The following is a 57,671-nucleotide window of genomic DNA, read 5'->3' as shown; positions in this document are numbered from 1 at the left end:
TATTTTATAGTCGTAAAAACTCAGGCTCCGTCGTACCCGCACCATCAATGTAATAAATTGTGTCGGGATTGATTTTGATCAATACGTAATTAGGGTCTTCAGGACCGAGTAACCAACGTTTTAAGCTATTATTCCAAAACTTGTTTTTTAATGTTGAGTCTTCCTCGATTGAAGCTAACCCTTCAACTTCAATATAATCTTCATCTAATTTTTTTCCTTCTCGTCCGAGTAGTACATGGACATTAGGATTTTGTTCAATATCTGTTATCTTTTTTGATTGTCGATCTGTTGCAACATATAGTACAAAATCTTCATGGAAAAACATCATAAAGGCGCTATGAGGTTTCTCATTTCGTACTGTAGATAATACACCAGTACGTTGACCTTGAATAATAGTTGCGATTTTTTCTTTTAAGTGCATAATTTTAACCCCTTTTCACAATTTATAATTCTGTCTGTTTAAACAAGATAATTTAAATATCTTTCATACTGTTTTCTTCAATCCGATTTTTTAAACGTAATTGTGATGAAATCGGACAAGTTAGGAGAAGAATAATAATAATATTGAGGAGAAATACATACGATGGAAGGATGAAAAGCATGTTTAATAAAATATTTCTTATAGTAGCGCTTATAGGTGTACCACTATCTGTACTTGGAAAAACACTTCACTGGCCAGAAACAATTATGTTCGCTGTGTATTGTATTACGATTATCGCATTAGCTGGTTTTATGGGGAGAGCAACAGAGAGTCTAGCAATTGTTTCTGGTCCTAGAATAGGCGGATTATTAAATGCTACTTTCGGTAATGCTGTTGAACTTATCATTTCAATTTTTGCACTTCAAGCAGGGTTAATTGAAGTGGTGTTAGCTTCTTTAACGGGATCTGTACTTGGAAATTTATTATTAGTAGGAGGGTTATCCTTCTTTGTTGGAGGTCTTAAATACAAAAGACAAAGTTTTAATGTATATGATGCAAGGCATAATTCAGCTTTATTAATATTTGCTGTTGTTGTGGCCTTTGTTATTCCAGAGATCTTTTCAATGAAGATGGACGCTGGCAAGACGTATCAATTAAGTATAGGTGTTTCTATTATTATGATTATCATGTACCTTGCTGCATTACTATTTAAGTTAGTTACGCACCGTGGTGTATATCAACATAAAAGTGACGAAGTAGCGCATGAAGAAGAGCCAGAGTGGTCGAAAGGGAAGGCGCTACTTATTTTAGCGATAGCAACACTAGCGGTAGCTTATGTGTCAGAGGCACTCGTGCATACTTTTGAAACTGTTGCAAAGTCATTTGGCTGGTCAGAGTTATTTATAGGGGTTATTATTGTTGCAATTGTTGGGAATGCAGCGGAACATGCGTCTGCAATTATTATGGCTTATAAAAATAAAGTAAATATTGCAGTTGAAATTGCAATAGGCTCTACATTACAAATCGCCATGTTTGTTGCTCCTGTATTAGTATTACTATCTATGTTCTTCGCGCAAAGGATGCCTTTAGTATTTACCATACCAGAACTTGTGTCTATGATTACAGCCGTTTTCTTAACGATTTCGATTTCCAATGATGGAGATACAAACTGGTTTGAAGGAGGCACTTTACTAGCGGCGTATGTCATTATGGGAATTGGTTTTTATTTATTATGAAAAATAGGCATAACAATTGCGCTCAGAGAAAACAATAAACGAAGTAGTATATATACCTACATAGGAAGGAGCCAGACAGGTGAAACGAGTATACAGCATATGTCTTTCAACTATGGTCTCGTTTATTTTATTATTTCCTAACATGAGTTTTGCAAAGACAACAGTAGGAACAAAAATGCCTTCATCTGTTTTAAATATTTCAAAAGACAATACATTTCCAAATGATGCGCAAGATTTGCCACGTTTACAACCAAGTAAATTTGCTCAAGAGCTATTGAAAACGGCTAATATTAAAATTGAAAATCCAGACTTAATTCGGATGTTTAATGAAACGACAATTTCAAATGCGCCACTTGCAGTAGGGTATCGGGCAAAAATTTATTTAGGTCAATGGGCCTTACATTATGAATCAGTAGACACATCGATTAATTGGGAATATAAACAAGTGAATCGAAATGTGTATGATAATCGCGGAGGAGACCGTTTATATCCACTTCGCTATAAGCAAGAAACACAAAAGACGGTTGAAGGCGATTTAACAGCAGATATGAAAGATGCTGCAGATGTGAAAAAAATGATGCTTCTCAAAGCACTTGAAAAAGTACAATTACCTCTTTCGTTTAAGACAACTATTGGTTATGGTACTGGACATGAGCGTGTGTATAATATTAGTCCGAGTCAACTTGGATATTTATACGCTTATACACCAGCAGTAAATGAAAAGGGAAAAGTAACATTTGGAGAAGTGTATCTTGTATTAAAGGGAAATCAAAAAAGACTTGTTGTGAAAAATATTACTTCTCAAGGAATTGGAGCGGCAATTCCAATTCATGATCATTTGTTTTTTAAATTTATTTCTTCTTCTCACTCGCAATAACATAAAAAACGTCAGCTTATAAGCTGACGTTTTTTTTATAATGTAATGTTTGCTGTTTTTGATAAGAAATCTTCTGTCGGATAGTAGCTGTTTTTTACAAGAACATTTGGTCCAAGACATTTTACTGCAGGACAGTGGCAGCTTAATGATTTTGCTGTTTTTGAAGTGCTCCATTTTTCATACGCTTCTTGTAATGTGTTTGTTTGTATGTTTCCTAGAAGTGGAACATCACCAAAGTCCGTCACAATAATATTTCCATCGAAAATATTTACATTTAAACGAGAACGGCCATCTGGATCATTACGAACAGTTACATTTTTGCTCTCTTGCAATTTTTTAAATGTAGCTATGTCTTTTTCGTCATCGCTACAAGCATAGAAAGGTAAAGTTCCAAATAGCATCCATACATTTTCATCGCGAATTTCTAGTAAATGTTCAATCGCATCACGAATTTCAGCTTTTGTTAAAATCTCTAGATTACTCGCGAAGTCACTTGGATACATTGGATGAACTTCATGACGTTTACAGCCCATCTCTTCGACGATTTGGCGGTGAATATGTTCAATATGTGGTAGAGTTCTTTTGTTTAGCATTGTTTCGGCCGATACAAGTACACCTGCATCTGATAGAGCCTTACTATTTGTAATCATTCTTTCAAATAATTTTGCACGTTGTTCGTAAGTAGGCTTACGCTCCATCATTGCAAATCCGCCTTCAACGAAGTCATCAATTGTTCCCCAGTTATGAGATATATGCAATACGTCTAAATAAGGAATAATCTGTTCGTAACGTGCTAAATCTATAGTTAAGTTAGAGTTGATTTGAGTGCGAACGCCTCGTTCATGGGCATATTTTAAGAGTGGTGTTACATAGTTGTCGACGGATTTTTTTGAAAGCATAGGTTCGCCGCCAGTAATACTTAAAGAACGTAAATGAGGAATCTCATCTAATCGTTTTAATAAAAGATCCATCGGAAGCGGATTTGGGTCTTTCGGCTGTAACGTGTAACCAACAGCGCAATGCTCACAGCGCATGTTGCATAACGTCGTCGTTGTAAATTCAACATTTGTTAATAGTAGTTTGCCGTACTCTTCAAGGTCCATATACGCTTCCCATGGATCGTAAGAAGGAGTAATCGGCTTCATTTTTTGTGATATCGTCATATGAAATACTCCTTTGACTATTGAAATAACAATTTGTCCATTCTCTATAATAGAAGAATATGTGCTTTTTATAAAGTGAAACTTTTTAGCATGGAAAGAGAGAGGGCTTACATTATAGTGGATGACTGTGACAAAATTGATGAAATTTCATGCCCATAGCAATCGTTTTTGCGGTATAATAAAAGCAACTCGAATTAAAAGGAGAGTGCCTTCATGGGAAAAGCAATTCAAGATAAAGATACACAATTAGTATATTTAAAAGAACGTTTAAATATGTTCATTGAAGTAATTGATACAATTGAACCTGAAGAAGTAGAATTAGAAGATGTAGATCGTCTTCTTGCAATGTTAGATGAATTAGAATTAAAATGTGAGCAATTTAAAAAAGACGAATAATATATTAAAAAGGCTACCAATTCCAATTTGGTAGCCTTTTTCTGTTCGGGTAATAGAAGGACGATAGAAAAAGAGGTATAATCAAGTTGTGAAAAATTTCATTTATGCTCTAATAGCGTGAAACAAATAAATAGCTAAAGAGCATAACAATTGAATTTTCAGCTCATAACGTTTTGGTAGCGTTCACAATTGAGGGGGAAGTAACAATGGAAAAGCTTCAAGAAAGCATGTATCAACTAATTGTTGAAACGTCAACGAACTTACCGAAAGATGTTCGTCGTGCGATTCAACAAGCGAAAGAGCGAGAAAATGCAGGGACTCGTTCTGCGATGGCACTTGGCACAATTACAAATAATATTAAAATGGCTGATGATAACATCTCGCCGATTTGCCAAGATACAGGGATGCCAACGTTTAAAATTTATACACCAGTTGGTGTGAATCAATTAAAGTTGAAGGAAGCTATCTATAATGCGCTTGAGCGGGCGACAAAAGATGGTAAACTTCGTCCCAATTCTGTTGATTCTCTTTTTGGAGATAATAGTGGAAATAATTTAGGACCAGGTACACCGGTGATTAAGTTTGAACAATGGGAAAAAGATTATATTGATGCACGTTTAATCCTAAAAGGTGGTGGCTGTGAGAATAAAAATATTCAATATAGCTTACCGTGTGAACTAGAAGGACTTGGACGAGCTGGCCGTGATTTAGAAGGGATTCGTAAATGCCTTCTTCATGCAGTATATCAAGCACAAGGGCAAGGATGTAGCGCTGGTGTAATTGGTGTTGGTATCGGGGGAGACCGCACATCAGGTTATGAATTGGCAAAAAATCAATTATTCCGTACATTAGATGATGTCAATCCAGTACCAGAGTTACAACATCTTGAAGAGTACGTATTAGAAAATGCGAATAAGCTTGGCATTGGTACGATGGGATTTGGCGGAGAAACAACTTTACTTGGTTGTAAAATTGGCGTCTATAATCGTTTGCCAGCTAGTTTCTATGTATCTGTTGCGTATAATTGCTGGGCATATCGTCGCCTTGGTGTGAAAATCCATCCTGAAACAGGAGACATTATGGATTGGCTATATCAAGAAGGTGAAGATACACTTCAGCATGAAGTACAAGAAAAAACAGAGCAACGTGAGATTGTATTACAAGCACCAATTACAGAAGAGCAAATTCGTGAACTTCGCGTTGGTGATGTTGTAACAATTAATGGCATGATGTATACAGGTCGTGACGCAATCCATAAGCATTTAATGGATAATGATTGTCCAGTAGATTTAAATGGACAAATTATTTACCACTGTGGTCCAGTTGTTGTGAAAGATGAAAATGACAATTGGCAAATTAAAGCGGCAGGTCCAACGACAAGTATTCGTGAAGAACCGTACCAAGGCGATATTATGAAGAAATTCGGTATTCGCGCTGTCATTGGAAAAGGCGGTATGGGTGCGAAAACATTAGCGGCTTTAGAAGAACACGGCGGTGTATATTTAAACGCAATCGGTGGTGCAGCGCAATATTATGCTGAATGTATTAAAGAAGTGAAAGATGTTGATTTCTTACAATTTGGTATTCCGGAAGCAATGTGGCATTTACGTATCGACGGGTTTAAAGCAGTTGTAACGATGGACTCTCATGGTAATAGCTTACATGCAGATGTTGATAAAACATCACTTGAAAAATTAGCTAGCTTTAAAGAGCCAGTATTTAAGTAAATAAAAAATGCATCTCGAATGATTCGAGATGCATTTTTTTGGTATATATAGAAAAACATGTTCAGCATGAAAGAATGTGTAGCAACAGAAACTACAAGTACGATTATATATGGAAAGGAGACTATTTATGAAATATAAATGGTTATATATCGGTCTCATTTTTTCAATTATGATGGCACTTGTTCCAGTTTCAGCACTGGCTTATACAAATACTCCACATAACTGGGGAATCCCGCGTCCTAAAAATGAAACAGTACCAGATGCAGGAAAGTTATATACAGATTTACTACAAAAAAATGGCGGGTTTTATTTAGGAGATACGAAGAAAAAAGATATTTATTTAACATTTGATAATGGATATGAGAATGGATACACAGGGAAAATATTAGATGTATTAAAAGAGAAAAAAGTACCAGCAACTTTCTTTGTAACGGGGCATTACATTAAAACACAAAAAGATTTATTGTTAAGAATGAAGGATGAAGGACATATTATTGGAAACCATTCTTGGAGTCATCCTGATTTTACAGCGGTAAATGATGAGAAACTTCGTGAAGAATTAACAAGTGTAACGGAAGAAATTAAAAAAGTAACTGGGCAAAAAGAAGTGAAATATGTACGTCCTCCGCGCGGTGTATTTAGTGAAAGAACGTTAGCTCTTACGAAAGAAATGGGCTATTATAATGTATTTTGGTCACTTGCATTTTTGGATTGGAAAGTGGATCAGCAAAGAGGATGGCAATATGCGCATAATAATGTTATGACGATGATTCATCCAGGATCTATTTTATTACTTCATGCAATATCAAAAGATAATGCAGAAGCACTTGCGAAAATCATTGATGATTTGCGCGAGAAAGGGTATCATTTTAAAAGTCTAGATGACTTAGTAAAAGGCAATCAACCGTAAGCATGTATGCTTACGGTTTTCTCATGCTATAATGATGTGTAAAAAGGATGGGGAAACGTATGTGGAGCGAACATGTTACGTTAGAGTATCCGTATCATTTTGAAGAAGTATTAAAACGTTTATCTTTTGATCCTCTTAACGTCATTCAATTAGATGAGAAAGTTATTTATATCCCGCTTTGTATAGACGAGGAACAGGTTGTTGTTCGCTTACAAGGGATTGGTACTGTTCAAAATCCACAGTTTTGGATTTCTAGTCAGACAGGAGATCCAGAGAAAGTCATGAAACGAATGAGGGCCATTTTTCATTGGAATGAACCGTTTCAAGATATACAAAATCATTTTTTAAACACATCATTACGTCCACTATTTGAAACATATGCTTATACTCCAATTATTTTAGAATTTGATTATTTTGCTTGTCTGCTTCGCTGTATCATTCACCAACAAATAAATTTGAAATTTGCTACTGTGTTAACAGAACAATTTGTGAAACGGTATGGAACAGAGAAGAACGGTGTATTCTTTTTCCCCACTCCGGAAATAGTAGCAAATATTTCAATAGAAGAATTGAGAGAGCAGAAGTTTAGTCAGCGAAAGGCTGAATATATAGTAGGATTAGGTCGAAGTATTGTCAGTGGTACATTAAATTTAGCGAGTATAGAAAATGGGGCGGAAGAAGACATTTCAGCACAATTGTTGCCAATTAGGGGAATTGGTGCATGGACAGTGCAAAACTTTTTAATGTTTGGGCTTGGACGGAAAAATATGTTCCCGAAAGCGGACATTGGGATTCAGCGTGCAGTGCAAGGTATATTTCAATTAGATGATAAACCTGATGATGCATTTTTAGAAAAAGTGAAACAAGAGTGTGAACCATACTGCAGTTATGCAGCGTTATATTTATGGAAAAGTATAGAGTAGAGGTGTAATAATGATACAAAAGCAACATGAGAGTAAGTTGGAAGTTGGTCAAACGTTTCCTGTGACAATTAAACGTCTTGGGATTAACGGAGAAGGCGTTGGTTATTTTAAGAGACAAGTTGTTTTTATTCCAGGGGCATTACCAGGAGAAGAAGTTGTTGCAGAAACAACGAAAATTCAGCGTGGCTTCGCTGAAGCGAAAGTGAAAAAAGTTCGTAAAGCTTCACCGCATCGTGTGAAAGCACCGTGTCCAGTATATGAGGAGTGTGGCGGTTGTCAGCTGCAACATTTAGATTATAAAGAACAATTGAATCAAAAGCGTGATATCGTTGTACAAGCATTTGAGAAGTACATGAAAAATAGTATGGAAGAGAAAATTCGCCCAACGCTTGGCATGGAAAATCCATGGCATTATCGTAATAAGAGTCAATTACAAGTGGGGCGTAAAGACGAAAAGGTTATTACAGGGCTGTATAAACAAAACTCACATCAGTTAATTGATATCGCTCACTGTATGATTCAACATAAAGCAACGAATGAAGCGACAAAAGTTGTAAGACGTATTTTAGAAAAATTAAATGTTTCTATTTACAATGAGAAAAAACAAAAAGGTTTAGTACGCACAATTGTAACACGTACTGCAGTTCAAACAGGGGAAGTACAAGTTACACTTATTACAACAAAAGAAGAATTACCAAATAAAGAACAATTTATTGCAGAAGTACAAAAACAGATGCCAGCGGTTAAATCAATTATGCAAAATGTAAACTGGCGTAAAACATCTGTTATTTTTGGCGACAAAACATTTAAATTAGCTGGAAAAGAAGTCATTCAAGAAACACTTGGCGATTTATCATTTGAATTATCAGCACGTGCATTCTTCCAGTTGAATCCAGAGCAAACAGTTGTTTTGTATAATGAAGCGAAAAAAGCAGCTGCGTTAACAGGAAACGAGAAGATTGTGGATGCGTACTGTGGTGTTGGTACAATCGGTCTTTGGCTTGCAAATGATGCAGCGGAAGTACGTGGTATGGATGTAATTCCAGAAGCAATTGCAGATGCAAGAAAAAATGCAAAGCGTCACGGATTTACAAATACGAAATATGAAGCAGGTAAAGCTGAACAATGGTTACCGAAATGGGTAAAAGAAGGATGGCGTCCAGATGTAATTGTTGTCGACCCACCACGTACAGGTTGCGATGATAAATTACTGGAAACAATTTTAAAAGTGAAGCCGAAACAAGTTGTGTACGTGTCTTGTAATCCTTCTTCATTAGCACGTGATGTACAAGCATTAATGAAGAGCTATGAAGTGGAGTATGTGCAACCAGTTGATATGTTCCCGCATACAGCTCACGTAGAAAATGTAGTGAAGCTTGTTAGAAAGTAAAGTTTATTAATATTCCCTCATGGTATGAGGGAATATTTTCTATGAAGGAGAATATTATGCATAATTATAAATTAACGATTCAGTACGACGGTGCACGTTTTAAAGGATGGCAACGTCTCGGTAATAACGATAATACAATTCAAGGAAAAATCGAAAGTGTCATATCTGAAATGGTCGGAAAAGAAATTGAAATTATCGGTTGTAGTAGAACAGACGCTGGTGTACATGCTTTGAATCAAGTTGCTAACTTTCAAAGTGATGAGAAGTTAGTGGAACATAAAGTGAAAAAATATTTAAATCAATATTTACCTAACGATATTAGCATTACGAATGTGGAAGAAGTACATGATCGTTTCCATGCTCGTTACAATTCTAAAGCAAAAACATATCTGTATAAAATTTGGAATGAAGAGCATACAAATCCATTTATGCGTAAATATAGCATGCATGTGAATAAAAAATTAAATGTGAAAAGCATGAAAGCAGCTGCAAAACATTTAGTTGGTTCACATGACTTTACTGCTTTTTCAAATGCGAAATCAAAGAAAAAGTCTATGGTACGAGAAGTATATTCACTTGAAGTAATGGAAGAGGCAGGATTTGTACAAATTAGAGTAAGTGGCAACGGATTTCTTCATAACATGGTACGAAAAATTGTTGGAGCATTAATTGAAGTTGGATTAGGACAATTAGCTGCAGAGGCGATTCCACAAATTCTAGAGGCGAAACAACGTAATCAAATTAATTGTCTTGCTGAGGCAAGTGGGTTGTATTTAGAGAATGTTGAATTTTAATGGAAAATAAAAAAATCGGGCTAAGTAGCTCGATTTTTTTAGTATTACGAAGACTTTTTGTTTTTTATACGTAGCTTCAAATTCCAAAAGGCAGCAAGCATAATAGCTGCAAAGGAGCCAAAAATTGTTCCTAATAGCTTTGCATAAGGAGAGCTGCTTACATCGGCATTAATGAATAACATCATACAGAGCATGGCAGGGAAAAAGTATAAGTATTGTAATAACTTTAATTTTTTATCATTACTCATATATATAGACCCTTTCTAGCATGTTATATGTTTATTATAACATATTTTACCAAGTCATTTTTACACTTGGAGACATGTTTATTTCATACGTGTAAATGCAGTTTTTTAATTCGATATTGTAAGTTTTGCCTACTTAATCCTAAAAATTTTGCAGCTTGTGAGATGTTGCCATGATTCTCTTTAAGAATTTGATTAATGTAGTTCTTTTCCATTTTTTCTATTGTGTGTTTTAAAGTTTTAGGTGCATCAGTATTGTGAGTAGTTAGTGCATGTTGCATATTGAATTCTGTTTTTATTCGTTCGCGAAAGCGAGTAGGAAGATGAAACGCTGTAATGATGGTTTCATCTTCTATCAAGTTCATGGAACCTTCAATTATATGTTCCAACTCCCGTACGTTTCCAGGCCAATCGTAGGCATAGAAAAATTCTCTTACATTTACATCTACATCGGTTACGTTGAGCCCGAATTGAGTATTATATTTTTCAATAAAGTGCTGAACAAGAGCTGGAATATCTTCTTTTCTTTCACGTAAAGGCGGAAGACATAAAGTAACGACGCTTAATCGGTAATATAAGTCTTCTCTTAATCGATTATGTGCGATGGCTTCAAAGGGATCTTCATTGATAGTTGCTATAATGCGAACATCAATTTCTTTTTCGTGTGTACCTCCGATTCTTCGTATTGTTTTTTCTTGTATAGCCCGCAGCAACTTAGCTTGAAGTATTGGGCTTAATGAATTGATTTCATCTAATAACAAAGTTCCTCCGTTTGCTTCTTCGAATAAGCCTGATTTATCTATTGCTCCTGTAAAGGCACCACGATTTGTGCCAAATAGTAGGCTTTCCATTAAGGTATCAGGTATAGCGGCACAGTTTTGTGAAATAAAGGGTTTTGTTGAACGCTGACTTTCATTATGGATGCTTTGTGCAAATAGTTCTTTACCAGTGCCTGTTTCTCCTACTAGAAGTATGGAGGAAGATGTACGAATTACTCTTTTTCCTTCTGTAATGATTGATTGAATGGCTTCAGAATCACCAATTATGTGATCAAAGGTAAATTTAGTACTTTGTTTTCGAGAAGGACCTATTTTTATCGTTTGCTTTAAGTTACTAATTTCTTTTGATATTTCAATAGCGCCTTTAATTTTTCCATTTTCTATTATAGGGAAAGTATCGTTAAGCGTTGTAATTTCTTGTCCTTTATTGTTAAAATACGTTTGTTTTATATTTTTCTTTGTTTTTCCAAATTTTAATGCCTCTATAAGAGTACTATTTTTATTTTCCTCAAATGCGAATACTTCTAAAGGACTTTTATATAGCACATCTGAGCGCTCCATTGATTCAATTTCCATCATTTTGCGGTTATAGATAATCGTCTTACTTTCCTCATTAATAATATGAATTCCGATGTCGAGTTCATTGAGTAAAGTTTCATATAGCATATTCATTTCAATGATCTGTTTTAAATTAATTTCTTCTGTACGCATAGATTATCTTCTCCTCATTCCACCCTATGAAGACTGACTTTTTATAATTTTATTAAAATTCTTATAAAATCGCAAAAATTTTTTGCTATTTTCCTTTTAAAATCTCTGAAATGATAGAAAAATTTTGCGGTTATGAAGTTTTTTTTTTGAGAAACCTTCATTTTAAATAGGAATTGGAGATTGGTACGCATTTTGCATAAATAATAATTGATATATCTAAAGGAGGGATATGCAACGTTTCAGTACCAACTAATAAGAAGGAGGAGTGTATAAAGTGAAGACGGTTATAGAATGCGTGTATAGTCCTTGTTACGGGAAAGTAGAGAAGTTATTTGTTACGGAAAGTTCTTACGTATATGAGTGGGAGAAATTAGCATTAATTGAAACAATAGATAAACAGAAAGTAGAAATTAAGATAGGGATCAGTGGTTATATTGAATCATTAGAAGTAGTAGAAGGACAAGCTATTGCTGATCAAAAGTTATTAATAACAGTAAGGGATGACCTTTTAGTAACAGGCAGTGATTAATGTAAGTGACGTGTATTTTTGCTCTTTTAAATCATTATTTTTACGGTGAATAATTTTAAAAACGCTTACATTAAATGGGTTTACAAAGTGAAAAGGGGGGATTTATATGATGAATCAAAATCAAGGATTAAAAAGAGAATTGAAAAGCAGGCACATATTTATGATTGCACTTGGAGGCGTTATTGGTACCGGTCTTTTTTTAGGATCTGGGTATACAATTCATGAAGCTGGGCCTGGAGGAGCGATTGTAGCATATCTTGTTGGAGGATTTGTTATGTATTTAACGATGCTCTGTCTTGGAGAGTTAGCTGTTGCAATGCCTGACGCAGGATCTTATCAAACGTATGCGACAAAGCATATTTCTCCTGCAGCAGGTTATGTAGTTGGATGGATGTCATGGTTAAACTGGTCAGCTACGATAGGGATTGAACTAATTGCAGTTAGTATTTTAATGAAACGATGGTTTCCTGATGTACCTTCATGGATTTGGTGCGTAGTGTTTGCGGTACTCCTCTTTGCTATTAATGCGTTATCTTCAAGAAGTTTTGCGGAAGTTGAATTTTGGTTTGCAAGTATTAAAGTAATTACGATTATTGCATTTATTATTTTAGGCGGGGCAGCAATGTTTGGTTTTCTAGATATGAAAGGAAATGAACCAGCGCCGATGTTCTCTAGTTTTACTGATTATGGTGGATTGTTCCCCAATGGATTATCAGCCATTTTAATTACGATGATTGCAGTTAATTTTTCTTTCCAAGGAACAGAATTAGTTGGTATTGCAGCAGGTGAGAGTGAAAATCCAGAGAAAACAATCCCGAAGGCAATTAACAATACAGTTTGGCGTATACTTGTTTTCTTTGTACTATCTATTTTTATTCTTGCTGGACTATTCCCTTGGCAACAAGCGGGAGTAATTGAAAGTCCATTTGTAGTTGTATTTGATAAAATTGGTATTCCTTATGCAGCAGATATTATAAATTTTGTTATCATTACAGCAGTGCTATCCGTTGCGAATTCAGGGTTATATGCAACTTCTCGTATGCTATGGTCTATGTCTAATCAAGGAATGATTAGTCCGATTTTTGGTAAGTTATCTAAAAACGGTGTTCCTATTTATGCATTGATTGTAAGTACAATTGTAGGTTGCCTTTCATTACTATCAGGTATTTATGCGGAAGATACAGTTTATTTATGGCTACTTTCTATTGCCGGGTTCGGGGCGATATTAGTTTGGGCATCTATTGCTCTATCTAACTTATTAGCTAGAAGGTCATACATAAAGCAGGGCGGGGATGTGAAAGAATTGAAATTTAAAACACCATTGTATCCATTTGTACCACTTCTTGCGTTAGTATTAAATTTAACAGTAATCGTTGGAATGGCCTTTATTCCAGAACAAAGAATGGCATTGTATTGTGGTATTCCATTTATGATTGTTTGTTTACTGTTTTACCGTGCGACAAGAAATAAGGCACGTAAAGTAGAACATATTGAAAAGACAAATACGACGGAAGTAGAGAGCTTATAATATGAATTAATTTGGAGACTGTAAGATTTGTAAACAGTCTCTTTTTTTGTGAAAATAAAGCTGGAAACATACTATGTATGCAAAGGGGAATTAGCGATGAATCCAGAAGTTTCGCAGTTGTTAAAACAAATAGATTCAAGGAAAGAGGAATTGTTAGAACTTACAAAAACATTAATTCGTTTTGAAACACCAGCACCGCCGGCGAGAAATACAAATGAGGCACAACAATTTGTTGCAGAGTTTCTAAGAGAACGAAATTTTAGTGTTGATAAATGGGATGTATATCCTAATGATCCGAACGTTGTTGGTGTGAAAAAAGGGGCAAAAAGTGACTCATATAAAAGTCTTATTATTAATGGACATATGGATGTAGCTGAAGTATCGGCAGATGAGGCGTGGGAAACAAATCCGTTTGAGCCATTTATAAAAGATGGTTGGTTAGTTGGACGTGGTGCAGCTGATATGAAAGGGGGACTAGCTGGAGCGCTATTTGCTATTCAGCTATTACAAGAAGCTGGTATTGAATTACCTGGAGATTTAATCTTTCAATCCGTAATTGGAGAAGAAGTTGGAGAAGCTGGTACACTTCAATGCTGCAAAAGAGGTTATGATGCTGATTTTGCAGTCGTAGTGGATACGAGTAATTTACATATGCAAGGACAGGGCGGCGTAATTACTGGCTGGATTACTGTGAAAAGCCCTCAAACGTTTCATGATGCAACGCGTAGGCAAATGATTCATGCTGGAGGACGTTTATTTGGAGCGAGTGCAATTGAAAAAATGATGAAAATTGTGCAAAGTTTGCAAGAATTAGAGCGTCATTGGGCAGTTATGAAAACATATGAAGGCTATCCGTCTGGAACAACAACAATTAATCCAGCTGTTATTGAAGGTGGAAGACATGCAGCTTTTATTGCGGATGAGTGCCGGTTATGGATAACAGTGCACTTTTATCCGAATGAAACACATGAACAAATAATAAAAGAAATTGAAGAGTATATCGGTAAAGTAGCAGCTGCCGATCCATGGCTAAGTGAAAATCCACCACAATTTAAGTGGGGCGGAGAATCAATGATTGTGGATCGTGGCGAAATTTTCCCTTCTTTAGAAATAGATAGTGAACATACAGCTGTAAAAACGCTTAGCTCAGTACATGAATCAATTCTTTCTAAAAACGCAATTTTAGATATGTCTGCAACGGTAACGGATGGTGGTTGGTTTAGTGAATTTCATATTCCGGCTGTTATTTACGGACCAGGCACATTAGAGGAAGCTCATTCAATAAATGAGAAAGTAGAAGTAGAGCAGTTAATTGAATTTACAAAAGTAATAACAGCATTTATATATGAATGGTGCCACACGAAAAAATAGATTTGTATAGTAAAATCGTACGAGTATGTATACTTGTACGATTTTTTAGTGAACTATTTCAGAGGTGAAAATAAATAACTGAAATAGTTCTTTATTTTGCTATGTCTTTCGTTTTATTTCAAGTAATTTCTCTTTTGCTAATTCAACGGCGATCGCATCATCTAAATAGCCAATTGGAAAGAGATAGTCGGGAATAATATCTGTCGATAAAATGAAATACAGTAATGCGCTTCCAAGAACTGCACGTTCTTCTTTTGAAATGGTTTCATTGCAAAATTGTTGATACATATCTGTTAATTGTTCAATAAAAGGACCAGCACTATCAATTTGCTCTAATTTGCTCGCGAAACTGTCATGAATACGTTTTTCGCCTTCTGTTGTCTGGGCATAGCGTTCGTAATTTTCGAGTTCTTGTTTTACGCGAGTTGTAGTGTAATCGAAATCGAATAAGTTAGAGGATTGCAGCGTTTGCTGAATGGTATCAAGAGATGTGTACATATCTGTTTTTTCTTTATTAATGTGAGGAGAATCAGGGTACATTTCATCAAATAACAATTGGGGTGGAACTTGAAGACATTCTGCAAATTTTTGTAGATGTTTTTGTTTTGGCGGTTGTTTACCATTAATAATTCTTGAGACTGTTGCAGGATCAATATTTGTAAGTATTCCTAGTTGGCGCATAGATAAGGCGCGTTCTTTTAAAAGTTTTTTTATTAATTTGCCAAGCCGATCATTCGGGTTTTCATTAGCCATAGTGTAGGCACTCCTTTTTTAGTGTTGAAAAAATATTGAGCATTTATTACAAGTATATGAAACAGACAGGCACAGTTGCTCAACATTTTCATAATATGCATTGAAAAGTGAGAAAAAGGGGTGACTATTTATGAGTACGGTAGGCTTATTTTCAATTTTTTTAATCGGGATCGCTTCTAATTTAGATAATGCAGGTGTTGGAATTGCATATGGCATTCGTAAAATTCGTATTTCGTGGTTTAACAATTTTATCATCGCATTCTTTGGATTTTTATTTACTTTACTAGCTGGATTTTTTGGAAACTGGATTGCGTTATTTATTTCAGAGTTTACAGCAAATCTGATTGGAGCAATCGTTTTAGGGATAATCGGTGTGTTTATTTTATGTCAGCCTTTCTTGGGCCAAAAAAATACTGCAGGTTCTAAAGATGATAATGTACTTATGGGAATTTTACGTGATCCGGAAAAAGCAGATTTTGATGGTTCTAAAACAATTAGTTTCTCAGAAGCAATTGTTTTAGGAGTTGCGTTGTCTATTAATAATATTGCAGGTGGATTTGATGCAGGGGTAACAAATTTAAATCTTTGGCTTACAGCGACTATTTCTGGGGTGTTTAGTTTTATTTGTATTAGTGGTTTTGCGTATGTAGGAAAACGATTTTTAGCAGAATACTTAGGGAAATGGGCGACAATTATCGCAGGAGTATTATTAATTCTTATTGGGATCGATCAGTTGTTGTAAGGAGAGTAGAAAACAAGGTTCGAGTATTTCCTTGGAAATACAGCAAGGGATTGCATATATCGACGTACTTTTCTCCATACTAATACGGATTTCTTTTAAGAAAGGGGGATTTGTATGGGACGCGGGAAAGCATTTGATCATAAGAAAAAAGGGCATGATCATCAACCACCTAAAGGTGCGTTCATTCATAAAGATGTAAATGAACATACTTTGGAAGAGGAAGAGCTACCAGTAAATATTGAGGCGTATAAAAATAGTTTAAAAAAACATTAAAAGCACCTACATAGGTGCTTTTTTACCGTATATCTTCAATTAATTGTTCGGATTCTTCATGCATACTGTACTCACTTAATACTTGAATGCAAAGCCACTTTAATTCCTCAATCGTATGCTCAAGTTCTTCAGGAAGCACATGATAAATGTCTTCAAGTCCCATCCCGAAATGAATAAGTTCAAGTACTTGATCATCGATGTTCCGATCCATTAATAATTCAAGTACTTCTAAATTGAATATGTATCGGTGAGCTTCGTCGAGTGAAACAACTTTTAACTTCAAGCTTTCTACAATACTCAATATAAAAAGAAGGATTGTTTTTTCAAGAACAGGTTGTTTTCCCATTTGAAATATTAGTTTCATCTTTCACACCTCCACATATAGCGCTAGGTTGTACTATATTATTCAGGAGGGGGGAACAAATATGCATGATATAGAGAAACTTTCAGCACTGTTTTTGTAAGAGTATTGATAACTGACAAAAGGGAGGTTTTGGCGAAATAAAAAATCCTGCTAGTATAGCAGGATAACTCGCGATTAAAAAATGCTCCAACCTTCTTGAGCAGAAAGAAGTTCAAGAATTTTAAAACCAGCAATACTATTTCCGTTTGCATCTAAAGCTGGTCCGAAAATACCGATTCCCATGTCTCCTTTTACGCAGCCAAAAATACCACCGGCTACACCACTTTTTGCAGGAATACCAACACGAATTGCAAATTCACCAGATTCGTTATACATACCACATGTGACCATAAATGTTTTGCAAATTTTTGTAATATGCTTAGGGATAATTTGTTTTTTCTTATATGGGTCATATCCATCCATTGCAAAAATTAAGCCGATACGTGCTAAATCGATGCAGTTTACTTCAACTGCGCATTGACGAGTATATAAATCCATAAGTTCTTCAATATCACAATCGATAATTCCGTTTTGTTTCATATAATAACAAAGTGAACGGTTTAGATAAGCTGTCTCTAATTCTGAATCGGCAACTTTAGAGGAATAATTAATAGTAGGATTATCTGTTATTTCACGTACAAAGTGAAGAATACGTTCCATTTTTTCCTCGTTATCTTTTCCTGCTAACATGCTTGTAATAGCTAATGCTCCTGCATTTATCATTGGATTAAGGGGTTTGGACGGACTTGTCGTTTCTAACTTAATAATAGAATTAAATGGGTCACCCGTTGGTTCCATTCCAACTTTAGAAAATACATATTCTTCACCACGGTCTAAAAGGGCAAGGGCAAGTGTAATTACTTTGGAAATACTTTGAAGAGTAAATAGTGTTTGTGAGTTGCCTGCATGGATATATTCTGTTTCTTTATGGAAAATGGCAATCCCTAAATCGTCTGGATTTGCATTTCCTAGTTCGGGGATATAAGTAGCAAGTTTGCCTTTTTTCGTATATGGTTTTACTTGTTCTAACAACTGTTGTAAGTTGTTTGTTTCAATGCACTGCATAGTACCAACGCTCCTATTTTGAATTAACTAAGTTTACTTTTCCCGATATGCTCGGAAATAAATAATAACATGAAAAAGTGGAATGATAAAACGAAAGTTCAATGTGATATAATAGGTCTTTCGTTTCGAGTATTCTGTATTTTAAAAAGGAGAATTTTCCTTTTATATAACAGTTTGGAAATAGGAGATTTATCCATAAAAAGTTCAGAAATAAAAACTACACATCTATACAACTATATGTTATTATGGTTATGTAATAGAAAGCGTTTTCTAAAGCGTACTTATAATGATAACGATTTCATAAATTAAATTAGGGGGAATTAAAATGTTGCAGTTTTTACAACGTATTGGTAAAGCTTTAATGCTTCCGATCGCAGTACTACCAGCAGCAGGATTATTGCTTCGTTTAGGGCAACCAGATGTATTTGATATTCCTGTTATGGCACAGGCCGGCGCAGCAGTTTTTGATAACTTAGCACTTATTTTTGCAATTGGTATTGCAATCGGTCTTTCAGTGGATGGTAGTGGTGCAGCAGGTCTTGCAGGTGCAATTGGTTATCTTGTTATGAAAAATAGTATTGATGCACTTAGCAAAGGGTATTCAACTGCTGAATTACAAGGTAAATTAGGTAAAGTCCAAGATTTAATAGGTAATAGCGCAAATGTAGATCCATCTAAGCTTGCGGATACAATGACACAAGTATCTAAGGCTGCTGAATTATCGACTAAAGTAGATATGAAAGTTTTAGGTGGTATTATTGTTGGTGTTATAGCAGGACTTCTTTATAATAAATTCCATAAGATTAAACTTCCAGAATGGTTAGGTTTCTTTGCTGGAAAACGTTTCGTTCCAATTGTTACATCAGTTGTGATGCTGATATTAGGAATTCTATTTGCACAAATTTGGCCAACAATTCAAAATGGTATTGATGCATTAGCTCATGGAATTGTTAATTTAGGTGCAATTGGTTCAGGATTATTTGGTTTATTAAACCGTTTATTAATCCCAATTGGTTTACACCACGTAATGAACACATACTTCTGGTTTGTATTTGGGGACTTTACAAATGCAGCAGGTAATGTTGTTAATGGTGATATTGCTCGTTTCCTTGCAGGTGACAAAACAGCAGGTATGTTTATGACTGGTTTCTTCCCAGTTATGATGTTCGGTTTACCAGCAGCATGTTTCGCAATGATTGCAGCTGCTAAACCAGAAAAGCGTAAAGCAGTTACTGGTATGTTAGCTGGTCTAGCATTAACTTCATTCTTAACTGGTATTACAGAGCCTATTGAATTCTCATTCATGTTCTTATCACCAGTATTATATGGTATTCATGCTGTACTAACAGGTCTTTCTTTATTCATTACAACATCACTTGGCATTCATGATGGTTTCTCATTTAGTGCCGGTGCAATCGATTATGCTTTAAACTTCGGTATTGCAACAAAACCAGTCTTACTAGCAGGTATCGGTTTAATTTACGCAGCAATTTATTTCATAGTATTCTACTTCTTAATTAAGAAGTTCGATTTAAAAACTCCTGGTCGTGAAGATGACGATGAGTTAGTTGAAGATGGTGATGCACCAGTTGCAGGTTCAATTGGTGAAACTTACGTAGCAGCTTTAGGCGGAAAAGAAAACTTAACAGTTATTGATAACTGTGCAACACGTCTACGCTTACAAGTAAAAGATGCTGGTCAAGTAAATGAAGCAGCATTAAAACGTGCTGGTGCAAAAGGTGTTATGAAATTAAGTAATACTAGTGTACAAGTTATCGTAGGTACAAATGTTGAATCTGTTGCCGATGATATGAAAAAACACGTATAAATAATGAGATAAGAGGATGTCCCAAAAGATTGATAACATCAATTTTTTAGAGGATATCCTCTTTTTTTTGTTAATAATTTAACGGGAATCTTACTTTTGTAAATTTTCTTTTTCTTTTTTGTACATATAGGTTGGTAATATGTGCAGTGCGTGATAAAGTAGGGATGATATAGAATGGATTATCCATAATCTACTAAAATAAATCTTTAGTAGAGGAATTAAATTATTGGTGAGTAAGGGGAAAAAAGCAATTATGGATCAGGAAAAAAATAATGCGAATGGGAAAGCACATCGGCCGATTGTATACATAAAAAGAACAATCATTCTCGTCTTACTATTATCACTTGTATATTTCATGTATACAAAAATTGTTGCGCATAATAAGAAAGAAGAAACTTTAAAAGCGGCAGCAGAAATGAAGAAACAAGAAGAGTTAAAAAAGAAAGAAGAAAAAAAGAAACAAGAAGTACAGAAGCAAAAACAAAAAGAGCAGGAAGAACAAATGAAGCAAGCGCAAGCAGCGGAGAAACCTGCTGAAGGACCACCTCAAGAAATTAATGAAAACGCTCAATTGGACCAGTATTTACAAAACGCAGGATTTAGCGGGACAGCTGTTATTGTGAAGAACGGAAAAGTTCTTCTGAATAAAGGGTACGGTATGGCAAATAAAGAGCAGCAAGTACCGAATAATTCAGAGACGACTTTTTATATTGGTTCTATTTCAAAGGCGTTTGTAGCAACTGCTATTATGCAATTGAAAGATCAAAATAAATTACAAGTAGAAGATACTGTTGCGAAGTATATTCCAGATTTTCCACAAGGTAATAATATTCAGCTAAAACATCTATTAACACATACATCAGGGATTCCCGAATATGAGCAGGGAAAAGAAGATATTTCTCATGAAGAACTGATAAAGCGGATAGGAAATCAAAAGCGTATTGGTGGTCCGGGAGAGAAGTGGAAGTATTCTGATTCGAACTACTCTATACTTGCTTATATTGCAGAGAAGGTAAGTGGGCAGTCACTCGAAGAATATATTAAACAACATATTTTTGCTACTGCGGGTATGAAACATTCTGGCTTTGGCACAGCGTTAGAACAAACAAGATTCCCATCAACGGGTTATAAAATAGTAAATAATAATATGACAACGCCTAATATTCCAAGCATGTCACAACTTTATGGTTGTGGTGATATATATACGAGTGCACATGATTTATATTTATTTAATGAGGCGTTATACTCTGGAAAATTAATTTCAAAAGAGAGTTACGATCAAATGTTTACGGGTGGAAAAAAGGGTTACGGGTTTGGATGGTACGTAGACCCAGGAAGCTATTCGAATCATGGTGTAATGCCAGGTTGGAATTGCTTAAACGGATTTAGTAAAAATGGTAGTGTATATGTTGTTTTATTATCTAACATTCAAAATAATATTAAATCATTTGGTAAAGTGAATAATGACATTTATTCGATATTGCGGAATATTGAAGTGTAAGAAACTATCCTTTTGGATAGTTTTTTTTATGCTCTGAAACAAATATTTCTTTTAGAAAATGTATGTCTTACCTATCACAAAAATATCCATTTTGTATACATTAAGATGTATGGATGTAAAATTTTATAATCTAAAAATAATAGGAGGAGAAGTGTATGTGTCTGTTCAGAAAATATTGGCATAAATTATCAAGATTGTTTAATAGACAATTAGATTATTTTTTAGATAATAAGTTATTGCCTGCTGTGGAAAGACTTTTATTTTCACAAAACTTCGCGAGATTTATTCAAAGAAACTCTAAGCAAGCTACGGAAGAAGTTATTGAATCAAGTAGATTTCAATCTATTATTTGTAACATTTTAAAAGAATGCAATACATCACCTTTTAAAGAAATTGCAAAGCAGTATTTAGGTAAAAGCGTAGAGATTACGGTGACAGTTGGACAATTAACAGGTGTTATTGTAGCAGTTGGTGATGACTTTTTAACATTGCAAGAAGGAATAGGAACTGAAGTTTTATTACCATTTACAAGTATTATATCAATTAAAGAAGCTTAAGAAAGGAGAGTTATATATGTTATTTACTGATGAATTACGTAACCATGTTGGAGAACTAGTGCAAGTTGTGACAGCTGTAGAAATCATTGTAGGCGTTCTTTTATCTGTGACGGATGGGGCAGTAATTGTTCGTACTTCTCCTTCTTATGGACCACCAGAAGATGTAGTTGTGCGTATTCCTATTATTGCTTATGTTCGCTTGGAAGGGTAAGAGTGATACAAGTATGAGAGTGTCAGTTGTTATTCCAGTGCATAATGAAGCAAGTACTTTATCAAAAGTTTTAGTAGAGGTAAGAAAGCTCGAACCATATGAAGTTATCATAGTAGATAATGGATCGACAGATGGGACGAAGGAAATAGCATTACAGCATAATTGCCGTGTGATTTATTATAGATATTCTCTTGGTAATGATGTGGGACGGGCAATTGGTGCTAGAGAAGCAAAAGGCGAGATTGTTTTGTTTTTAGATGGTGATATCGTCATGAAAAGTGAAGAATTATACAATTTTATTAAAGGAATACGACAAGGACATGAGATTGTTTTAAATAATTTAACATGGTCCGTTTACTTGAAGATGAGACCGCATTATACGACGGTTGGAAAATATATGTTAAATCGTTATTTGAACAAGAAAGAGTTTGTTGTAGGATCTTTAATTGCAATACCACATGCGATAAGTCGTAAAGTGATTGAAAAACTGGGGTGGTGGAATTTAGCAGATCCAGCATTATTTCAAGCGATGGCGATGTCTAGAGGAGTAGATATTTCTGATATGGCTTCAGTTGATGTCATCTACACAAATAAAGTTCGTCCTGTGCATACTGGTACATCGTCTGGCTCTCCTTATCCGAAAGCGACTAGTCGTATTATGGGTGATCATTTGCGAGCTTTACAATACGTAATCGAAACATATGGTAAACGCGGTGGTTTTTCAGAGGACAATAGAGATAGAGAGTTTGTAGGAAAGTATAAACCAGTTTTATTACAAAAGAATAAAGCGAAATATAGTGCCATTATCCCAGTATCAGAAGAGAAAATAACCATAAGGTCTGTTATAAAAGAAGTGAAAGAAGCAGGTGTAGATGAAATTATAGTTGTCGCGAATGGAGCAGATGTTGAGACTGTTAAACAGGCAAAGCTAGAGAATGTTATTGTTGTTGAGTTTACGAAGGCGCTTGGACATAATGTAGCACGAGCAATAGGTGCCATGCATGCTACGGCAGATATTTGTTTATTCGTTGATAGTGATCTTGTTATTCCAGCAAAAAAACTCACTCTATTTTTACATGCTGTTGAAGATGGAAATGACGTGGTGTTAAATGATTTACAATGCTTATTAGATATGTTTCATCCAGCAGATCCAATTAGTATGGGAAAATACTTTGTGAATTTGATAGCGAAACGACCAGATTTATGGAATAACTCACTAACTGCTGTACCACATGCCATTCATAAGAAGGTAATAGAGAAAATAGGATATGATTCCCTTATCATTCCGCCATTAGCACAAGTGAAAGCTATTTTAGAAGGATTCTCTATTACAACAGTAGAGTTAGTAGATGTTATAAAAACAAATCGCGTACGTCCAGAGCAACACGAATTTGTAAATGGGCGTATTTCAGCGTTTGATCGTATTTTCGGTGATCAACTTGAAGCGGTTGCGTATTTATTACAATGTACGGACGAACGTGGTGGTTTTACAGATGGAGATAGAGATAGAGATGTAATTCAACAATTGAGAAGGGAAGAAGAGAATACAAATGAATAGTAGTCGTGTACGTCCAGAGCAACACGAATTTGTAAATGGGCGTATTTCAGCATTTGATCGTATTTTCGGTGATCAACTTGAAGCGGTTGCGTATTTATTACAATGTACGGACGAACGTGGTGGTTTTACAGATGGAGATAGAGATAGAGATGTAATTCAACAATTGAGAAGGGAAGAAGAGAATACAAATGAATAGTAGTAAAGTAGCTATTATTGGGCTAGGGTATGTTGGCCTTCCTTTAGCGGTACATTTTGCAGAAAGAGGGCATACAGTACTTGGATTAGATAAAGATATTAGAAAAATAGACTCAATTATAAAAGGAGAAAGTTATATTCCGGATGTTTCTTCTAAAGAGTTACAAAGTTTATTGACGAAAAAAAAATTAACAGTAAATACACCGGATCAAGGCATTGCTGATTTTCAAAATAGTGATTATGTTATTGTCACTGTCCCGACTCCAATTAATGAACAAAGAGAACCAGATTTAAGTGCCCTCATTTCAGCTTCGCATTATATACAACAAAACCTTCAAAAAGGACAAACCTTCATTTTTGAAAGCTCCACATATCCAGGTACACTTGAAGAAGTCATCCTACCTATTATTTCTCAAAATGGTAAAAAGGTAGGGGAAGATTTCTATATCGGATATTCCCCTGAGAGAATTGATCCAGCAAATAGTCAATATTCAGTTCAAGCTATTCCAAAAGTTATTAGTGGACAAACAGAAAAGTGTAAACAAAAGGTACAGGATTTATATAGTACCATTTTTGACGAAGTTGTACCTGTTAGCTCTCCGAAAGTAGCAGAGATGTGCAAGCTATTTGAAAATATTCAGCGCTTAGTTAACATTTCTTTAGTAAATGAACTAAACACACTATGTGAAAGTTTAGGCATTGATTTTTATGAGGCCATTGAAGCGGCATCTACAAAACCATTTGGGTTTACTCCGTATTGGCCAGGGCCAGGGATAGGGGGACACTGTATTCCCGTAGACCCTTTATATTTTCAATGGAGAATAAAAAAGAATGGGGCAATTAGTCAATTAATTGAGGCTGCACATATAATTAATGAAGAAATGCCAGAGAAAATGGTCCGGAAAGTAAAAAGTGTGGTGCAATTACCTGCAACGGTGTTAATTGTAGGGATTGCGTATAAAAAAGATGTAAATGATTTGAGAGAATCACCAGCGTTACCGATTATTCAATTATTAAGAAATCAAGGATACGAGATAGAATATCATGATCCTTATATTTCTTCCGCGGAAATTGGAGATAAGGTGTACCAATCTGTTTCTTTAGATGAAGAAAAAGTTAAAAAAGCGGATTGTATTTTAATTTTAACGGATCATTCTAATATTGATTGGAAGCTTTTTAAAGGAATGGATCGAGTAATAGATACACGCGGGATTGTAAAGAAGGTGAGTAAATGAGTAAGAAATGTTTAATTACAGGTGGGGCCGGATTTATCGGGTCGCATTTAGCTGAAGAGTTGATGAGAAGAGGTTATGAGGTCACTGTTGTGGATAACTTTTATAAAGGTAAAAATAAGTACCATAAAGAGTTAATGAAAGAAATCCGTGTTATTCCAATAAGTGTTTTAGATAAAAATTCTATTTATGAATTAGTAGATCAGCATGATGTCGTGTTTCATTTAGCAGCAATTTTAGGTGTGAAAACAACAATGGAAAAAAGTATAGAGCTCATAGAAACGAATTTTGATGGGACGAGAAATGTTTTACAAGCAGCGTTAAAAGGAAAGAAGAAAGTAGTTTTTGCTTCTACTTCAGAAGTATATGGTAAGGCCAAGCCGCCTTTCTCTGAAGAGGGAGATCGATTGTACGGGGCAACTTCTAAAATTCGTTGGAGTTATGCAGTTTGTAAAACGTTGGAAGAGACATTATGTTTAGGGTACGCATTAGAAGGTTTACCAGTAACGATTGTTCGATACTTTAATATTTATGGTCCAAGAGCGAAAGATGGTCCATATGCAGGAGTAATCCCGCGATTTATCCGCGCGGCACTGCAAGGAGAAGACATTCTCGTATATGGAGATGGAAAGCAGACACGTTGTTTTACGTATATAAGTGATGCGGTAGAGGCAACGATTCGGGCAATGGATGAGAAGGTAAATGGTGAGATTATTAATATAGGTTCTGAGAATGAAAAGAGCATAAAAGAAGTAGCAGAAGTAATTAAAAAATTAACGAATTCTTCTTCGAAGATTGTCCAAGTGCCTTTTGAAGAAGTATATCCTCATGGTTTTGAAGAAATTCCAAATAGAAGACCAGATGTAACAAAATTAAAAGAGCTTGTTCAATTTCAGGCGAAAGTAACGTGGGAAAACGGATTGAAGGAAACAATTAAGTGGTTTCGTGAACAAAACAATGGCTAAGTCATTATCTGTTATTATTCCTGCATGTAATGAGGTCGATACGATTTCAGACGTTATTCAATCGGTAAGACCATTAAATCCAGTAGAAATCATTGTAGTAGCAAACGGTTGTAATGATGGAACAGAAGATGTTGCAGATCGTTTAGGGTGTAAAGTAATCAAGCATACAGAGCTACTAGGGAACGATGTTGGACGTGCAGTCGGCGCAAAACATGCGATAGGTGATGTATTACTATTTATAGATGGTGATTTTGCTATTCCAACTTCAAAATTAAAATTATTCCTTAATCCGATTTTATACGATCAGGCAGATGTAGTTTTAAATAATTTGGATGCATTATTTTTAAAAAGACAAAAAACCACTTCTATTACAGTATGGCGCCAAATATTAAATGCAATGTTAGAGCGTGAAGAATTAAAAATGAATTCTTTATTAGATGTACCTCATGCGCTGACGAAAGAAGTCGTTCAAAGCATCGGATATGAATGTTTTGTTAATCCTATTGTGGCTCATTTACGCCTAGTTCAAAGTAAATGGAGAATTAGTCGTCATTGTGCTATTGACGTTATTACGCCGAATAAATTTCGTCCATTCCAGCATGCTGCATATGGGACAAATCTTTCCCAATCTGAAAAAAGAATGATAGGTGATCATATAGAAGCAGTAGCAGAACGGATATTAAGCAGTGATGAGCGCGGAGGATATTATGATGGAAATAGGAAAAGGGATAGTGTCTATCATACTTTAAGTTTTGAAGAGTTTTATCAAGGGTGGGGTGTTACATCTGATTTCTATAAAGGAAAGCAACTATCGGTTGTTATTCCCGTACAAGATGAAGAGAAAACAATTGGAAACGTTATAGAAGAGCTTCGCAAAATTGAACCCTTCGAAATTATCGTTGTCGTAAATGGTTCGTCAGATAAAACGAAAAAAATTGCAAAAGACAAAGGGGCAACGACAATTGTATATAAAGAAGCACTCGGAAATGATGTGGGGCGCTCACTTGGAACGTATTTTGCAAAAGGAGAAATTGTGTTATTTATAGATGGCGATTTTGTTATTCCAGCGAGTGAGCTATATCCTTTTGCGAAAGCTATTGCAGATGGAACAGATGTTGCATTAAATGATCTAAATCATTATTTAGATTTAAGAGTACCGCTTCATCTTGTAACTGCATTTAAATATGCATTAAATTTAGCTTGTGATAGAAAAGATCTAGGCGTAGGCTCTCTTATCGCTGTACCGAATGCGTTTAGCCGTAAGTGTTTGAAAGAAATTGGGTATAGATCTTTACTGGCGCCGTGTGTAGCCCAAGTGAAAGCTATTCTTTCAGGATTTGAAGTTGCATGTGTAAGTCGTGTTGAGGTCGATAAGATGAACCGTATTCGTCCCAGTGAACATTTTGCTAAAATAGGTCATCCACCAGCTGTACTTCGAATTATAGGTGATCATATAGAAGGACTAGATCAAATAATTGCATTAACAGACAATCGTGGCGGATTCTATGATGGCAATAGAAAAAGAGATGTTTTATAGAAGTAACAAAAAAAGTGTACAACATGTGTACACTTTTTTGTTCTGTTATAAAAACTATAACAGATTAGGAGATAAGAGTATTACAGCTCTACAATGGGTATTGTTCTTATATTACAAAATAGGACTCGTATATAAGGATACCAAAAAAATACAATTAAGGAAAGGGTTAATTTTAAAGACTTTTAAATGAAGTTAACACTATATATATAGTAGTTTGCTCAATATTTCACAAACATGTCACAACTATTTCGTTCACTTTCGTAAAAAAGTAGTATTCTAAGTGTGTAAGCTGTTATATAAAAAATCTTAGTCCTGTACTAATCAAAAATGGAGGAGATTAGGATGACTCAAGTATTAGAAAATGTTAAAAACGCATGGGAAAACTTTAAAGGTGAAAAATGGAAAGCAGAGATTGATGTTCGCGATTTCATTTTAAATAATGTAAACGTTTTCGAAGGGGACGAATCTTTCTTAGCAGAAGCAACTGAAGCAACGAAACAACTTTGGGATCAAGTAATGGATTTAACAACGAAAGAACGTGAAAACGGTGGCGTTCTTGATATGGATACAAAAATTGTTTCTTCTATTACATCACATGACCCAGGATACTTAAATAAAGATATTGAAAAAGTAGTCGGTTTCCAAACTGATAAACCATTTAAACGTTCTTTACAACCATATGGTGGTATTCGTATGGCAGAACAAGCTTGTGAATCTTATGGATACGAAATGGATAAAGAACTTAGTCGTATTTTTAGAGAGTGGAGAAAAACTCATAACCAAGGTGTATTTGATGCATACACACCAGAAATGAGAAATGCACGTAAATCAGGTGTTATTACTGGTCTTCCAGATGCATACGGACGTGGACGTATTATCGGTGACTATCGCCGAGTAGCGTTATATGGTATTGATCATTTAATTGAAGCGAAAAAAGCTGATTTGAATTTAACTGGTGGTGTAATGAGCGAAGATACAATGCGTTTACGCGAAGAGTTATCTGAGCAAATGCGTGCACTTCAAGAGTTAAAAGAAATGGCTGCTTCTCATGGCTTCGATATTTCTAAGCCAGCAACAAATGCACAAGAAGCATTCCAATGGTTATACTTCGCATACCTTGCAGCGATTAAAGAGCAAAACGGAGCTGCAATGAGTCTTGGACGTACTTCTACATTCTTAGATATTTACATTGAAAGAGATTTAGCAAATGGTACTTTAACAGAAGAAGAAGTACAAGAAATTGTAGATCACTTCATTATGAAATTACGTCTTGTGAAATTCGCAAGAACACCTGATTATAATGAATTATTCTCTGGTGACCCAACTTGGGTAACTGAATCTATCGGTGGTATGGCATTAGATGGTCGTCCATTAGTAACAAAGAACTCATTCCGTTTCTTGCATACATTAGATAATTTAGGACCAGCTCCAGAACCAAACTTAACTGTTCTTTGGTCTAAACAATTACCAGAGAACTTTAAAAACTACTGTGCGAAAATGTCTATTAAAACATCAGCAATTCAATATGAAAATGATGACATTATGCGTCCTGAATACGGCGATGATTACGGTATTGCATGTTGCGTATCTGCAATGAGAATCGGTAAACAAATGCAGTTCTTCGGAGCTCGTGCAAACTTAGCGAAAGCATTATTATATGCGATTAACGGTGGTAAAGATGAAAAGTCAAAAGCACAAGTTGGTCCTGAGTACGCACCAATTACTTCTGAAGTATTAAATTATGAAGAAGTTATGCATAAGTTTGATATGACAATGGAATGGTTAGCGGGTCTATATTTAAACACATTAAATGTTATCCATTACATGCATGATAAATATAGCTATGAACGTATTGAAATGGCACTTCATGATACAAACGTTCTTCGTACAATGGCAACAGGTATCGCTGGTCTATCTGTAGTAGCAGATTCATTAAGTGCAATTAAGTACGCAAAAGTAAAACCAATTCGTGATGAAAATGGTATTGCAGTTGACTTCGAGATTGAAGGAGATTTCCCTAAATACGGTAACAATGATGATCGTGTAGATGAGATTGCTGTAAATCTTGTAAAAACATTTATGAATAAACTTCGTAAACATAAAACATACAGAAACTCTGTTCATACAATGTCAATCTTAACAATCACATCTAACGTTGTTTACGGTAAGAAAACTGGTAATACTCCAGATGGCCGCCGTACTGGAGAACCATTTGCACCAGGTGCGAACCCAATGCATGGACGCGATACAAAAGGTGCATTAGCTTCATTATTATCTGTGGCTAAATTACCATATGAAGATGCACAAGATGGTATTTCTAATACATTCTCTATTATTCCGAAAGCACTTGGTAAAGAAGATGATGTACAAGTACGTAACTTAGTATCAATGCTTGATGGCTATGCAGTAAAAGAAGGGCACCACTTAAATATTAACGTATTTAACCGTGAAACATTAATGGATGCAATGGAACATCCTGAGAAGTATCCACAATTAACAATTCGTGTATCTGGTTATGCTGTAAACTTTATTAAATTAACTCGTGAACAACAAATTGATGTAATTAACCGTACAATGCATGAAAGCATGTAAATGAAAAAAGGTGTCCCTTCGCTCTTAATATATAGCGAAGGGAGGCTGTTTCAATAAAGGAGGAAGTAACATGGTAAAAGGAAGAATACATTCTGTAGAGTCTTGTGGTACTGTTGATGGCCCGGGGATTCGTTATGTCATATTTACACAAGGGTGTTTATTACGTTGTCAATATTGTCATAATGCTGATACGTGGGAAATCGGTAAAGGTAAAGAAATAACAGTTGAAGAAGTGATGCAGGATGTGACATGTTACCTTCCATTTATTGAAGCTTCCGGAGGCGGTATAACAGTTAGCGGTGGAGAGCCATTATTACAGCTAGACTTTTTAATTGAGTTGTTTAAAAAGTGTAAAGCGGCTGGTATCCATACAACAATCGACTCTTCGGGTGGTTGTTATTCTGAGGAACCAGAATTTCAAAATAAGCTAGATATTTTAATGGATTATACAGATTTAGTTTTATTGGATCTGAAACATATCGATTCCAAAAAGCATCGTAAATTAACAGGGAAACCAAATGAACATATTTTACAATTTGCTCGTTATTTATCGGATAAGAATAAACCGATTTGGGTACGACACGTATTAGTTCCTGGTGTTACGGATAATGAAGAGGATCTACAAAAACTATCTAGCTTTATTCAAAGTCTGTCTAATGTTCAAAAAGTTGAAGTGTTACCATATCATAAGCTTGGTGTATATAAATGGGAGGCGCTTGGACACAAGTATCCACTCGCAAATGTAGAACCACCTACTGAGAAAAATGTAGAACATGCTAAATATATTTTACAAGCGGTCTAATCCAAATATTGGATTAGGCTTTTTGCTTTCTTTACAATAAAATCTAGAGTATATATTGATAAAAGATTATACTGAAAGTAGAATATCCATAATTTTGTACGGAATAAATGGAGAAATTTACATAATTGTAAAGGGAAATCAAAATAGTAAAAAGAATTAAGAAGTAAAAGAGTGAGTATCATGGAATAGAGAACATTTGTAAGTTATTGCGAAAGCTCTTATAGGAAAGTATAATGTAAAGATATGAGCACAGATAGGATTAAGGGGTCAATCTTATATGCTTTGCATATCCACGACAGGTACATAGCTGAAAGGGAATTATTAGAATCTGTTTATGTAATTTTTAAGGAAAATGTTTTTCCTATTGTCGTATATGCAATATGGAGAAACAAAAAGCTAGGAGTGGATTTGTTTGATAAAAAACCCCAAGGTTTTAATATTAACTGCACATTACGGTAATGGTCATGTGCAAGTAGCAAAAACATTAGAACAAACATTTCGCCAAAAAGGAATTGAAGATGTTATTGTATGCGACTTGTTTGGAGAATCACATCCATTTATAACTGACATTACAAAATATCTATATTTAAAAAGTTATACAATAGGAAAAGAATTATATCGTTTGTTTTATTACGGGGTAGAAAAAATTTATGATAAGAAAATAGCATCTTGGTATGCGAACTTTGGAAGAAAACGTTTGAAAACACTATTACAGGTGGAGAAACCAGATATTGTAATTAATACATTTCCAATTATCGCTGTACCAGAATTGAAGAAACAAACAGGTATTTCAATTCCTGTCTATAACGTATTAACGGATTTTTGCGTGCACAAAATATGGATTCATCGAGAAGTAGATCGTTATTTTGTTGCAACGGATCATGTGAAAGAATTGATGGTTGATATCGGTGTACCTGCGGAACAAATTGTTGAAACAGGAATTCCAATTCGGAGTAGTTTTGAGTTAAAGGTAAATCCAGAAATCATATATACTAAATATCAGTTATGTAAGAATAAAAAGATTTTACTAATTGTAGCAGGTGCTCATGGGGTATTAGGAAATGTAAAAGAACTATGCCAATCATTTATGTCAGTGCCTAATTTACAAGTAGTTGTCGTTTGTGGGAAAAATGAAGCTTTAAAACAGGATTTATTAAGTTTACAGAAGCAAAATTCCGATGCATTAAAAGTGTTTGGGTATGTTGAAAATATTGATGAATTATTCCGTGTTACTTCTTGTATGATTACGAAGCCAGGCGGAATAACATTAAGTGAAGCAGCAGCGTTGCAAGTACCTGTCATTTTATATAAGCCTGTTCCAGGACAAGAAAATGAAAATGCGATGTACTTTGAAAGAAAGGGAGCAGCAGTTGTCATTCGCGATGATAGTGAGGTTTTTGCAAAAACAGAGGCATTATTACAAGATGATGTGAAGCTTCTTCAAATGAAAGAAGCAATGAAAAGCATCTATCTTCCAGAGCCAGCTGGTCATATTGTAGATGCAATTTTGGCAGAAAATCATGCAGAACCGCGTCATATACCTATTAAATCACCTGCTCTTGCACAATCTTTTACTTAATATGAAACCCTCTTTGTATATGTAAAGAGGGTTCTTTATTATTTTTAAAGAAAATTTAGCTACTTATCCACAAAAGGATTGCGCTTTCATTAAACAGTAAAGTCGGAATATTAACAACTATATCCACATTGTCCACAATTTTTAGAAAAATATCCACAATTAAAACAGTCGATATATGCTTGAATATAGAAAGATATTAAATGTTTTTGAAAATTACTAACAATTGCATCAGTTTTGTGGATAAAGTTGTCCACAGCAAAAAGGCCCCTTATGCATAAGCATAAGGGGCCTTTTTGCTTACTTCTATCAATCGAGAAAATTATGTAATGAAAATGAATAATTAGGGGGGAAACTTCTAATTATTCATTTTCACTTTAAATGCTTTTCGAGCGATATCCTGCTGCACGATCTGCTTTTTGAAATTCGCGTTGATAGAGAACTTCTTGTGTACTAGATAATGTGTTTTTTGCTTTATCACGTTTCTTTTTATCCATTACAAATCACCTCGTGTCTTAAAGTTACTATTTATCGTTTCCAAAGACATGAGGGGATATACGCATATGGAAAATGTTAATGATTGATTATCATTTCAGAAAATTTAGATTATGCTTCTTTTAATTGATGAGCATCTTGGAAGGTTGTATCTCGCATTGTAGCAAGTGTGTATTGATCTTTTGGAATTTCATATAAGTTATATACTTCTTCGTTTGCGTTAATTTCATCATATACGGCTTTTCTTGTTTCGTTTGCTAGATTCACATATTGCAGTTTTTCTGCAGCTTTAATAGAACGAATATTTATTTTACGAATACGCATGAAAATTGTTTCAATATCTAATTCATAGAAAAGTTCACTAAAAAATGAATCTTTTGCCAATTTATTATAGCCTTTTCCATGATATGGTTTGCCAAGCCATGTCCCGAGAAATCCAGCTTTTTCTTGCACATCAAATAAAGTAATTGTTCCGATAGGGTTACCCCATTCATCTAAAATTGTGCGTGAAATTAATTCACCACGCTCTTCAGCTTCAATCGTTTGTTTTGTTAAGAATAAATATTCTTCATAAGAATAAGCCTTTTGACGCACAAAAGGGAAGACAGCTGGATCCACCATTAACTCGTATAGAACGTGGCTGTCGTGTAAGTCGCGTTTTTTCAACATACTAACTCCTCCTCACACGAGGGTAGCATGACGAAAAAACACCCCACCCTCGAAATTTTTATATCAATCTTTAAAAAATTTCGGGGTGGGAATCGAACCCACTAGAACCAGTTTCTAACGCTGGTGGCGCACCATTTGCCTTCCCCATTCATCAATTTGAAAATGATAATCACGACACAAATTGATTATGGTTTCATTCAGTTTATAATCGTATAATACTTTATCTAGTCAAAAAAATAAACTAGTTTTTTTTATTTTTTTTGTAAATTATTTTTCCATCAATCATAGTTAGTACAGGCTTGGCTAAATAATGGAAAGGATGATGAGTCCATAACACGAGATCGGCGTCTTTTCCAACCTCGATGCTTCCAATTCTATCCTCTAAACGCAAATTTCGCGCTGGGAATATGGTGATTCCTTCTAGTGCTGTTTTCTCGTCTAATCCTTCTCTTACTGCGACAGCGGCACAAATATTTAAATATTGAATGGGTGTATAAGGATGATCTGTTGTTATAGAAACTTCCACACCATTTTTAGATAATATATGGTAAGTATCCCATGTCTTGTTTTTTAGTTCGATTTTAGAACGACGTGTCAGAGTGGGACCAACTGAAACCTTCAAATTATGTTTCGAAAGCTCTTCAACAAGAAAGTGTCCTTCTGTACAATGTTCAATACGTAGATCGAGGTTGAATTCCGTTGCAAAGCGTAGCGCAGAACTAATATCATCTGCTCGGTGAGCGTGGATACGTACGGGTATTTCACGACGTAATGCTTTTAAAATAGGAAGCATTCGAAAATCAGCTTCGTGCCCGTAGTGTTGTGCTTCATAGAATGATTCCCGAAGTAACCCCATAATCCCCATACGTGTAATGGATTCTTTTGTTCCATTACTATGGACTTTTTTAGGATTTTCTCCAAAGGCAATCTTTAAACCAGCAGGTTCTTGAATAATCATATGATCAATACAAGTTCCAGCTGTTTTTATTACACAAGTAGTCCCCCCGATAATATTTTGACTGCCAGGCATAACGTGAACGGTTGTAATTCCGTTTTGTACAGCGTCTTGAAAGGCGATATCCAAAGGGTGGATTCCATCTAAAGAACGAATATGTGGTGTTGAAACTTCAGATGTTTCATTGGCATCATTTCCAGCCCAACCAGTGCCTTCATCATAGAGACCAAGGTGAGTATGGACATCAATAAAGCCAGGTAAGAGATGGAGTGCTCGTGCATCTATAACGGTCATATCTTGAGTAGGTTGAATAAAAGGTTTGACCTCGGTAATTCGCTCTCCTGTAACGAGTACATCGCCTTGAAACTTTTGAGATGTAATAGGGTATACAATGGCTTGTTTGAGCAATATTTTCATAGGTACCTCATTTCTGTTACTTTATAATGCTAATGGAAGTTAAGGGAAAGTAACTGAAAGGTTATTTGTATGGTAATGCTTCGGATCCTAGAAAATGAAAGTTTTGAAAGAGCCCATGTAAAATTGTGTTTTAGAAGTACTACATTGTATGCGAAAGTATATTTTGTAATGCATGGTCTATTGCCGGAAATGTGTATTGGTATCCATGTTCAATTGCCTTAATGGGTAATACACGTTGCCCTTCTAGTACAAGTATGCTCATTTCACCTAATAAAGTTTGAATGATAAATGAAGGTACAGGCAACCAATGAGGCTTGTTCATTATAGTTGCAATGTTTTCTCCAAATTCCTTCATTCTTATGGGTGTTGGTCCTGTCATATTAAGAGGGCCATCAATTTCTTTTTTGTGTATGATGAAATCCATCATACGAACGACGTCGTCTATATGAATCCATGATAACCATTGCTTCCCAGAACCAATGGTGCCGCCGATATAGAATTGATAGGGAAGTAGCATTTTTGGAAGAGCTCCTCCATTTGCACCTAATACGACTCCAAATCTTGCGTAGATTGTTCGTATTCCGAGAGAACGTGCTTTAGATGCTTCTTGTTCCCATGAATATACTGTATTTGCTAAAAAGTCATTTCCAGGAGTCTCATGCTGTTCTGTAAAAGACTCTATTTCAGATGTTCCGTAGTATCCAATAGCACTTGCGTTAATAAATGTGTGTGGCTTTGTATGGAGTCCCTGCAGTTGTTTAATGAGTCCTTTTGTTGTTTGAATTCTACTGTTTAAAATGGCTTTCTTTTGTTGCTTTGTCCATCTACTATTAATAGACTCTCCGGCTAGATTAATAACTACATCAATAGAAGAGAGGGGGAAGGTTTGTAAATCTGGTGTCCATTGAACATACTGAAGGTTAGGGTCGGAAGTTTCAGTAGTTTTTTTTCGTGTGAGAATGTAAACAGTATATCCTTTTTGAATAAAAAAAGTAGAAAGGGATTTACCGATAAAGCCTGTACCACCAGAAATTGCGATTTTCACAAGTATTTCCTCCTCATTATATATATTCTTGAAAAGAAAAAATGTTCCTCGACTATGTTAAAATAATAGAGAGGTGAGAGTATGGCTGTCATTACAAAAATAGAAGTACAAAAACGATCGAAAGAACGATTTAATATTTATATTGATAAAGGTCAAGGCGAAGAGTACGGATTTAGTGTGGATCAAGTAATCTTAATAAAACATGGATTACAAAAGGGCTTAGAAATTGATGAAATCGAGTTAGGGAATATTTTGTACAATGAAGAAGTACAAAAAGCATATTTACAAGCAATCTCCTATTTATCCTATCAAATGAGAACAAAACAAGAAATAGAAGATTTTTTACGAAAAAAAGAAGTGGGACAGGCCATCATCTCTGAAGTCGTTTCGAAATTATTACATGACCGATATATTAATGATAAAGAGTATGCTGTTTTATATACGCGAACGCAAAGTAATGTGAATCGAAAAGGTCCAACTGTTATTAAAAGAGAGTTATTAAATAAAGGTGTTCAGGATTTAATTATTACACATAGTTTACAAGAATATCCGAAGGAAAAGCAAATTGAGAATGCCTTGTTTCTCATAGAGAAGAAGAAAAAATCTTATCAAAAACATTCTTTTTTACAAATGAAACTAAAGTTAGATGAGATGCTTGTTCGAAAAGGATATTCTAGAGAAGTAATTCAAATTTGTTTGGAAGAATTGAAAGACGAAAAAGATGACGAAAAGCAACAAGAAGCGTTACACTATCATGGGAATAAATATTATGAGAAATATAAGAAGCATGATGGATGGACATTTGAAAACAAGATGAAACAAGCGTTATATCGAAAAGGATTCTCTATTGATGAAATCGAGATATTTTTGCAAATGAAACGCGAAGAGGAATGAGGAGAATAAGATGAATATGCCAAAACGCTACAGTGAAATGACACCGCATGAGCTAAGGGAAGAAATTGGCGCTTTGAAGGAGCAAGCAGTAAAAGCTGAGCAGCTTGGGATTGTCAATGAATTTGATGTATTAATGAGAAAAATGGCAATGGCTCGTGCTTATATGACGGATATAAACAAGTTCCATATTGGTGAAACATATGAATTAGTAGAAGAACCTGGTGTATTATTTAAAATTACGTATTTCAATGGGGTATTTGCTTGGGGATATAAGCAAAATGATAATGAAGAGATTGGCATACCAATTTCCTTATTGCAAGAAAAATAAAAACCAGAGAGCACATATCTCTCTGGTTTTCATCTTTGGTAGGCGTTAAAGGAGATAGGAGATTCTAAAATTGGCGTTTTTTACATTCATTTGCCAATATAATGAGAGACTGGGTTTGTTGCGTCTGTCCGTTAACTTGCGCTTTCGCATGTTTTGGACGAGTCCACGTATGGTTAAATAATTCAGAACGACTATCTAAGCGATCACGGTAGCTCATCTTTATCACCTCGTGTAGGAAGTTAATTTAATTTGTACTACTCTTCCTGCTGATTTGCAGCACGCATACGTTCTTGTGGGTGCGTGTTAATTGTGCCGTTAGGTCGTTTCGAAGCGAAGCGTGATTTCGCTTTCGGTTGACCGTCGATTTTGCTGTTGTTTTTTGACTCAGACCAAAATTCGGCTTGTTTACCCATTGCGAACGCCCTCCTCATTATCGGTTGATACCTTTTTAAGAAGTATCAATTATAGAATGTGCAAAATTGAAGAAACTATCCTTTAGAAATGAAGGGATAAATAGGTAAAAGGAGATTATAATATGAATGATATTTATGAAACATTAACGAAAGAATTATTAGACAAGAATGACAAGCTTTCTTACGCACAAGCTCGTGCGTGGGTTGAGTTACTATGGGAAGATTTTCAAACAACTTATGCAAAATCAGGTCGTTATCAAGGCGATGAAATGACGGAACAAGTGGTACGATCATGGATTAATAATCATGGTGTACGCCTTCATGAAATGCGGACAAATAATCCGAAGTATAGTCATTTAATTAATCAAGAAGATCATTTGAAACATTAAAAAAAGCGACTTAAGTCGCTTTTTTTAATGTGGAAGTAATTCCAGTTTTTTTCGAAGCTTTTCTTCACTAAAGATCCATCCTGTATAGGAACTAATAATATTTAAATTGTGGTCGAGCTGAACGATTGCAACAAATGGATAATAATCTTTACTTCGATATCGTAAATCAATGAATCGTACTTCATAATAATGGTCATGATCAAAAATATCCCAGCGATATACAGGAGAGAAAGATAGGAAGGCTGAGATGTTTTCATCTTGTTTAGCTGCTCGCATAATATTATTGTCTGGGAACGGTACCCGATCGAACTTGTCATATATCATGATGTTACCACGGTGCCATCTCGCAACGTAGTAATAATCAGCCGTAACGACTGCTAAATGGTAATGATAAAATCGGTAAGAAGGAGAAATGATAATCTTTTCGACATTTTTGAAACGTTTGTGTACAACGCTTCTTATATTTCTGTGCATCATAATCCGTCCGATATAGTAAACAATCATTAATATATATGCCGCTAAAGCTGTATATCCCTTATGAGAACCGACGAGCATGCAAGCAATTGCAAGTATATGGATAAAGAAAATTACGGTATCGAATGTATTAATTATGCCAAGTGCGACCCATTTTTTTGTGAAAGGTCGTAATGCTTGTGTACCATAGGCGTTGAAAATATCTACAAAGACGTGAAGAAAGACGGCAATAAATGACCAAAGTAGTAGATGAAGATATGGAGCTTCTGAAAAGAAGGCGAAAGAGATGCCACTTATAAGGAATGACCAAAGAATTACCGCGGGAATAGAATGAGTAATCCCACGATGATTTCTTATATATTTAGCGTTATTACGCAATTTTAGAACTGTGTCAATGTCAGGAATGTTGGAACCAGCAATTGTAGCAAGCATAACAGCTTGGGGGCCAATATCACTTTGTGCTATGGCTGGATCTAATGTTGCTAAGCTACCTAAAGTGATACCCATAACAAGGTGAGTGGCTGTGTCCATAGAAATCCACCTCCGTTTTTTATTAATGTAACTCTTTTTATTCGATACCTCAAGTCCTTTGCCTTCTATTTCCTGTATCATCTTACTTAAATTTTTTCCTAAAATCTTTATAATAGTACTTATATGCAAAAAAATGAGGGGGATCAAGTTTGACACTTGAAATACTAAACAATTTTAATATAGAGCAGTTTCAAAATGATTTAATTGGTTGGTTTGAAGAAGAACAGCGCGACTTACCATGGAGAAAGAATAAAGATCCATACCGCGTTTGGGTTTCTGAAATTATGTTACAGCAAACAAGAGTAGAAGCTGTAAAACCATATTACGCAAATTTTATGGGGAAGTTTCCTACACTTGAAGCGTTAGCGAACGCAGATGATGAAGAAGTATTAAAAGCATGGGAAGGTTTAGGATATTATTCTAGAGCACGTAATTTACATGCGGCAGTAAAAGAGGTAAAAGAAGTATATGGCGGAGTTGTACCAAGTGATGTAAAGAAAATTGAAAAGTTAAAAGGAGTCGGACCATATACAAAAGGTGCTATTTTAAGTATCGCATATGGTATACCAGAGCCGGCAGTTGATGGAAATGTTATGCGTGTATTATCTCGTATTTTATCAGTATGGGATGATATTGCAAAACCAAAGACTCGAAAAGTTTTTGAAGAGATTGTGCGTGAAATTATTTCGATTGAAAATCCATCTTATTTTAATCAAGGTTTGATGGAATTAGGTGCACTAATTTGTATTCCGAAAAATCCAGCATGCTTACTTTGTCCTGTACGTGAACATTGCAGAGGGTATGCTGAAGGTGTTCAAAAAGAATTACCAGTAAAAAGTAAAGCGAAAGCTCCTAAAATGGTACCTATTGTTGCAGGTGTACTTCAAACTGAAGACGGTCGTTACGTTATTAATAAACGTCCAAGTACAGGTTTGTTAGCTAACATGTGGGAGTTTCCGAATGTGGAACTTGGAGAAAGTATTCGAAATCAGAAGGAACAGCTTATAGATTATATGAAAGAAAAATTTGAGCTCGAGGTTTCTATTGATGAATACGCAATGAATGTACAACATACGTTTACACATCGTACTTGGGATATATTTGTATTTTACGGAAAAGTAACCGGTAATATTGTTGATACAGATACATTAAAATTTGTATCAAAAGAGGTATTTGAGCAATTACCTTTCTCGAAATCACACCGTACTATTTATGAAAATTGTGTGGAGAAAATTACAATGCAATAAATAAAAAAGTGTTCCCAATCTAGGGAACACTTTTTTAATCGTAAGAAATTTTTGTCCCATGAGTCCAACTAGCTTCACCTTCTTGTAAGCCGCCTCTTGATTCGATTTCTACTACAATTTCTTTGTAAATACTTTGCCCTTCTATATTTAAATAAGGCAGAACCTGTTGTAGTGAGTGATGAAAATAAGCTAATTCATCTTCTTTCCATTCATTTTTTGAAATCATCGTTAGTTCAGTCATATCGCGTCCTATATACATATTTACACCTCCATTTTCTATAGTTTGAATGAGTAACAAAAGTTATATGCGGAAATTTTAAAAAAGAAAATTACGGATAGCTTCTAAGTGAATTGGTTACATTATTGATTGTGGAGGTGAGAAAGATGAGTAAAAAACAACAAGGTTATAACAAAGCAACTTCTGGTGCTAGCATTCAAAGTACAAATGCTAGTTATGGTACAGAGTTTTCAACTGAAACAGATGTACAAGCTGTAAAACAAGCAAACGCACAATCAGAAGCAAAGAAAGCACAAGCTTCTGGTGCACAAAGTGCAAACGCTAGTTATGGTACAGAATTTGCAACTGAAACAGACGTGCATTCTGTGAAAAAACAAAATGCTAAGTCAGCTGCAAAACAATCACAATCTTCTAGCTCAAATCAGTAATGAAAGAAAAACACTTCTCTAATTCGGGAGAAGTGTTTTCTTTTTGCGTGGATCGTTGTAATGAAAAGAAAGCGAACGACATAACTTCTAATAAGTCAACAAATGTAGTCAAAGGAGAAGGAAGTTAACAATTAGAATTATGTAATTAGGAATAATAACTGATGAATAAGTCCAAAAGGGGGTAAGTAATGAACGATTTTGATAAGTTGGTAGGGGAGCAATTAGAAACGATGGATGAGTTGTTAAAGTTACAAGCACATCTAGAGAAGTATCAACAAATTGAAATGAATGAAAAAGATACGTGCGATAAAAAAGAACTGCATTTTATCCGCCAGGAAATATATAGAACAGAAGTAGCGTTGAAGATGTTACATGAGAAATTTGAAGAACAAACGAATAGTGTAATCCAATCTTTTGCAACTGAAAAAATGATTTCAAATTTAGGATAAGATATATTGTTATCTTTAGGTGAAAAGTCCTTCTTTGTATGGAAATAGAGAAGGGCTTTTTCTATTACATGTCCTCGCTTATAAATAATACAGTACAATCCTTTTATCTCCTAAGAAGTGGTGGGGCATAGTATTCAACGATAAACCTCCTGCATATTCAGTTTGAAAAATAGAGTCTTATCCCTTTAGTTTTAAAATTTCGACAAAAAAGTTATAATAGAAAAAAAGTGAATGCCGTTCAAAGGGCATTTGCAGTTGAAAGAAGGGAGCATATATGGGATTTCCCAAAGAAGGAGAAAAAGTACAAATACATAGTTATAAACATAATGGCTCCATTCATAGAATGTGGGAAGAAACAACAATTTTAAAAGGGACACAGAGTCTTGTAATCGGAGCGAATGATCGTACAGTAGTTACAGAATCGGATGGCCGAACATGGATTACTCGTGAACCAGCAATTTGTTATTTTCATGCCAACTATTGGTTTAATGTGATTGGGATGCTTAGGGAAGATGGCGTATATTATTATTGTAATTTAAGCTCACCTTTTGCGTATGATCCTGAAGCATTAAAGTATATTGATTATGATTTAGATATTAAAGTATATCCAGATATGACATATACGCTTCTAGATGAAGATGAGTATGAAAAACATAGTGAAATTATGCAGTATCCACCTGTTATTGATACAATTTTAAAACGAAATGTAGCACATTTAACACAGTGGATTCATCAAAGAAAAGGTCCATTTGCACCAGATTTCGTAGATATGTGGTATGAACGATATTTAATGTACAGAAATTAAAACAAACCTGCAGGGGGCTTCCCGGCAGGTTTGTCCTATTAGAGGGGGGATTATGTGCAAGGCATAAAAAGATATTTACAATTTGTTAAACCATATCGATGGCTTATTGCTATTACAATTATTATTGGACTAGTTAAGTTCGGTATCCCACTTATTATGCCGTGGTTATTAAAGTATATTATCGATGATGTAATTCAAGGCGCTGGCTCACTTCAAGATAAAACATCTCAATTAATAACAGCGATTGGAATTGCTTTCTTTATTTTTGCGGTATTAAGACCACCGATTGAATATTATCGTCAATATTTCGCCCAACGTATCGCAAATACAATACTGTATGATTTGCGGAAGCATATTTTCGGTCACTTACAAAAGTTAAGTTTACGTTATTACTCCAATACAAAAACAGGGGAGATTATTTCGCGTGTCATCCATGATGTAGAACAAACGAAAGATTTTGTAATTACTGGTTTGATGAACGTCTGGTTAGATACTGCAACAATTGCTATTGCTATCATTGTTATGTTTTCTATGAATATAAAATTAACATTTGTTGCTTTATTGATTTTACCTATTTATGTAATTGCAGTGAAATATTTTTTCGGACGTCTTCGGAAATTGACGAAAGAGCGTTCACAAGCGTTAGCGACGATGCAAGGGTATTTGCATGAACGTATTCAAGGAATGCAAGTGACACGTAGCTTTGCGTTAGAAGAGTATGAGGGGAAGCAGTTTGAAAAAAGAAATAATGAATTTTTAACGAAAGCATTAACCCATACAAGTTGGACGGCAAGAACATTTTCGGCAGTAAACACGTTAACCGATTTAGGTCCGTTACTTGTGATTGGTTTTGCAGCATATGAAGTAATTCAAGGGCAGTTAACGCTAGGAACGATGGTAGCTTTTGTTGGATATATGGATAGTTTATATAGTCCGCTTCGCCGCCTTGTTAATTCATCTACAACATTAACACAATCTTTTGCATCGATGGACCGTGTGTTTGAACTGTTAGATGAAAAATACGATATTGTTAATGTACCAAATGCGGTACAAACGAAAAAATTAAATGGAGAAATTGTATTTGACAATGTTTCTTTTCGTTATAATGTAGATGAAAAAGAGATATTACACAACTTGTCATTAACTATGCAGCCTGGAGAGAAAGTAGCGCTTGTAGGAGCAAGTGGGGGAGGAAAGTCATCTCTTGCTAGTTTGATCCCGCGTTTCTATGATGTTTCTGAAGGCACGGTTTATGTAGATGGCATAGATGTAAGAAAGTATAATATGAGAAATTTGCGTAGTCATATTGGAATTGTACTGCAAGATAATTTATTGTTTAGCGATACAATTGGAGCTAATATTTTATATGGAAATCCGAAGGCTACAGAGAAAGAGGTGATTGCAGCTGCTAAAGCTGCGCAAATTCATGATTTTATTATAGACTTACCAGATGGTTATAATACTGTCGTTGGAGAACGTGGTGTGAAGCTATCGGGCGGGCAAAGACAACGCGTGGCAATTGCACGAGTGTTTCTAAAGAATCCTTCGGTACTTATATTAGATGAAGCAACTTCAGCATTAGATTTAGAAAATGAAAGGTATATTCAAGAGGCGCTTCAGACGTTAGCTGCTGACCGGACAACGATTATAATTGCACATCGATTAGCGACGATTACGCATGTTGATACGATTATTTACATTGAAGACGGTGAGATTAAAGAGACTGGTTCTCATGAAGAGTTAATGCAAAAAAGAGGATTTTATTACAATTTATATCAACTTCAACATATAACAGAAACAGCTCCTTTAGCATAAAAGGAGCTGTTTTTTTATTCGTCTTCTTTTTTATCATCGATTTGGAGTTCTTTTTCTGGTTTATGGTATGTGTAGAAGCTATCTACAAGCAAATCTAAATGCTCTACTTCTTCACTATAGTTAATGATGGAAGAAATAAGAGGGAAGAGATGTAACCATGTTTTATATGCTTCTTCATCGTCTTTATTTTGATATTCCATAAAGATATCAATTAATTCTTGTTTACCTGTTTCAACTTCATCAAGCATTTCGACTGATTGTTGTTTTTTTGCTTTACCAATAAATTTTAATAAAACTTGTTCATGATAATGCGTTAATGAGTCAAGTTCGTTTTGGATAGATTCCTGAAATTCTTCCGGCATATAGCGCAGTTCATTTTCAGTACGGTGTAATGATTTTAACGTACTTAAAGCACGGCTTGTTGTCGCTAACATTTGTCTGAATAAAACGAGCTTACGAATTTTTGCGAACTTTACTTTTTTCGTGTAGCTTCTTTCTTCTTTATACAGCAAATAGTAATGGTTTAGTTTGATCATTTTTTCTTTCATACGATCAATATCAGTTTTTAGCGTTGTAAAATCAGAAGCCTGCCTGCTATTCATTCGAATCCATTTTACAATTTCTTCTGTATTATCAACGATACGATGATAAAGTTTTGTTTCATATTTTGGCGGCATAAATACTAAATTTACAAGTGAAGCCGCAATAATACCAATCATAATCGTCGCAAATCGAAGTAAGGCAAAACTAAAGAAATCTTCGCCTTGATACTCCATAATGGCGATAACTGTTACTAAAGCAATTGATATTGTGTTTTCTAATCGTAATTGTAATGTAAGAGCAATTACTAATATACATGTTAATCCAATAATAAAAGGATTATGTCCAAAAGCAGTAGCAAATGCGATAGCAAATATCGCACCAATTACATTTGCTTGAATTTGTTCAAGTGCTGTTAAATAAGAACGGTATACAGACGGTTGAACAGCAAAGATAGCTGAAATTCCCGCAAATACCGGACTCGGTAATTGAAGTAAAATACAAGCAAATAAAGCTAACGTGATGGCAATACCCGTTTTTAAAATGCGAGCACCAAGTTTCATACCCTTAATAAGATCCTTTCTCTTGTCATAATGAATGTACAACATGATACTATACATTCATTACAATATGTTAGCAAGTGATATTTTAGTGACGTTAAAAGAAATTAGTGTTCATTTTATCCCGCTAATTGTGAGTAGTAAGATTCACGCCTCAAAATTCAGAAGCTGGATGCCGGTAAACGTCCGATTGGTGTAGGCTAATTAAAGTTTCACTTTATAATTTTTCCTAATTCCTTTTAAACATCAGTTTTTAGTAAAAAAACCTGCTGAATTTCAGCAGGTCTCAAATTGTTACTATAGATTACTATGAGAAGCGTACTTCGTCAATTTTTTCTTAATAATGAAAATTACTCATTTTACTCTGTTGAGATAGATGGATCTGCCTGTTCTTTTTTCGGGATAATCTCAAAAAACTTGTTCTGTATATCATCTAATAATGGTGTTAACAAAGCAACTTCCTCATATTGCTCGTGCTCGTTTAGTACACGAATATAGTCTAGCAATAATTCAGTTACATCTTTCAAACCATTTTTACTAATTGGTTGTAATGTAACATTTGCGCCTTTTGCGATTCTTCTTTTTAAGGCCTGTTCTGTTAAGCCTAAGTTTGAATCACGACGCAAATAAACAACACCGCCAGTCATGCCAGCGCAAATCCATGGACCAGGGTCACCTAAAACAAGCGCTCGCCCGTTTGTCATATATTCAAAAGCAAAACCTTTAATATTGGAGTATGCACCTATATTTCCTTGCTCTTTTTCACGGAGTGGTTTTGTTATTCTACCTCCAATTATCATGTCTGCCCCAGAAAGGCGAATGCCAGCGCGAGCATCAGCGTTCCCTTGTACGTATAGTGCCCCTTTTTGTGCACCATATCCAAATCCTTTTCCGACAGAACCGTTATAATATACTCCGTCTTTTCCTTTTGATTTCGTTATATAAATCCCACCACCAAAGGAAGTTTTACCAATGCCATCTTGTGCGCCGCCATTTACGTGTATAAATAAATTTTCACTATTGTAAGCACCTAACCCATTTCCGGGAATAGAACCATTCGTATACTTTAATGTAAGTGGTTCAAGTTGAGTAGCTTCATATAGTTTACTGCGAACGCGATAACATGATTCTAGACCACCCATAACGCGTTGCTCTACACCAACGCCTACCAATTCTTTTGAGTCAGCGGAATGAACTGTCTTAAATTGTTTTTCCGGTACGCCTTCTGTTGTTGTAACAGATGGATGTTCTATTATTTGTAGTAAATTACGTAAGTTTAATAAATTTTCGCCTCGAACTTGCTCTAATAAATCAGAACGCCCAACAATTGCTTGTAAATTTGTATAACCAAGCTGTCCTGTTAATCGTTTTAGTTCTACACCGAAAGAGGTGAATAAATTTAGCAGGCCAGCAACTGCGCTTTCTAATTCGCGTGGGACGAAGCGGCGTAACCCATGTTCTTTTGCTTGTGCTTCAGACTCGATTTGTGTCGCAATTCCAACATGGCAAGTATCTAGATGGCACCCACGGCAAGTAGTACAGCCGATTGCAATCATTGATAGTGTGCCAAATCCAATACGGTTTGCTCCGAGGAGCATGATTTTCAAGGCATCATTTACACTTCGAATACCACCATCTGCCCAAATCTCTACTTTATGTCTCATGCTTGCTTCTAATAAAGCGTTGTGAGCGGCTTTAACACCAATTTCTACAGGGAGACCTACATGCTGCAATGCGTGAATACGTGCAGCGCCTGTTCCGCCATCGAATCCGCTAATGTTAATAAAATTAGCGCCAGCTTTGGCGATACCGACAGCAATTGTTCCGATATTAGGAACAACAGGGACTTTCACGGCTACTTTGGCAAGTTGATTAGCTGTTTTAATTTCTGTAATCATTTGAGCTAAATCTTCAATTGAATAAATATCATGGTTATTAGAAGGCGAAATTAAATCTGAGCCGATTGTCGCATTACGTGCTTCAGCGATTTTGGCTGTCACTTTTGAACCAGGTAAATGCCCACCTTCCCCAGGCTTTGCGCCTTGACCGATTTTGATTTCAATTAAGTTTGATGAGTTTAGTAGTTCGGCATTTACTCCAAATCGCCCAGATGCTACTTGTTGTCCACGTGTATGTGGATATTTTCCAATCATATCTTTAATTTCGCCGCCTTCACCGTTCAAGCTAATCATATTTAGCTGATCGGCTGCTTCTGCATATGCGCGAAAGGCAATTTCGTTTTGAGAACCAAATGACATAGAACTAATAATAAATGGTAGATTATGATTTTTGATGCCGATAGATACTTCTTCAGTTGGAACGACATGTTTTGTTTGTTTCGTTTGAACAAGGTGTCTGATTGCGATTGGATTATTCTCTTCTAGTTCACTTAACTTGTCACGGTAATCATCATAAGAATTTCCTTTTGCAACATCGCCGATTGCTTTCCAAATTCGCGGGAATATATGAAATGATTTTCGCATTCTAATTTTAGGATTGTTATAATCCTCTGCTCGTATTTTTGCATCTTCAACAAGTGATTCAAGTGAAAAGGCTAAATCATTTGAACCGAAGAAATTTGTAATCTGTAATATATTTGCGATTTCTTCATGTAATCCAATAGATGAATAGAGACGTCCGTAACCACGTAACTCATGAATTCCAATTGTTGAAATGACTTTTTCTAATCCTTTATTAAGTGCATTATATAGATTCGTAATTGGTGTTTTTGTTCCATCATTTACAGTCGCGAATAATAAATATGGATTAATACCATCTGCTCCTAATCCATATAGCGTGACAATGTCATGTAAGGAGCGAAGAGCACCAGAACGTATAACGAGAGAACAATTGCGGCGTAATTTATTTTCACTTAATGCTTGATGTACTTTAGCAGTAACTAAATGTGGATCAATCCACAATCGTTCATTTAGATGGGCTTTTGCGTCATCTAATACTAGTAGGGAAGCGCCATTGTTAACAGCAGCTATCGCTTCAGAACTAATGCGGCTTAATGCGCATTGCAGAGTTTCTGACGAGCTGAATGTAGCAGAGATTGTGGCGATAGAGTTATGAGTCTTAAATAGCTCTATGAGTTGTTCGTACGTAATTGTGTGTAATTCCTCTGCAATAGGTTGTGCCACGCTGCCTTCTAAAATAATTGGTGAAAGCATTTCAACTACAAATGGCCGTTTTGCGCCGCTTAATAAACTTGGACGCTCTCCAAGTACAGTACGTGTAGAGAAGTGTTCAATTTCACGGTCACGGTCAATTGCAGGGTTTGTAACAACAGCTACACTTTCTTTAATAAAGTCAGCGATATTTCGTCTATCAGTATCGAGTGCGGCAAGTGGTGAGTCATGCCCAAGTGAGCGTATTGGCTCAACGCCTTTTGTTGCCATCTGTTCAAGAAGTTGAATATGTTCTCGGTCCCATCCGAAAGCGACGTATTGTTTCGTTTCAACTTGAACAGAATCACATAGCCCTTGGATTTTTTTCGTTTCAGGGATAGATAAATTTAAATGGTAATTGGTAGTATCAATTCGCTTTTTAAAACGGTTATATACTTGGATTTGATATTTGTCATATTCATAAAGAACAAGTTCATCTTGTTCATTCCATTTTAATCCGACTTTTTCTCCAGGAGCGAGTGGTTTTGGTTCTGCTACATATTTAGTTGGTGATACAACTCCAGGTTCAGAAGAGAAAATATAAGAGCTCTCTGTCTCTACTTTCCATACTGGGCGTAATCCAAGGGAATCAACGCTGAAAACAGCTTCATCTTTAAAACGGGAAATGATGCCAGCTGGTCCTTGTGCAAAATGTCCCCATGCTTCACGTATATACGTATATAAATCTTGTAAAGGTGTTTCATAAAGTTTAATTTCATTAATAATTGGTGGGAATAGAATTTCCATTGCTTCAAATAAGCTGTAGCCGTATTGAACAAGTAGGGTTTCTAAGGTGCGGTTTAAATCTTGAGAGTCACTGCCTCCTGCAGTAAGTGGTACATCAATCATTTCAGCTTGATCGCGTAATTTCGCAATTGTGTTAATTTCACCATTATGTCCGAGAATGCTAAATGGTTGTACACGAAAAAAATTAGATAATGTATTAGTAGAGTAGCGGTTATGTCCTAATGTCATAGTTGAAGCGATAAGCGGATGTTGTAAATCATTATAGTAGGCAACAAGCGTATCACCAGCACCTAGAACTTTATATACAACATGATCATGACTTAATGAAGCAACATGAATTGCTTCGTTTTCCTCTATTTTTATTGTGACAGAAAATAATGTTTGCTCAATATTTATAATTTCGTTTTCTGCGATAAGGGCAACTTGCCAAAATAAAGGTTCTTCTTGTTTACCAAGTGGACCGAGCGCATCTGAGTTTGTTGCATCGTCACTTTCGAAAATAATAGTAAAGTTTTTGTTGTTTAATTGCGTACGAATATAATCTTTTAAGGCAGTAATGTTTTCTTTTTTATTTAGAAAAAAATGTCCAACGATAAAGTGGGGATGATCCACAATCGTTGGATTATATCCGCTACTTTTTAGTTTTTCATTCCAAAGTGTTTTTGGTATATCAATGTGAATGCCGATGCCATCGCCCTCGCCATTAATGAAACCAGCTCTATGATTCATTTTGACGAGTGATTGTATGCAAAGGTCAATGTTTTCTTTTGTAGCAATTTTTCGTTTCTCCATAATGGAAACGATTCCACACGCATCATGTTCTGCATTTCTATAATCTCGAAATAAAGACGGTGTCCATGTATTTTTTTTATTGAGCATCCGTCAATCCCCCCTCTTGTAAAAGTTAGAATAATCTTACTATTTAAGGCGCAAATCACCTTGTACACAGAGATAGTAATGCTGTAAAAGAATATAAAACAGATAATTATGAATAATTATACTATTAATACGTAATTTATGAAATAGAAAAAAGGAAAAAAGAAAGGTGAGCTTTCTTTTTTCCTTTTAATGACGGGATTATTTATTGTCTGCTAGGGCAGCAAATGCTCTGCCGACAGCTTCGATTGAATATTCAATATCTTCTTTTGTATGTTCTGTAGTTAAGAACCATGCCTCGTATTTAGAAGGTGCTAAGTTAACTCCTTCTTGAAGCATAAGCTTGAAGAATTTACCGAACATTTCACCGTCTGTATCTTGTGCGGCATCGTAATCTTCAATTGTATTAGTTGTGAAGTATACAGTTAAAGCCCCTTTTAGACGATTTAATGTAATGTCGATATTATGTTTCGCTGCTTGCTCTAAAATTCCTTTTTCAAGCATTGCACCAAGTTCATCTAATTTCTCATAAAGCCCTTCTTGTTGAAGTACTTCTAGACAAGCGATACCTGATGCCATAGAAGCAGGGTTTCCTGCCATTGTACCAGCTTGGTATGCAGGTCCAAGCGGAGCAACTTGTTCCATAATTTCTTTCTTACCACCGTAAGCACCGATTGGTAAGCCACCGCCAATAACTTTACCAAGCGCTGTTAAGTCAGGTGTAACACCAAGTAAGTCTTGAGCACCGCCGTACATAAAGCGGAAAGCAGTAATAACTTCATCATAAATTACTAGTGCGCCAGCTTCGTGAACAAGTTCATTCACTTTTTCAAGGAATCCAGGTTTAGGCTCTACAATACCGAAGTTTCCAACGATCGGTTCTACAAGGATAGCTGCTACTTCATGACCCCATTTATCTAAAGCTTCTTTTAAAGTTTCTACATTGTTAAATGGAACGGTAATAACTTCTTGTGCGATACTTTGTGGTACGCCAGCTGAGTCAGGAGTTCCTAAAGTAGAAGGGCCAGATCCAGCTGCCACAAGTACTAAATCAGAATGACCGTGGTAACAACCAGCAAATTTCATGATTTTTGTGCGACCTGTATAAGCACGAGCAACACGAATCGTTGTCATCACTGCTTCTGTACCAGAGTTTACGAAACGGACTTTATCTAATGCAGGCATTGCTTCTTTTAACATTTTTGCGAATTTTACCTCTAGCGCTGTTGGTGTTCCATAAAGTACCCCATTTTCAGCAGCTGTTGTAATTGCTTTTGTTATATGCGGATGAGCATGTCCAGTAATAATAGGACCGTATGCTGCTAAATAATCGATATATTTATTTCCGTCTACATCCCAGAAATAAGCGCCTTTCCCACGTTCCATAGCAACAGGAGCGCCGCCGCCAACTGCTTTAAAAGAACGAGAAGGACTGTTAACACCGCCAACGATATGCTCTAAAGCTTCTTTATGTAATGCTTCTGACTTTGTGAAATTCACTACAATTCATCTCCTTACAAAAATCTATGTATTATTCTAACATGTTTTTCGAAAAGACGTATTGTTTGTGATAGCGAAGGCAGTTGGGTAAACTATTCGTTGTGACATTTAGGAGGGGGGTCCGATTATGAAATCGGTAATTGAGGTACAAGGGTTACGTAAAGAATTTACAGCCTATTCAAGTCGTCCGGGCTTAAAGGGTGCATTTCGCGATTTATTAAATCGTAATTATAAAATAGTACCAGCAGTAAATGATGTATCTTTTACTGTAAAGCAAGGTGAAATGGTTGGTTATATCGGTGAGAACGGTGCTGGTAAATCAACAACAATTAAAATGCTTACGGGGATTTTAACTCCGACATCAGGGCAAATCACAGTAAATGGAATGAACCCACATAAACAAAGAGAAGAATTTGTAAGAACAATTGGTGTTGTTTTTGGACAGCGTTCGCAACTTTGGTGGGATATTGCAGTACAAGAATCGTTTCGTTTATTAAAGAAAGTGTATGGTGTATCAGACGCTCAGTATAAGGAGCATATGGAGCACGTAATTGAAACGTTAGATATAGGGCCCTTATTAGATAAACCAGTTCGAAAATTATCTCTTGGTCAAAGGATGCGTTGTGAATTAGCGGCAGCCTTAATTCATAATCCACCGTTATTATTTTTAGATGAGCCAACAATTGGTTTAGATGTACTTGTGAAATTGAAAATACGTGAATTTTTAAAAGAAATGAATGAACGTTATAAAACAACAATTTTATTAACAACACACGATATTACTGATATTGAAGCTTTATGTGAGCGCGTTATCATGCTGGATGAAGGAAATATTATGTATGACGGTTCTTTAAATAATCTTCGTACGCAGTGGGGAGCGGAGAAGGAAATTCACTTTCAGTTTGTTGCACCAGTTTCCTATCAGGCTTTATCAATGGTTATGCCAGATAATCATGTCGTTTGGTCGAAAGCAAAAGAGGAAAATGCATGGGTTGCAAAAATTCCGAATGAAGAAGTTATTATTTCAATGCTTATTTCTAAAGTAGTACAAGCCTTTCAAATTAAAGATTTAAAAATTAACGAAGTGTCTACAGAGGAAATTATTCGTAACATTTATGAAGAGGGTATTACGCATGGGTAAGTATATTGAAATGATTCGAATTCGCTTTTTAATGATGCTTGCGTATCGTACAAATTACTATAGCGGGATTTTAATTTATACGATTAATATCGGTGCTTACTATTTTTTATGGCAAGCAATTTATAGCGGAAAAGAGAATATTGAAAGTTTATCTATTTCGCAAATGACCACGTATATCGCAATCGCGTGGATGGCACGTGCCTTCTATTTTAATAATATAGATAGGGAAATTGCGATGGAGATTCAAGAAGGACGTGTGGCTGTAGAATTAATTCGTCCGTATAACTATTTGGGAATGAAAGTTATGCAAGGTCTTGGCGAGGGAATATTCCGTTTTGCCTTCTTTTCCATTCCAGGCATGGTTATCGTTACGTTATTATTTTCGTTGCAAATTACAACAAATTTTCAAACTTGGTTATATTTCTTCTTATCTTTAATATTTAGTTTTATTATTAATACACAAATTAATTTAATGACGGGAATGCTTACGTTTTTCCTATTTAATAATAGTGGAATTATGTATGCAAAACGCGTTGTTATTGATTTATTTTCAGGTCTATTATTACCAATTAGTTTTTATCCGCTATGGGCCCAAAAAGCAATGATGTTTTTACCGTTTCAGGCTATTAGTTATATTCCAAGTATGATTTTTTCTGAAGGTATACAGGGGAGTAAGTTGTATGAGGCTTTAGTATTTCAAGTGATTTGGGCGATTGTACTTATTATTCCAATTGTACTCATGTGGAGAACGGCGAGAAAACGTCTAATTGTACAAGGGGGATGATGAGATGCTATATATAAACTTATTTTTACAATATGCAAGTCAATATATAAAAACAAAATTGGAGTATCGAGGCGATTTTATCGTTGGTTTACTTTCTGATTTATCGCTTCAAGCAGTTAATTTAATATTTATTCTCGTTGTATTTGGGCATACACAAGCATTGAAGGGATGGAGTCGAGAAGAAGTAATCTTTATTTATGGTTTCTTTTTAGTACCATTTGCCATCTTTTCAGCTTTCTTTAATATATGGGATTTTAATGATCGATACATTATTAAAGGGGAGATGGATCGTGTATTAACGCGGCCGATCCATAGCCTATTTCAAATTATATTAGAAAGAATGGAACTTGAATCTTTAATTGGAGCTATTACAGGGATTGTTGTAATGGGATATGCAGCTGTGGAGTTACAATTATCTTTTTACTGGTATGATTTCTTCTTATTTATATTGATGGTAGGAGGAGGAGCACTTGTATATGGAGGGATATTTGTTACGCTGGCGAGCCTTGGTTTTTGGTCGGATGCGAAAAGTTCAATTATGCCTCTTATGTATAACATAGGTAATTACGGGCGCTATCCTGTTAATATTTATAATCGTGTAATTCGTTTCATTTTAACGTTTGTTTTACCGTTTGCGTTTGTTGGAGTATATCCAGCGGCATACTTTTTAAGAAAAACAGAATGGAATAGTTATGCATTTGCGACGCCAATTGTTGGTGTTATCTGTTTTACGATTGCAATCACCCTCTGGAACCAAGGGGTAAAAAGGTATCGTGGCGCGGGTAATTAATTATAGAAGCTTGTTCGTTTCTAAGGGATAAATCAGTTCTCCACCTCATACATATAAAATGAGGTGGAGGACATGTTATGGGGATTTATTCTATTAATTGCAGCAATCGCTATTTTGAAAAGTGTCCAATTATTATGGAGTTCCTATTCGGATTCAACGCGTTTTTTTTCGCTCTATAATTTGGCCACATTATTTTTAATCTATACAACAGTACTAATCGCATTTGGATTAAGTTACGTTGTATTAGAGGAAATGGGTTTCGCAGTTTTGAAAGAGGACGGAGAAAGTTTGAACGCTCATTCTTTTCAACTCGTCGAAGTTTGTTTATATTTTAGCGCAGTTACTTTATTGTCTGTTGGATATGGTGACATATCTCCGATTGGAATTGGGCGATGGATTGCAATCGCAGAAGCGCTAATTGGATATACACTCCCTTTTGCTTTTGTGATGAGGTCTGTAATAGACAATGAAAAATAAGGAAGCATTTGTTATAGTAAAGGAAAAGAGTAGGAGTGATAACTATGATTACAGTAGGAGAAATGGCACCAGAATTCACATTAGAGGGAAGTAACGGAGAAGAAGTTCGCCTAGCTGATTTCCGCGGTAAAAATGTAGTTCTCTATTTTTATCCGAAAGATATGACGCCAGGATGTACAACTGAAGCATGTGATTTTCGTGATGCGTATGGAGTATTTCAAGAGAAGGATACGGTTATTCTTGGAGTAAGTCCTGATTCAGCGAATAGACATTTGAAATTCATTGAGAAACATGAATTGCCATTTACACTTTTAGTAGATGAAGATCATAAAGTAGCAGAGTTATACGATGTTTGGAAGTTAAAAAAGAACTTTGGGAAAGAGTATATGGGAATTGAGCGTTCTACATTCCTTATTAATAAAGACGGTGAACTTGTAAAAGAGTGGCGTAAAGTGAAAGTGAAAGGACATATTGAGGATGTTCTTTCTTATATAAAATAAATCTACATTGGAGATAAAATATGCAGAAACAAGGCAAGTGTCTATACATATTTTACTGCCTTACATAAAGTGGAAGTGTAGGGCATACCTCCTCAGATGATAGTATTCCAAGTGCGATTATGTCGCACTTTTTTCTATGGAATATATGAAGAAAAAAGGGAGAGATACATAAAAACAAGTCCTGAATATAAAAATAAACTACATACTTATAGTAGAAATATTGACGATTTATAAGAAAAGGAGTACACTCTTTATAAGAATTATAAAATAATAATCCGTATAGAATCGGGGTGCATGACGGTGGTCAAAGAAGAATTAAAAGAAGCGCTAGAAATGCTGAAAAATACGGGTGTACGCATTACTCCACAGCGTCATGCTATTTTAGAGTACCTTGTGGAATCAATGACGCACCCAACAGCGGATGATATTTATAAAGCATTAGAAGGTAAGTTTCCAAATATGAGTGTTGCAACTGTCTATAATAACTTACGTGTGTTTAAAGAGGTTGGACTTGTAAAGGAATTAACTTATGGAGACGCTTCAAGTAGATTTGATTATGTTACAAGTCAACATTATCATGTGATTTGCGAAAAATGTGGTAAGATTGTTGATTTTCCTTATGGAGGCTTGGAAAAGCTGGAAGAGGAAGCTGCGAAAACGACAGGCTTCGTTATCAATAGTCATCGCTTAGAAATTTATGGCGTTTGTCCAGAGTGTCATAAGGCGTAATATATAATAAAGAAAGAGGCTGACGGCTATACGTCAGCCTCTTTCTTTATTATATAAGGATTAGCGTGAGGTTAATCGGGATTTACAGTGCTAAGTTAGTAAGAAGGGTTAGATAAAAGTTTGTCGAATTTACTTTGTATTGGTGGAAATGAATTCTTGGAGGGGACATTTTGAAGAAATATGAGATTAAAAATAACATTCCAACATTGGAAGAATATAAATATTTATGTGATTCTGTGGGATGGACTAACTATATGAACTTTGAGGTGGCGGAAATATCACTTCAAAATTCGATTTACTGTATAACAGTCAAGGATAATAATCAAATCATCGGCATGGGGAGAATTGTTGGTGATGGGGCTATCTATTTCTATATTCAAGATATAGTGGTTCATCCAGATTATCAAAAGAATGGTATTGGAAAGAAAATAATGAATACTTTAGTAGAATACTTAAATGGGAATACTCCAGATAAAGCATTCATTGGTTTGTTTGCGTCGCAAGGTAAAACATCATTCTACGAAAAATATGATTTTAAAGATTATTCGCCTAATATGACAGGGATGTTTACTGTTATTTCGAAAAAATAGGTGTAATAAATTTAATAAAACAATTAAAAAGTTGATTTTTTAAGAAATCAACTTTTTAATGAGTTGAAACGTTTGTAGTGTTGCAAATTCGTATTTCCCTTGATACTTATGATTTATAACTCTTCTTATTATACTTTTCATCAAATTCTTTTCCTTCTAGATCTCGATCTAGTGTTAAAGGTTGATTGCAGTGCATACATGCATCGACACGGCCGAGCATTTTGGTTGGTTTATCACAGCTTGGACAAATAATTTGGATAGTCTTAGTAGATAACATACCAATCCAAAAGTAAACGACAGTGCTAGCGATAACAGCTAAAAAGCCAACCATCATAAACGTTGTCATAATAATAATGTTTTCGCGGAAAAAGACACCTAAGTATGCAATGAAGAGGCCGATAAATACTAAACTTAATGCAAAGGTCCGGATTTTATTGATTTTGTTTGAATACTTAATGCTCATTCTCACCACGCTCCTATACTAATAATATAACATAAAATTTAGAATTTTCACTCTCATGTAAATTGATAAAGAGATAAGATATGAAATGAATAGGAGGGGAGCCAAGAATGAATGGACGCTATAATGATTTTCACAGCGGTTTTTAAGTTTTTAACGGGATGTGAAATTTTTTTATAAAAAGTATTGACCTTGTATATACTGCATGATATATTAATAACCGTCGCTGATGCGGAAACGCAGAAAACGACAAAAAAGAAATTAAAAAACTTAGTTGACATTGAAAAATGAAGATGTTAACATAAGGAAGTCGCGAATGAGCGACCAAGTAGTTCTTTGAAAACTGAACGAAACAAACAACGTGAAACGTCAATTTTTATTTTAGATGCTAGACAAACTAACTTTATTGGAGAGTTTGATCCTGGC

General features: G+C 35.3%; 59 protein-coding genes and 2 pseudogenes. 42 read left to right on the top strand and 19 right to left on the bottom strand.

Going from position 1 to position 57,671, the window contains the following annotated elements; translation table 11 throughout:
- Positions 1-4 precede the first annotated feature (4 nt).
- Positions 5-421, bottom strand: a complete 417-nt coding sequence (locus MR112_RS24915) for a pyridoxamine 5'-phosphate oxidase family protein (RefSeq protein ID WP_000550220.1) — start codon at positions 419-421, stop codon at positions 5-7.
- Between the two features lie 179 nt (positions 422-600).
- On the opposite strand from MR112_RS24915, the gene cax reads away from it, so the two are divergent.
- Positions 601-1,656, top strand: coding sequence for a calcium/proton exchanger (gene cax, locus MR112_RS24910; RefSeq protein WP_006916198.1), 1,056 nt, complete (start codon positions 601-603; stop codon positions 1,654-1,656).
- 79 nt (positions 1,657-1,735) lie between these two features.
- Positions 1,736-2,533, top strand: coding sequence for a YfkD famly protein (locus MR112_RS24905; RefSeq protein WP_002083605.1), 798 nt, complete (start codon positions 1,736-1,738; stop codon positions 2,531-2,533).
- Between the two features lie 35 nt (positions 2,534-2,568).
- On the opposite strand, the gene yfkAB is transcribed toward MR112_RS24905, so the two are convergent.
- Positions 2,569-3,696 carry a radical SAM/CxCxxxxC motif protein YfkAB gene (yfkAB, locus tag MR112_RS24900; RefSeq protein WP_000156016.1) on the bottom strand — a complete coding sequence of 376 codons (1,128 nt, stop codon included), beginning with the start codon at positions 3,694-3,696 and terminating at the stop codon, positions 2,569-2,571.
- Positions 3,697-3,909: 213 nt separating this feature from the next.
- Here yfkAB and MR112_RS24895 point away from each other — a divergent pair, with 213 nt between their 5' ends.
- The 6 genes from MR112_RS24895 (at position 3,910) to truA (ending at position 9,836) form a co-directional block, all read left to right on the top strand.
- Positions 3,910-4,092: an SE1561 family protein gene (locus MR112_RS24895; RefSeq protein WP_000513558.1), complete on the top strand. Its 183-nt coding sequence runs from the start codon at positions 3,910-3,912 to the stop codon at positions 4,090-4,092.
- Positions 4,093-4,298: 206 nt separating this feature from the next.
- A complete protein-coding gene (fumA, locus tag MR112_RS24890) occupies positions 4,299-5,819 on the top strand; it encodes a class I fumarate hydratase (protein WP_000413523.1) in 1,521 nt (506 codons plus the stop codon).
- 127 nt (positions 5,820-5,946) lie between these two features.
- The gene (gene pdaA, locus MR112_RS24885) at positions 5,947-6,729 is read left to right on the top strand and encodes a delta-lactam-biosynthetic de-N-acetylase (protein WP_000875956.1); all 783 of its coding nucleotides are present in this window, start codon (positions 5,947-5,949) and stop codon (positions 6,727-6,729) included.
- Positions 6,730-6,788: 59 nt separating this feature from the next.
- Entirely contained in the window at positions 6,789-7,652 is an 864-nt protein-coding gene (locus MR112_RS24880) for a DNA-3-methyladenine glycosylase family protein (RefSeq protein WP_242245550.1), read from the top strand.
- Between the two features lie 10 nt (positions 7,653-7,662).
- Positions 7,663-9,042, top strand: coding sequence for a 23S rRNA (uracil(1939)-C(5))-methyltransferase RlmD (rlmD, locus tag MR112_RS24875; protein WP_000615206.1), 1,380 nt, complete (start codon positions 7,663-7,665; stop codon positions 9,040-9,042).
- A 56-nt stretch (positions 9,043-9,098) separates the two neighbouring features.
- Positions 9,099-9,836, top strand: a complete 738-nt coding sequence (truA, locus tag MR112_RS24870) for a tRNA pseudouridine(38-40) synthase TruA (protein WP_242245540.1) — start codon at positions 9,099-9,101, stop codon at positions 9,834-9,836.
- Positions 9,837-9,880: 44 nt separating this feature from the next.
- Here the strand turns inward: truA and MR112_RS24865 are convergent, their stop codons facing one another.
- Positions 9,881-10,084: a hypothetical protein gene (locus tag MR112_RS24865; RefSeq protein ID WP_098583962.1), complete on the bottom strand. Its 204-nt coding sequence runs from the start codon at positions 10,082-10,084 to the stop codon at positions 9,881-9,883.
- Positions 10,085-10,167: 83 nt separating this feature from the next.
- A complete protein-coding gene (locus tag MR112_RS24860) occupies positions 10,168-11,571 on the bottom strand; it encodes a sigma-54 interaction domain-containing protein (protein WP_242245531.1) in 1,404 nt (467 codons plus the stop codon).
- A 274-nt stretch (positions 11,572-11,845) separates the two neighbouring features.
- Here MR112_RS24860 and MR112_RS24855 point away from each other — a divergent pair, with 274 nt between their 5' ends.
- From MR112_RS24855 to MR112_RS24845, 3 genes are all read left to right on the top strand, one after another.
- Positions 11,846-12,100: a biotin/lipoyl attachment domain-containing protein gene (locus MR112_RS24855; protein WP_000859480.1), complete on the top strand. Its 255-nt coding sequence runs from the start codon at positions 11,846-11,848 to the stop codon at positions 12,098-12,100.
- Positions 12,101-12,206: 106 nt separating this feature from the next.
- On the top strand, positions 12,207-13,628 hold the full coding sequence (locus MR112_RS24850) for an amino acid permease (RefSeq protein ID WP_000981865.1): 1,422 nt from the start codon (positions 12,207-12,209) through the stop codon (positions 13,626-13,628).
- 48 nt (positions 13,629-13,676) lie between these two features.
- Positions 13,677-14,999, top strand: coding sequence for an acetylornithine deacetylase (locus MR112_RS24845; protein ID WP_141540719.1), 1,323 nt, complete (start codon positions 13,677-13,679; stop codon positions 14,997-14,999).
- A gap of 99 nt (positions 15,000-15,098) precedes the next feature.
- Here MR112_RS24845 and MR112_RS24840 read toward each other — a convergent pair whose 3' ends face one another.
- Positions 15,099-15,752: a DUF1232 domain-containing protein gene (locus MR112_RS24840; RefSeq protein WP_001262772.1), complete on the bottom strand. Its 654-nt coding sequence runs from the start codon at positions 15,750-15,752 to the stop codon at positions 15,099-15,101.
- A 130-nt stretch (positions 15,753-15,882) separates the two neighbouring features.
- Here MR112_RS24840 and ytaF point away from each other — a divergent pair, with 130 nt between their 5' ends.
- Positions 15,883-16,494: a sporulation membrane protein YtaF gene (ytaF, locus tag MR112_RS24835; RefSeq protein ID WP_048656516.1), complete on the top strand. Its 612-nt coding sequence runs from the start codon at positions 15,883-15,885 to the stop codon at positions 16,492-16,494.
- A gap of 114 nt (positions 16,495-16,608) precedes the next feature.
- Complete coding sequence (locus MR112_RS24830; RefSeq protein WP_000532409.1) at positions 16,609-16,767, top strand: hypothetical protein; 159 nt, start codon at positions 16,609-16,611, stop codon at positions 16,765-16,767.
- Positions 16,768-16,789: 22 nt separating this feature from the next.
- On the opposite strand, the gene MR112_RS24825 is transcribed toward MR112_RS24830, so the two are convergent.
- Positions 16,790-17,131, bottom strand: a complete 342-nt coding sequence (locus tag MR112_RS24825; RefSeq protein WP_000766604.1) for a DUF3969 family protein — start codon at positions 17,129-17,131, stop codon at positions 16,790-16,792.
- A 174-nt stretch (positions 17,132-17,305) separates the two neighbouring features.
- A complete protein-coding gene (glsA, locus tag MR112_RS24820) occupies positions 17,306-18,235 on the bottom strand; it encodes a glutaminase A (RefSeq protein WP_001149850.1) in 930 nt (309 codons plus the stop codon).
- Between the two features lie 69 nt (positions 18,236-18,304).
- Between glsA and MR112_RS29005 the strand changes: the two are divergent.
- The 14 genes and pseudogenes from MR112_RS29005 (at position 18,305) to MR112_RS24755 (ending at position 32,792) form a co-directional block, all read left to right on the top strand.
- Positions 18,305-18,419, top strand: a pseudogene (locus tag MR112_RS29005) (transcriptional regulator).
- 141 nt (positions 18,420-18,560) lie between these two features.
- Positions 18,561-20,063, top strand: a complete 1,503-nt coding sequence (nagE, locus tag MR112_RS24815; protein ID WP_000938900.1) for an N-acetylglucosamine-specific PTS transporter subunit IIBC — start codon at positions 18,561-18,563, stop codon at positions 20,061-20,063.
- Between the two features lie 253 nt (positions 20,064-20,316).
- The gene (locus tag MR112_RS24810; protein ID WP_242245530.1) at positions 20,317-21,564 is read left to right on the top strand and encodes a serine hydrolase domain-containing protein; all 1,248 of its coding nucleotides are present in this window, start codon (positions 20,317-20,319) and stop codon (positions 21,562-21,564) included.
- A 155-nt stretch (positions 21,565-21,719) separates the two neighbouring features.
- Complete coding sequence (locus MR112_RS24805; protein ID WP_000335532.1) at positions 21,720-22,121, top strand: LSm family protein; 402 nt, start codon at positions 21,720-21,722, stop codon at positions 22,119-22,121.
- A 16-nt stretch (positions 22,122-22,137) separates the two neighbouring features.
- A complete protein-coding gene (locus MR112_RS24800; protein ID WP_000899470.1) occupies positions 22,138-22,332 on the top strand; it encodes an LSm family protein in 195 nt (64 codons plus the stop codon).
- 13 nt (positions 22,333-22,345) lie between these two features.
- The gene (locus MR112_RS24795; RefSeq protein WP_242245529.1) at positions 22,346-23,890 is read left to right on the top strand and encodes a glycosyltransferase family 2 protein; all 1,545 of its coding nucleotides are present in this window, start codon (positions 22,346-22,348) and stop codon (positions 23,888-23,890) included.
- Positions 23,883-24,086: pseudogene (locus MR112_RS24790) on the top strand (glycosyltransferase family 2 protein); the annotation flags it as partial. The gene MR112_RS24795 and the pseudogene MR112_RS24790, both read left to right, overlap by 8 nt.
- Complete coding sequence (locus MR112_RS24785; protein ID WP_001088925.1) at positions 24,079-25,320, top strand: nucleotide sugar dehydrogenase; 1,242 nt, start codon at positions 24,079-24,081, stop codon at positions 25,318-25,320. The pseudogene MR112_RS24790 and the gene MR112_RS24785, both read left to right, overlap by 8 nt.
- A complete protein-coding gene (locus tag MR112_RS24780) occupies positions 25,317-26,282 on the top strand; it encodes an NAD-dependent epimerase/dehydratase family protein (RefSeq protein WP_242245527.1) in 966 nt (321 codons plus the stop codon). The genes MR112_RS24785 and MR112_RS24780 overlap by 4 nt, the downstream gene beginning before the upstream one ends.
- Positions 26,275-27,819, top strand: a complete 1,545-nt coding sequence (locus MR112_RS24775) for a glycosyltransferase family 2 protein (RefSeq protein ID WP_013141734.1) — start codon at positions 26,275-26,277, stop codon at positions 27,817-27,819. Before MR112_RS24780 ends, MR112_RS24775 begins: the two co-directional genes overlap by 8 nt.
- On the top strand, positions 27,788-28,009 hold the full coding sequence (locus tag MR112_RS24770; protein WP_002094217.1) for a hypothetical protein: 222 nt from the start codon (positions 27,788-27,790) through the stop codon (positions 28,007-28,009). The genes MR112_RS24775 and MR112_RS24770 overlap by 32 nt, the downstream gene beginning before the upstream one ends.
- Positions 28,010-28,161: 152 nt before the next feature.
- Positions 28,162-30,411 carry a formate C-acetyltransferase gene (gene pflB, locus MR112_RS24765; protein WP_000195471.1) on the top strand — a complete coding sequence of 750 codons (2,250 nt, stop codon included), beginning with the start codon at positions 28,162-28,164 and terminating at the stop codon, positions 30,409-30,411.
- A gap of 70 nt (positions 30,412-30,481) precedes the next feature.
- Entirely contained in the window at positions 30,482-31,213 is a 732-nt protein-coding gene (pflA, locus tag MR112_RS24760; protein ID WP_000238458.1) for a pyruvate formate-lyase-activating protein, read from the top strand.
- Between the two features lie 412 nt (positions 31,214-31,625).
- Positions 31,626-32,792 (top strand): diglucosyl diacylglycerol synthase, encoded by a 1,167-nt coding sequence (locus tag MR112_RS24755; RefSeq protein WP_000594691.1) that lies wholly within the window; start codon positions 31,626-31,628, stop codon positions 32,790-32,792.
- A 374-nt stretch (positions 32,793-33,166) separates the two neighbouring features.
- Here the strand turns inward: MR112_RS24755 and MR112_RS24750 are convergent, their stop codons facing one another.
- From MR112_RS24750 to MR112_RS24735, 4 genes are all read right to left on the bottom strand, one after another.
- Entirely contained in the window at positions 33,167-33,286 is a 120-nt protein-coding gene (locus tag MR112_RS24750; RefSeq protein WP_000358482.1) for a YfhE family protein, read from the bottom strand.
- Between the two features lie 109 nt (positions 33,287-33,395).
- The gene (locus tag MR112_RS24745; protein ID WP_000914737.1) at positions 33,396-33,953 is read right to left on the bottom strand and encodes a GNAT family N-acetyltransferase; all 558 of its coding nucleotides are present in this window, start codon (positions 33,951-33,953) and stop codon (positions 33,396-33,398) included.
- Between the two features lie 241 nt (positions 33,954-34,194).
- Positions 34,195-35,325, bottom strand: a complete 1,131-nt coding sequence (locus tag MR112_RS24740) for an amidohydrolase (protein ID WP_000698319.1) — start codon at positions 35,323-35,325, stop codon at positions 34,195-34,197.
- A 139-nt stretch (positions 35,326-35,464) separates the two neighbouring features.
- Positions 35,465-36,370: a TIGR01777 family oxidoreductase gene (locus MR112_RS24735; RefSeq protein ID WP_242245526.1), complete on the bottom strand. Its 906-nt coding sequence runs from the start codon at positions 36,368-36,370 to the stop codon at positions 35,465-35,467.
- Positions 36,371-36,451: 81 nt separating this feature from the next.
- Here MR112_RS24735 and recX point away from each other — a divergent pair, with 81 nt between their 5' ends.
- Together recX and MR112_RS24725 are read left to right on the top strand one after the other, a co-directional pair.
- Positions 36,452-37,264 (top strand): recombination regulator RecX, encoded by an 813-nt coding sequence (gene recX, locus MR112_RS24730; protein WP_000268502.1) that lies wholly within the window; start codon positions 36,452-36,454, stop codon positions 37,262-37,264.
- A gap of 10 nt (positions 37,265-37,274) precedes the next feature.
- Positions 37,275-37,592, top strand: coding sequence for a YfhH family protein (locus tag MR112_RS24725; protein ID WP_001057020.1), 318 nt, complete (start codon positions 37,275-37,277; stop codon positions 37,590-37,592).
- A 64-nt stretch (positions 37,593-37,656) separates the two neighbouring features.
- Here the strand turns inward: MR112_RS24725 and MR112_RS24720 are convergent, their stop codons facing one another.
- Together MR112_RS24720 and MR112_RS24715 are read right to left on the bottom strand one after the other, a co-directional pair.
- Positions 37,657-37,809 (bottom strand): YpzG family protein, encoded by a 153-nt coding sequence (locus MR112_RS24720; protein WP_000122093.1) that lies wholly within the window; start codon positions 37,807-37,809, stop codon positions 37,657-37,659.
- Between the two features lie 37 nt (positions 37,810-37,846).
- Complete coding sequence (locus tag MR112_RS24715; RefSeq protein ID WP_000517891.1) at positions 37,847-38,005, bottom strand: small, acid-soluble spore protein K; 159 nt, start codon at positions 38,003-38,005, stop codon at positions 37,847-37,849.
- A 122-nt stretch (positions 38,006-38,127) separates the two neighbouring features.
- Here MR112_RS24715 and MR112_RS24710 point away from each other — a divergent pair, with 122 nt between their 5' ends.
- Entirely contained in the window at positions 38,128-38,394 is a 267-nt protein-coding gene (locus MR112_RS24710) for a YfhJ family protein (protein ID WP_000998166.1), read from the top strand.
- Between the two features lie 24 nt (positions 38,395-38,418).
- On the opposite strand, the gene MR112_RS24705 is transcribed toward MR112_RS24710, so the two are convergent.
- The gene (locus MR112_RS24705; protein ID WP_000379112.1) at positions 38,419-39,399 is read right to left on the bottom strand and encodes a metal-dependent hydrolase; all 981 of its coding nucleotides are present in this window, start codon (positions 39,397-39,399) and stop codon (positions 38,419-38,421) included.
- Positions 39,400-39,548: 149 nt separating this feature from the next.
- On the opposite strand from MR112_RS24705, the gene mutY reads away from it, so the two are divergent.
- Positions 39,549-40,646, top strand: coding sequence for an A/G-specific adenine glycosylase (gene mutY / locus MR112_RS24700; RefSeq protein ID WP_000171391.1), 1,098 nt, complete (start codon positions 39,549-39,551; stop codon positions 40,644-40,646).
- A gap of 34 nt (positions 40,647-40,680) precedes the next feature.
- Here mutY and MR112_RS24695 read toward each other — a convergent pair whose 3' ends face one another.
- The gene (locus MR112_RS24695) at positions 40,681-40,905 is read right to left on the bottom strand and encodes a hypothetical protein (RefSeq protein ID WP_242245525.1); all 225 of its coding nucleotides are present in this window, start codon (positions 40,903-40,905) and stop codon (positions 40,681-40,683) included.
- A gap of 125 nt (positions 40,906-41,030) precedes the next feature.
- On the opposite strand from MR112_RS24695, the gene MR112_RS24690 reads away from it, so the two are divergent.
- From MR112_RS24690 to MR112_RS24675, 4 genes are all read left to right on the top strand, one after another.
- Positions 41,031-41,312 (top strand): gamma-type small acid-soluble spore protein, encoded by a 282-nt coding sequence (locus tag MR112_RS24690; RefSeq protein WP_000039046.1) that lies wholly within the window; start codon positions 41,031-41,033, stop codon positions 41,310-41,312.
- A gap of 188 nt (positions 41,313-41,500) precedes the next feature.
- Positions 41,501-41,761: a YgaB family protein gene (locus MR112_RS24685; protein ID WP_000997575.1), complete on the top strand. Its 261-nt coding sequence runs from the start codon at positions 41,501-41,503 to the stop codon at positions 41,759-41,761.
- A 274-nt stretch (positions 41,762-42,035) separates the two neighbouring features.
- Positions 42,036-42,566, top strand: coding sequence for a nucleoside tri-diphosphate phosphatase (gene ntdP, locus MR112_RS24680; protein ID WP_000506622.1), 531 nt, complete (start codon positions 42,036-42,038; stop codon positions 42,564-42,566).
- A 54-nt stretch (positions 42,567-42,620) separates the two neighbouring features.
- Positions 42,621-44,381, top strand: coding sequence for an ABC transporter ATP-binding protein (locus MR112_RS24675; RefSeq protein WP_001161599.1), 1,761 nt, complete (start codon positions 42,621-42,623; stop codon positions 44,379-44,381).
- Positions 44,382-44,395: 14 nt separating this feature from the next.
- Here the strand turns inward: MR112_RS24675 and MR112_RS24670 are convergent, their stop codons facing one another.
- From MR112_RS24670 to hemL, 3 genes are all read right to left on the bottom strand, one after another.
- Positions 44,396-45,484: an aromatic acid exporter family protein gene (locus tag MR112_RS24670; protein ID WP_000765787.1), complete on the bottom strand. Its 1,089-nt coding sequence runs from the start codon at positions 45,482-45,484 to the stop codon at positions 44,396-44,398.
- A gap of 356 nt (positions 45,485-45,840) precedes the next feature.
- Positions 45,841-50,277 (bottom strand): glutamate synthase-related protein, encoded by a 4,437-nt coding sequence (locus MR112_RS24665; RefSeq protein ID WP_242245524.1) that lies wholly within the window; start codon positions 50,275-50,277, stop codon positions 45,841-45,843.
- A 198-nt stretch (positions 50,278-50,475) separates the two neighbouring features.
- On the bottom strand, positions 50,476-51,774 hold the full coding sequence (gene hemL / locus MR112_RS24660) for a glutamate-1-semialdehyde-2,1-aminomutase (RefSeq protein ID WP_242245523.1): 1,299 nt from the start codon (positions 51,772-51,774) through the stop codon (positions 50,476-50,478).
- A 127-nt stretch (positions 51,775-51,901) separates the two neighbouring features.
- Here hemL and MR112_RS24655 point away from each other — a divergent pair, with 127 nt between their 5' ends.
- The 7 genes from MR112_RS24655 (at position 51,902) to MR112_RS24625 (ending at position 56,785) form a co-directional block, all read left to right on the top strand.
- Entirely contained in the window at positions 51,902-52,915 is a 1,014-nt protein-coding gene (locus tag MR112_RS24655) for an ABC transporter ATP-binding protein (protein WP_000843655.1), read from the top strand.
- Complete coding sequence (locus tag MR112_RS24650; protein ID WP_000521519.1) at positions 52,908-53,699, top strand: ABC transporter permease; 792 nt, start codon at positions 52,908-52,910, stop codon at positions 53,697-53,699. Before MR112_RS24655 ends, MR112_RS24650 begins: the two co-directional genes overlap by 8 nt.
- A gap of 4 nt (positions 53,700-53,703) precedes the next feature.
- Positions 53,704-54,489, top strand: coding sequence for an ABC transporter permease (locus MR112_RS24645; protein ID WP_000965773.1), 786 nt, complete (start codon positions 53,704-53,706; stop codon positions 54,487-54,489).
- Between the two features lie 72 nt (positions 54,490-54,561).
- Complete coding sequence (locus MR112_RS24640; RefSeq protein ID WP_000964343.1) at positions 54,562-54,966, top strand: potassium channel family protein; 405 nt, start codon at positions 54,562-54,564, stop codon at positions 54,964-54,966.
- Between the two features lie 44 nt (positions 54,967-55,010).
- Positions 55,011-55,466, top strand: a complete 456-nt coding sequence (gene bcp, locus MR112_RS24635; protein ID WP_000633710.1) for a thioredoxin-dependent thiol peroxidase — start codon at positions 55,011-55,013, stop codon at positions 55,464-55,466.
- Between the two features lie 300 nt (positions 55,467-55,766).
- Positions 55,767-56,195, top strand: coding sequence for a peroxide-responsive transcriptional repressor PerR (gene perR, locus MR112_RS24630; RefSeq protein ID WP_000237829.1), 429 nt, complete (start codon positions 55,767-55,769; stop codon positions 56,193-56,195).
- 170 nt (positions 56,196-56,365) lie between these two features.
- Positions 56,366-56,785 (top strand): GNAT family N-acetyltransferase, encoded by a 420-nt coding sequence (locus tag MR112_RS24625; protein WP_000759735.1) that lies wholly within the window; start codon positions 56,366-56,368, stop codon positions 56,783-56,785.
- Between the two features lie 106 nt (positions 56,786-56,891).
- Here the strand turns inward: MR112_RS24625 and MR112_RS24620 are convergent, their stop codons facing one another.
- Positions 56,892-57,248: a YgzB family protein gene (locus MR112_RS24620; protein WP_000025058.1), complete on the bottom strand. Its 357-nt coding sequence runs from the start codon at positions 57,246-57,248 to the stop codon at positions 56,892-56,894.
- Positions 57,249-57,671: the final 423 nt, after the last annotated feature.

This window comes from Bacillus cereus group sp. BfR-BA-01330, assembly GCF_022663885.1.
GTDB lineage: Bacteria > Bacillota > Bacilli > Bacillales > Bacillaceae_G > Bacillus_A > Bacillus_A cereus.
The sequence above is the reverse complement of the archived record's forward strand: the minus strand, read 5'-3'. Positions and strand labels throughout refer to the sequence as shown.

Bases quoted from the DNA above. Each gene is read 5' to 3' on its own strand.
- ytaF (WP_048656516.1), top strand. From the start codon at position 15,883: ATGAGTACGGTAGGCTTATTTTCAATTTTTTTAATCGGGATCGCTTCT.
- MR112_RS24715 (WP_000517891.1), bottom strand. From the start codon at position 38,005: ATGGGTAAACAAGCCGAATTTTGGTCTGAGTCAAAAAACAACAGCAAA.
- MR112_RS24865 (WP_098583962.1), bottom strand. From the start codon at position 10,084: ATGAGTAATGATAAAAAATTAAAGTTATTACAATACTTATACTTTTTC.
- MR112_RS24685 (WP_000997575.1), top strand. From the start codon at position 41,501: ATGAACGATTTTGATAAGTTGGTAGGGGAGCAATTAGAAACGATGGAT.
- MR112_RS24750 (WP_000358482.1), bottom strand. From the start codon at position 33,286: ATGGATAAAAAGAAACGTGATAAAGCAAAAAACACATTATCTAGTACA.
- ntdP (WP_000506622.1), top strand. From the start codon at position 42,036: ATGGGATTTCCCAAAGAAGGAGAAAAAGTACAAATACATAGTTATAAA.
- nagE (WP_000938900.1), top strand. From the start codon at position 18,561: ATGTTGCAGTTTTTACAACGTATTGGTAAAGCTTTAATGCTTCCGATC.
- MR112_RS24640 (WP_000964343.1), top strand. From the start codon at position 54,562: ATGTTATGGGGATTTATTCTATTAATTGCAGCAATCGCTATTTTGAAA.
- MR112_RS24650 (WP_000521519.1), top strand. From the start codon at position 52,908: ATGGGTAAGTATATTGAAATGATTCGAATTCGCTTTTTAATGATGCTT.
- MR112_RS24915 (WP_000550220.1), bottom strand. From the start codon at position 421: ATGCACTTAAAAGAAAAAATCGCAACTATTATTCAAGGTCAACGTACT.
- recX (WP_000268502.1), top strand. From the start codon at position 36,452: ATGGCTGTCATTACAAAAATAGAAGTACAAAAACGATCGAAAGAACGA.
- MR112_RS24620 (WP_000025058.1), bottom strand. From the start codon at position 57,248: ATGAGCATTAAGTATTCAAACAAAATCAATAAAATCCGGACCTTTGCA.
- MR112_RS24830 (WP_000532409.1), top strand. From the start codon at position 16,609: ATGGGACGCGGGAAAGCATTTGATCATAAGAAAAAAGGGCATGATCAT.
- MR112_RS24645 (WP_000965773.1), top strand. From the start codon at position 53,704: ATGCTATATATAAACTTATTTTTACAATATGCAAGTCAATATATAAAA.
- MR112_RS24770 (WP_002094217.1), top strand. From the start codon at position 27,788: ATGATGGCAATAGAAAAAGAGATGTTTTATAGAAGTAACAAAAAAAGT.
- MR112_RS24745 (WP_000914737.1), bottom strand. From the start codon at position 33,953: ATGTTGAAAAAACGCGACTTACACGACAGCCACGTTCTATACGAGTTA.
- MR112_RS24695 (WP_242245525.1), bottom strand. From the start codon at position 40,905: ATGTATATAGGACGCGATATGACTGAACTAACGATGATTTCAAAAAAT.
- pflB (WP_000195471.1), top strand. From the start codon at position 28,162: ATGACTCAAGTATTAGAAAATGTTAAAAACGCATGGGAAAACTTTAAA.
- pflA (WP_000238458.1), top strand. From the start codon at position 30,482: ATGGTAAAAGGAAGAATACATTCTGTAGAGTCTTGTGGTACTGTTGAT.
- MR112_RS24840 (WP_001262772.1), bottom strand. From the start codon at position 15,752: ATGGCTAATGAAAACCCGAATGATCGGCTTGGCAAATTAATAAAAAAA.
- MR112_RS24665 (WP_242245524.1), bottom strand. From the start codon at position 50,277: ATGCTCAATAAAAAAAATACATGGACACCGTCTTTATTTCGAGATTAT.
- rlmD (WP_000615206.1), top strand. From the start codon at position 7,663: ATGATACAAAAGCAACATGAGAGTAAGTTGGAAGTTGGTCAAACGTTT.
- MR112_RS24810 (WP_242245530.1), top strand. From the start codon at position 20,317: ATGGATCAGGAAAAAAATAATGCGAATGGGAAAGCACATCGGCCGATT.
- MR112_RS24690 (WP_000039046.1), top strand. From the start codon at position 41,031: ATGAGTAAAAAACAACAAGGTTATAACAAAGCAACTTCTGGTGCTAGC.
- glsA (WP_001149850.1), bottom strand. From the start codon at position 18,235: ATGCAGTGCATTGAAACAAACAACTTACAACAGTTGTTAGAACAAGTA.
- MR112_RS24655 (WP_000843655.1), top strand. From the start codon at position 51,902: ATGAAATCGGTAATTGAGGTACAAGGGTTACGTAAAGAATTTACAGCC.
- pdaA (WP_000875956.1), top strand. From the start codon at position 5,947: ATGAAATATAAATGGTTATATATCGGTCTCATTTTTTCAATTATGATG.
- MR112_RS24850 (WP_000981865.1), top strand. From the start codon at position 12,207: ATGATGAATCAAAATCAAGGATTAAAAAGAGAATTGAAAAGCAGGCAC.
- MR112_RS24725 (WP_001057020.1), top strand. From the start codon at position 37,275: ATGAATATGCCAAAACGCTACAGTGAAATGACACCGCATGAGCTAAGG.
- fumA (WP_000413523.1), top strand. From the start codon at position 4,299: ATGGAAAAGCTTCAAGAAAGCATGTATCAACTAATTGTTGAAACGTCA.
- MR112_RS24805 (WP_000335532.1), top strand. From the start codon at position 21,720: ATGTGTCTGTTCAGAAAATATTGGCATAAATTATCAAGATTGTTTAAT.
- MR112_RS24800 (WP_000899470.1), top strand. From the start codon at position 22,138: ATGTTATTTACTGATGAATTACGTAACCATGTTGGAGAACTAGTGCAA.
- truA (WP_242245540.1), top strand. From the start codon at position 9,099: ATGCATAATTATAAATTAACGATTCAGTACGACGGTGCACGTTTTAAA.
- MR112_RS24795 (WP_242245529.1), top strand. From the start codon at position 22,346: ATGAGAGTGTCAGTTGTTATTCCAGTGCATAATGAAGCAAGTACTTTA.
- MR112_RS24895 (WP_000513558.1), top strand. From the start codon at position 3,910: ATGGGAAAAGCAATTCAAGATAAAGATACACAATTAGTATATTTAAAA.
- MR112_RS24720 (WP_000122093.1), bottom strand. From the start codon at position 37,809: ATGAGCTACCGTGATCGCTTAGATAGTCGTTCTGAATTATTTAACCAT.
- MR112_RS24860 (WP_242245531.1), bottom strand. From the start codon at position 11,571: ATGCGTACAGAAGAAATTAATTTAAAACAGATCATTGAAATGAATATG.
- yfkAB (WP_000156016.1), bottom strand. From the start codon at position 3,696: ATGACGATATCACAAAAAATGAAGCCGATTACTCCTTCTTACGATCCA.
- MR112_RS24710 (WP_000998166.1), top strand. From the start codon at position 38,128: ATGAATGATATTTATGAAACATTAACGAAAGAATTATTAGACAAGAAT.
- MR112_RS24670 (WP_000765787.1), bottom strand. From the start codon at position 45,484: ATGAAACTTGGTGCTCGCATTTTAAAAACGGGTATTGCCATCACGTTA.
- MR112_RS24825 (WP_000766604.1), bottom strand. From the start codon at position 17,131: ATGAAACTAATATTTCAAATGGGAAAACAACCTGTTCTTGAAAAAACA.
- MR112_RS24780 (WP_242245527.1), top strand. From the start codon at position 25,317: ATGAGTAAGAAATGTTTAATTACAGGTGGGGCCGGATTTATCGGGTCG.
- bcp (WP_000633710.1), top strand. From the start codon at position 55,011: ATGATTACAGTAGGAGAAATGGCACCAGAATTCACATTAGAGGGAAGT.
- cax (WP_006916198.1), top strand. From the start codon at position 601: ATGTTTAATAAAATATTTCTTATAGTAGCGCTTATAGGTGTACCACTA.
- MR112_RS24775 (WP_013141734.1), top strand. From the start codon at position 26,275: ATGGCTAAGTCATTATCTGTTATTATTCCTGCATGTAATGAGGTCGAT.
- MR112_RS24785 (WP_001088925.1), top strand. From the start codon at position 24,079: ATGAATAGTAGTAAAGTAGCTATTATTGGGCTAGGGTATGTTGGCCTT.
- MR112_RS24740 (WP_000698319.1), bottom strand. From the start codon at position 35,325: ATGAAAATATTGCTCAAACAAGCCATTGTATACCCTATTACATCTCAA.
- MR112_RS24880 (WP_242245550.1), top strand. From the start codon at position 6,789: ATGTGGAGCGAACATGTTACGTTAGAGTATCCGTATCATTTTGAAGAA.
- MR112_RS24705 (WP_000379112.1), bottom strand. From the start codon at position 39,399: ATGGACACAGCCACTCACCTTGTTATGGGTATCACTTTAGGTAGCTTA.